Origin of the sequence: Streptomyces sp. DH41 (assembly GCF_029813785.1) — a bacterium.
Taxonomy (GTDB): Bacteria; Actinomycetota; Actinomycetes; order Streptomycetales; family Streptomycetaceae; genus Streptomyces.
On the sequence record NZ_JARVKY010000009.1, the window covers coordinates 55,399 to 111,616 of the forward strand.

General features: G+C 73.1%; 54 protein-coding genes (1 of these 54 cut by a window edge). 38 read left to right on the plus strand and 16 right to left on the minus strand.

Annotated features, from left to right (window positions below):
* Positions 1-231 precede the first annotated feature (231 nt).
* A complete protein-coding gene (locus QC283_RS16780) occupies positions 232-1,125 on the plus strand; it encodes an IclR family transcriptional regulator (protein WP_383529688.1) in 894 nt (297 codons plus the stop codon).
* 35 nt (positions 1,126-1,160) lie between these two features.
* Here the strand turns inward: QC283_RS16780 and QC283_RS16785 are convergent, their stop codons facing one another.
* Positions 1,161-1,733 carry a flavin reductase family protein gene (locus QC283_RS16785; protein ID WP_279562329.1) on the minus strand — a complete coding sequence of 191 codons (573 nt, stop codon included), beginning with the start codon at positions 1,731-1,733 and terminating at the stop codon, positions 1,161-1,163.
* A 316-nt stretch (positions 1,734-2,049) separates the two neighbouring features.
* Here QC283_RS16785 and QC283_RS16790 point away from each other — a divergent pair, with 316 nt between their 5' ends.
* The 8 genes from QC283_RS16790 (at position 2,050) to QC283_RS16825 (ending at position 11,405) form a co-directional block, all read left to right on the plus strand.
* Entirely contained in the window at positions 2,050-2,919 is an 870-nt protein-coding gene (locus tag QC283_RS16790) for an alpha/beta fold hydrolase (protein WP_279562330.1), read from the plus strand.
* Positions 2,916-4,637 carry an FAD-binding protein gene (locus QC283_RS16795; protein ID WP_279562331.1) on the plus strand — a complete coding sequence of 574 codons (1,722 nt, stop codon included), beginning with the start codon at positions 2,916-2,918 and terminating at the stop codon, positions 4,635-4,637. The genes QC283_RS16790 and QC283_RS16795 overlap by 4 nt, the downstream gene beginning before the upstream one ends.
* Positions 4,634-5,695, plus strand: a complete 1,062-nt coding sequence (locus QC283_RS16800) for a ferredoxin--NADP reductase (protein WP_279562332.1) — start codon at positions 4,634-4,636, stop codon at positions 5,693-5,695. Before QC283_RS16795 ends, QC283_RS16800 begins: the two co-directional genes overlap by 4 nt.
* A gap of 32 nt (positions 5,696-5,727) precedes the next feature.
* A complete protein-coding gene (locus QC283_RS16805; RefSeq protein WP_279562333.1) occupies positions 5,728-6,651 on the plus strand; it encodes an acetaldehyde dehydrogenase (acetylating) in 924 nt (307 codons plus the stop codon).
* Positions 6,652-6,679: 28 nt separating this feature from the next.
* Positions 6,680-7,732: a 4-hydroxy-2-oxovalerate aldolase gene (gene dmpG / locus QC283_RS16810; protein WP_279562334.1), complete on the plus strand. Its 1,053-nt coding sequence runs from the start codon at positions 6,680-6,682 to the stop codon at positions 7,730-7,732.
* 7 nt (positions 7,733-7,739) lie between these two features.
* Positions 7,740-8,924 carry an acyl-CoA dehydrogenase family protein gene (locus tag QC283_RS16815; protein ID WP_279562335.1) on the plus strand — a complete coding sequence of 395 codons (1,185 nt, stop codon included), beginning with the start codon at positions 7,740-7,742 and terminating at the stop codon, positions 8,922-8,924.
* Between the two features lie 73 nt (positions 8,925-8,997).
* Positions 8,998-9,930 (plus strand): VOC family protein, encoded by a 933-nt coding sequence (locus tag QC283_RS16820; protein ID WP_279562336.1) that lies wholly within the window; start codon positions 8,998-9,000, stop codon positions 9,928-9,930.
* The gene (locus tag QC283_RS16825) at positions 9,927-11,405 is read left to right on the plus strand and encodes an FAD-dependent oxidoreductase (protein ID WP_279562337.1); all 1,479 of its coding nucleotides are present in this window, start codon (positions 9,927-9,929) and stop codon (positions 11,403-11,405) included. Before QC283_RS16820 ends, QC283_RS16825 begins: the two co-directional genes overlap by 4 nt.
* 128 nt (positions 11,406-11,533) lie before the next feature.
* Here QC283_RS16825 and QC283_RS16830 read toward each other — a convergent pair whose 3' ends face one another.
* Together QC283_RS16830 and QC283_RS16835 are read right to left on the minus strand one after the other, a co-directional pair.
* Positions 11,534-11,839, minus strand: a complete 306-nt coding sequence (locus tag QC283_RS16830) for a ferredoxin (RefSeq protein WP_279562338.1) — start codon at positions 11,837-11,839, stop codon at positions 11,534-11,536.
* A complete protein-coding gene (locus QC283_RS16835; protein ID WP_279562339.1) occupies positions 11,839-12,999 on the minus strand; it encodes a Rieske 2Fe-2S domain-containing protein in 1,161 nt (386 codons plus the stop codon). Before QC283_RS16835 ends, QC283_RS16830 begins: the two co-directional genes overlap by 1 nt.
* A 216-nt stretch (positions 13,000-13,215) precedes the next feature.
* On the opposite strand from QC283_RS16835, the gene QC283_RS16840 reads away from it, so the two are divergent.
* The 15 genes from QC283_RS16840 (at position 13,216) to QC283_RS16910 (ending at position 29,450) form a co-directional block, all read left to right on the plus strand.
* A complete protein-coding gene (locus tag QC283_RS16840; RefSeq protein WP_279562340.1) occupies positions 13,216-13,962 on the plus strand; it encodes an SDR family NAD(P)-dependent oxidoreductase in 747 nt (248 codons plus the stop codon).
* 189 nt (positions 13,963-14,151) lie between these two features.
* Positions 14,152-15,312, plus strand: coding sequence for a steroid 3-ketoacyl-CoA thiolase (locus QC283_RS16845; RefSeq protein ID WP_279562341.1), 1,161 nt, complete (start codon positions 14,152-14,154; stop codon positions 15,310-15,312).
* Positions 15,313-15,321: 9 nt separating this feature from the next.
* Positions 15,322-17,517, plus strand: coding sequence for an acyl-CoA dehydrogenase (locus QC283_RS16850; protein ID WP_279562342.1), 2,196 nt, complete (start codon positions 15,322-15,324; stop codon positions 17,515-17,517).
* Positions 17,518-17,519: 2 nt separating this feature from the next.
* On the plus strand, positions 17,520-18,413 hold the full coding sequence (locus QC283_RS16855) for a MaoC/PaaZ C-terminal domain-containing protein (RefSeq protein ID WP_279562343.1): 894 nt from the start codon (positions 17,520-17,522) through the stop codon (positions 18,411-18,413).
* Positions 18,410-19,093 carry a PaaI family thioesterase gene (locus QC283_RS16860; RefSeq protein ID WP_279562344.1) on the plus strand — a complete coding sequence of 228 codons (684 nt, stop codon included), beginning with the start codon at positions 18,410-18,412 and terminating at the stop codon, positions 19,091-19,093. The genes QC283_RS16855 and QC283_RS16860 overlap by 4 nt, the downstream gene beginning before the upstream one ends.
* A gap of 17 nt (positions 19,094-19,110) precedes the next feature.
* Complete coding sequence (locus QC283_RS16865; protein WP_279562345.1) at positions 19,111-19,881, plus strand: SDR family NAD(P)-dependent oxidoreductase; 771 nt, start codon at positions 19,111-19,113, stop codon at positions 19,879-19,881.
* A gap of 216 nt (positions 19,882-20,097) precedes the next feature.
* Positions 20,098-21,759, plus strand: a complete 1,662-nt coding sequence (locus tag QC283_RS16870; RefSeq protein ID WP_279562346.1) for an AMP-binding protein — start codon at positions 20,098-20,100, stop codon at positions 21,757-21,759.
* A gap of 66 nt (positions 21,760-21,825) precedes the next feature.
* Positions 21,826-22,992, plus strand: coding sequence for an acyl-CoA dehydrogenase family protein (locus tag QC283_RS16875; RefSeq protein ID WP_279562347.1), 1,167 nt, complete (start codon positions 21,826-21,828; stop codon positions 22,990-22,992).
* Entirely contained in the window at positions 22,989-24,002 is a 1,014-nt protein-coding gene (locus QC283_RS16880) for a bifunctional MaoC family dehydratase N-terminal/OB-fold nucleic acid binding domain-containing protein (protein WP_279562348.1), read from the plus strand. Before QC283_RS16875 ends, QC283_RS16880 begins: the two co-directional genes overlap by 4 nt.
* The gene (locus QC283_RS16885; RefSeq protein ID WP_279562349.1) at positions 24,002-25,156 is read left to right on the plus strand and encodes an acyl-CoA dehydrogenase family protein; all 1,155 of its coding nucleotides are present in this window, start codon (positions 24,002-24,004) and stop codon (positions 25,154-25,156) included. The genes QC283_RS16880 and QC283_RS16885 overlap by 1 nt, the downstream gene beginning before the upstream one ends.
* On the plus strand, positions 25,153-25,605 hold the full coding sequence (locus tag QC283_RS16890) for a MaoC family dehydratase (protein ID WP_279562350.1): 453 nt from the start codon (positions 25,153-25,155) through the stop codon (positions 25,603-25,605). The genes QC283_RS16885 and QC283_RS16890 overlap by 4 nt, the downstream gene beginning before the upstream one ends.
* A complete protein-coding gene (locus tag QC283_RS16895; RefSeq protein ID WP_279562351.1) occupies positions 25,602-26,783 on the plus strand; it encodes a lipid-transfer protein in 1,182 nt (393 codons plus the stop codon). The genes QC283_RS16890 and QC283_RS16895 overlap by 4 nt, the downstream gene beginning before the upstream one ends.
* Positions 26,780-27,622, plus strand: coding sequence for a MaoC/PaaZ C-terminal domain-containing protein (locus QC283_RS16900; RefSeq protein ID WP_279562352.1), 843 nt, complete (start codon positions 26,780-26,782; stop codon positions 27,620-27,622). Before QC283_RS16895 ends, QC283_RS16900 begins: the two co-directional genes overlap by 4 nt.
* Positions 27,615-28,403, plus strand: coding sequence for a 2-keto-4-pentenoate hydratase (locus QC283_RS16905; RefSeq protein WP_279562353.1), 789 nt, complete (start codon positions 27,615-27,617; stop codon positions 28,401-28,403). Before QC283_RS16900 ends, QC283_RS16905 begins: the two co-directional genes overlap by 8 nt.
* A 114-nt stretch (positions 28,404-28,517) precedes the next feature.
* Positions 28,518-29,450, plus strand: coding sequence for a 3-oxoacyl-ACP reductase (locus QC283_RS16910; protein WP_279562354.1), 933 nt, complete (start codon positions 28,518-28,520; stop codon positions 29,448-29,450).
* Between the two features lie 63 nt (positions 29,451-29,513).
* Here the strand turns inward: QC283_RS16910 and QC283_RS16915 are convergent, their stop codons facing one another.
* Positions 29,514-30,125, minus strand: a complete 612-nt coding sequence (locus QC283_RS16915; protein ID WP_279562355.1) for a TetR family transcriptional regulator — start codon at positions 30,123-30,125, stop codon at positions 29,514-29,516.
* Positions 30,126-30,300: 175 nt separating this feature from the next.
* Here QC283_RS16915 and QC283_RS16920 point away from each other — a divergent pair, with 175 nt between their 5' ends.
* The 5 genes from QC283_RS16920 to QC283_RS16940 all read left to right on the plus strand — a co-directional run bounded on the left by QC283_RS16920 (position 30,301) and on the right by QC283_RS16940 (position 36,510).
* Positions 30,301-31,908, plus strand: a complete 1,608-nt coding sequence (locus tag QC283_RS16920) for an FAD-dependent oxidoreductase (RefSeq protein WP_279562356.1) — start codon at positions 30,301-30,303, stop codon at positions 31,906-31,908.
* 12 nt (positions 31,909-31,920) lie between these two features.
* Positions 31,921-32,715 carry an SDR family NAD(P)-dependent oxidoreductase gene (locus tag QC283_RS16925; protein ID WP_279562357.1) on the plus strand — a complete coding sequence of 265 codons (795 nt, stop codon included), beginning with the start codon at positions 31,921-31,923 and terminating at the stop codon, positions 32,713-32,715.
* A 96-nt stretch (positions 32,716-32,811) separates the two neighbouring features.
* Positions 32,812-34,449: an AMP-binding protein gene (locus QC283_RS16930; RefSeq protein ID WP_279562358.1), complete on the plus strand. Its 1,638-nt coding sequence runs from the start codon at positions 32,812-32,814 to the stop codon at positions 34,447-34,449.
* A 59-nt stretch (positions 34,450-34,508) separates the two neighbouring features.
* Positions 34,509-35,675, plus strand: a complete 1,167-nt coding sequence (hsaA, locus tag QC283_RS16935) for a 3-hydroxy-9,10-secoandrosta-1,3,5(10)-triene-9,17-dione monooxygenase oxygenase subunit (protein WP_279562359.1) — start codon at positions 34,509-34,511, stop codon at positions 35,673-35,675.
* Positions 35,676-35,742: 67 nt separating this feature from the next.
* A complete protein-coding gene (locus QC283_RS16940; RefSeq protein WP_279562360.1) occupies positions 35,743-36,510 on the plus strand; it encodes an SDR family NAD(P)-dependent oxidoreductase in 768 nt (255 codons plus the stop codon).
* A gap of 125 nt (positions 36,511-36,635) precedes the next feature.
* On the opposite strand, the gene QC283_RS16945 is transcribed toward QC283_RS16940, so the two are convergent.
* The 5 genes from QC283_RS16945 to QC283_RS16965 form a co-directional block, all read right to left on the minus strand.
* Entirely contained in the window at positions 36,636-37,424 is a 789-nt protein-coding gene (locus QC283_RS16945) for an SDR family oxidoreductase (protein ID WP_279562361.1), read from the minus strand.
* A gap of 78 nt (positions 37,425-37,502) precedes the next feature.
* Positions 37,503-38,576, minus strand: coding sequence for an acyl-CoA dehydrogenase family protein (locus QC283_RS16950; protein ID WP_279562362.1), 1,074 nt, complete (start codon positions 38,574-38,576; stop codon positions 37,503-37,505).
* Between the two features lie 40 nt (positions 38,577-38,616).
* Positions 38,617-39,621, minus strand: coding sequence for an acyl-CoA dehydrogenase (locus tag QC283_RS16955; RefSeq protein WP_279562363.1), 1,005 nt, complete (start codon positions 39,619-39,621; stop codon positions 38,617-38,619).
* Positions 39,621-40,796 carry an acyl-CoA dehydrogenase family protein gene (locus QC283_RS16960; RefSeq protein WP_279562364.1) on the minus strand — a complete coding sequence of 392 codons (1,176 nt, stop codon included), beginning with the start codon at positions 40,794-40,796 and terminating at the stop codon, positions 39,621-39,623. The genes QC283_RS16955 and QC283_RS16960 overlap by 1 nt, the downstream gene beginning before the upstream one ends.
* The gene (locus tag QC283_RS16965; protein ID WP_279562365.1) at positions 40,796-41,725 is read right to left on the minus strand and encodes an enoyl-CoA hydratase; all 930 of its coding nucleotides are present in this window, start codon (positions 41,723-41,725) and stop codon (positions 40,796-40,798) included. Before QC283_RS16965 ends, QC283_RS16960 begins: the two co-directional genes overlap by 1 nt.
* 45 nt (positions 41,726-41,770) lie before the next feature.
* Between QC283_RS16965 and QC283_RS16970 the strand changes: the two genes are divergently transcribed.
* The 6 genes from QC283_RS16970 to QC283_RS16995 all read left to right on the plus strand — a co-directional run bounded on the left by QC283_RS16970 (position 41,771) and on the right by QC283_RS16995 (position 47,323).
* A complete protein-coding gene (locus tag QC283_RS16970; protein WP_279562366.1) occupies positions 41,771-42,937 on the plus strand; it encodes an acyl-CoA dehydrogenase family protein in 1,167 nt (388 codons plus the stop codon).
* Positions 42,934-43,722, plus strand: coding sequence for an SDR family oxidoreductase (locus QC283_RS16975; RefSeq protein WP_279562367.1), 789 nt, complete (start codon positions 42,934-42,936; stop codon positions 43,720-43,722). Before QC283_RS16970 ends, QC283_RS16975 begins: the two co-directional genes overlap by 4 nt.
* Positions 43,723-43,726: 4 nt before the next feature.
* Positions 43,727-44,365: a TetR/AcrR family transcriptional regulator gene (locus QC283_RS16980; RefSeq protein WP_279562368.1), complete on the plus strand. Its 639-nt coding sequence runs from the start codon at positions 43,727-43,729 to the stop codon at positions 44,363-44,365.
* A gap of 31 nt (positions 44,366-44,396) precedes the next feature.
* Complete coding sequence (locus tag QC283_RS16985; protein ID WP_279562369.1) at positions 44,397-45,554, plus strand: acetyl-CoA C-acetyltransferase; 1,158 nt, start codon at positions 44,397-44,399, stop codon at positions 45,552-45,554.
* Between the two features lie 89 nt (positions 45,555-45,643).
* Entirely contained in the window at positions 45,644-46,312 is a 669-nt protein-coding gene (locus QC283_RS16990; protein WP_279562370.1) for a HEAT repeat domain-containing protein, read from the plus strand.
* A gap of 6 nt (positions 46,313-46,318) precedes the next feature.
* Positions 46,319-47,323: a HEAT repeat domain-containing protein gene (locus QC283_RS16995; RefSeq protein ID WP_279562371.1), complete on the plus strand. Its 1,005-nt coding sequence runs from the start codon at positions 46,319-46,321 to the stop codon at positions 47,321-47,323.
* A 41-nt stretch (positions 47,324-47,364) separates the two neighbouring features.
* Here QC283_RS16995 and QC283_RS17000 read toward each other — a convergent pair whose 3' ends face one another.
* Genes QC283_RS17000 through QC283_RS17015 form a run of 4 tightly spaced genes read right to left on the minus strand, consistent with a single transcriptional unit; the run spans position 47,365 to position 50,901 of the window.
* Positions 47,365-48,444: an NAD(P)H-dependent flavin oxidoreductase gene (locus QC283_RS17000; RefSeq protein ID WP_279562372.1), complete on the minus strand. Its 1,080-nt coding sequence runs from the start codon at positions 48,442-48,444 to the stop codon at positions 47,365-47,367.
* On the minus strand, positions 48,441-49,217 hold the full coding sequence (locus QC283_RS17005; RefSeq protein ID WP_279562373.1) for a CoA-transferase subunit beta: 777 nt from the start codon (positions 49,215-49,217) through the stop codon (positions 48,441-48,443). The genes QC283_RS17000 and QC283_RS17005 overlap by 4 nt, the downstream gene beginning before the upstream one ends.
* Positions 49,214-50,062 carry a CoA transferase subunit A gene (locus QC283_RS17010; RefSeq protein ID WP_279562539.1) on the minus strand — a complete coding sequence of 283 codons (849 nt, stop codon included), beginning with the start codon at positions 50,060-50,062 and terminating at the stop codon, positions 49,214-49,216. The genes QC283_RS17005 and QC283_RS17010 overlap by 4 nt, the downstream gene beginning before the upstream one ends.
* A gap of 14 nt (positions 50,063-50,076) precedes the next feature.
* Complete coding sequence (locus tag QC283_RS17015) at positions 50,077-50,901, minus strand: enoyl-CoA hydratase family protein (RefSeq protein WP_279562374.1); 825 nt, start codon at positions 50,899-50,901, stop codon at positions 50,077-50,079.
* 126 nt (positions 50,902-51,027) lie between these two features.
* Between QC283_RS17015 and QC283_RS17020 the strand changes: the two genes are divergently transcribed.
* A complete protein-coding gene (locus tag QC283_RS17020; protein ID WP_279562375.1) occupies positions 51,028-51,948 on the plus strand; it encodes an SDR family oxidoreductase in 921 nt (306 codons plus the stop codon).
* Positions 51,949-52,003: 55 nt separating this feature from the next.
* Here the strand turns inward: QC283_RS17020 and QC283_RS17025 are convergent, their stop codons facing one another.
* Positions 52,004-52,531, minus strand: a complete 528-nt coding sequence (locus tag QC283_RS17025) for a nuclear transport factor 2 family protein (RefSeq protein WP_279562376.1) — start codon at positions 52,529-52,531, stop codon at positions 52,004-52,006.
* Positions 52,528-53,403, minus strand: a complete 876-nt coding sequence (locus tag QC283_RS17030; RefSeq protein WP_279562377.1) for a TIGR03619 family F420-dependent LLM class oxidoreductase — start codon at positions 53,401-53,403, stop codon at positions 52,528-52,530. Before QC283_RS17030 ends, QC283_RS17025 begins: the two co-directional genes overlap by 4 nt.
* A gap of 246 nt (positions 53,404-53,649) precedes the next feature.
* Here QC283_RS17030 and QC283_RS17035 point away from each other — a divergent pair, with 246 nt between their 5' ends.
* Together QC283_RS17035 and QC283_RS17040 are read left to right on the plus strand one after the other, a co-directional pair.
* On the plus strand, positions 53,650-54,318 hold the full coding sequence (locus QC283_RS17035) for a TetR family transcriptional regulator (RefSeq protein ID WP_279562378.1): 669 nt from the start codon (positions 53,650-53,652) through the stop codon (positions 54,316-54,318).
* Between the two features lie 9 nt (positions 54,319-54,327).
* Positions 54,328-55,104 carry an SDR family oxidoreductase gene (locus QC283_RS17040; protein ID WP_279562379.1) on the plus strand — a complete coding sequence of 259 codons (777 nt, stop codon included), beginning with the start codon at positions 54,328-54,330 and terminating at the stop codon, positions 55,102-55,104.
* Between the two features lie 74 nt (positions 55,105-55,178).
* Here QC283_RS17040 and QC283_RS17045 read toward each other — a convergent pair whose 3' ends face one another.
* A protein-coding gene (locus QC283_RS17045) for a class I adenylate-forming enzyme family protein (RefSeq protein WP_279562380.1) crosses the window boundary here: on the minus strand, positions 55,179-56,218 show its 3' portion. The gene runs 604 nt beyond the window's last position; the window shows 1,040 of its 1,644 coding nt (coding positions 605-1,644); the start codon falls outside the window, past its right edge; its stop codon occupies positions 55,179-55,181.

Here is a 56,218-nt window from a genome sequence, read left to right on the forward strand (position 1 = left end):
CATCGCCGTCTCGTCCCGTTCGACGGCACCCGTGGCGGTGTCCACGGTGCCGGCGTATCCGGCCCGCGCCCGCTCTTCTCCCGCTCCCGCCGTCGCGACGGGGTGGGCCCGGGCCGGGCGGCCGGGCGGTCCCGCTTCGAAAGAGCCGGTGCGCATCTCTTCTCTAGCCTGCGGAGCGCTGTTACATTCCGGAAAACAAGAATTCATTTCAGTCTGTGACTGGAGGCTCCCATGACGGTTGTCGATGGCCTTCCCACCGCGCACGCGCCGGCCCGTCGAGAGTTGCCGCCATCGATGGTCGAGCGGGTGACGCTCATCATGGATCTGTTCGAGGGCCGCACGGCCCGGCTGTCCCTCGAGGAAGTGGCCCGGTGCACTCGGCTGCCCAGGTCGACGGCACACCGGATACTGGATCAGCTGGTGCGGCTGCGCTGGCTCGAACACACCGGCATGGGTTACGGGCTCGGGCGCCGCGCTCTCGGGTTCGGCGGAGGCGACGGGGCGCACAGCAGGATCCGCGAGGTCGCCGCCGCCCGGCTGCACCAACTCCAGATCCGGACCGGACTCGTCGTTCACCTGGCCGTCCTGGACGGGGCGGAGGTCTACTACCTCGACAAGGTCGGAGGCCGCTTCGCCGCGACCGTCCCGTCGCGCGTCGGAGGCCGGGCACCGGCGCACTCGACGGCGCTCGGCAAGGCCATGCTGGCCTGGCTCGAACCGGAGGACGTCGAGGCCAGGGCGGGCGAGTCCATCGGCCGCCTGACCCAGCACACGATCTGCGACCTCGGCACGCTGCACCAGGAGCTCAACCGCATCAGGCGCCGGCACGGCCTCGCCTTCGAGCGCGGCGAGTGTTTCCCCGACATCGCGTGCGCGGCCTCGGCGGTCCGGGGCCCCGACGGGCCGGTCGCCGCGATCTCCCTGGTGGGGGACGCCTGGTCCCCGCTGGAGAAGGCGGCCCCGCTGGTGGTGGACGCGGCACGGCAGGTTTCCCAGGAGCTGTTTCCCCGTCGGGAGATGCCGGTCAGGGCGGAGCGCCGCGCCGTGGCCGTGCCGGAGGAGACGTGGTCCCCCCAGGCCATGGACCGACTGCTCGCCACGGGGCAGTACGGCGACTGGCAGTAGCGAGGCTGGTCCCGGCGGACGCCGGGAGGGTCCGGTCATCCCCAGTGGTCGCCCCACCCCCACACGTCGGGAGCCGCGACCGCGGGCGCCGGGCTGTCGACGCCGAAGCCGCCGCGGAAGAAGAGCATCGGCTCCCGGTCGGCGACGGTCTCCAGGGCGAGGACCCGGCCGACCACCACGTCGTGGTCGCCCGCGCCGTGCACGTCGTACACGTCGGCGTGCACCCGGGTCAGGACGCCCGGCAGCGACGGAGTCCCCCACCGGGACAGCTCCCAGTGCAGACCCTCGTACTTGCGGCCCCTGCTGGATCCGAACCGGCCGCACAGGTCCGTCTGTTCGGCGGCCAGGATGTTCACGGTGAACCGCCCCGACTCCCTGATGCCCGGCCACGCGCGTCCCCGGTGATCGGCGCAGAACAGGACCAGGGCCGGTTCCAGGGAGACGGACGCGAACGACTGGCAGGCGAAACCGACCGGAGCACCGCCTGGGCCGATCCCCGTCACCACGGTCACGCCGGACGCGAACGTCCCCATGACGCTGCGCATCCGCAGGGGCGTCGGCTCGGTCTCCTCTGCTGCCTCGGGCGGGGACAGGGACTCTGCGGTCATCGGATTCACCTCGAGGGGGACGGTGCGGTGATGTGCCCGGGAGCGGGCAGGGGGCCGAAGCTAGGACACCGGCCGGCCGCACCGGGTGCCCGTTCCCGATGAGTGGAACCGCCCGCGGGCTCGGTCCCGCGGACCGTGCCGGCACCCCCGTCTCCGTACGCGTCCCGCTGACCGAGACGCCCACCGCGTGGCCCCGCACGCCGTGACTACCGTCCAGGAACCGATCACACGGCACCCGTGGCCGCCCGCAGCCGGCGGCCACCCGAAGCCGCCGGTCACCAGGACCACCGACCACCGAGGTCAACCGAGGGCAGGGATGATGACGGAGCTGAGCCACGACTCCACACTGCGCGAACTCGCGACCGACCAGGGCGTCTTGCGCTATCACGAGGCCGGCGACGGCCCGCCCCTGCTGCTGTTGCACGGCTCGGGGCCCGGGGTCACCGGCTGGCGCAACTACCGCGACAACCTGGCCACGTTCGCCGAGCACTTCCGCTGTCTCGTACTGGAGTTCCCCGGGTTCGGGGTCAGTGATCCCGTCGAGGGTCATCCCATGGCGACCGCGGCCTCGTCCGTGACCCGGTTCCTGGACGGGCTCGGCCTCCAGCAGGTCGACGTCATCGGCAACTCGATGGGCGGCATCGTCGGCACCCGGTTCGCGCTCGACCACCCGGACCGGGTGCGCCGCCTGGTGACGATCGGCGGCATCGGCCGGAACCTGTTCAGCCCCGGGCCCGGCGAAGGCATCAACCTGCTCACCGAGTTCACCGACGCACCCTCCCGCGAGGGCCTGGTGCGCTGGCTCGACTCCATGGTGTACGACCGGTCGCTGGTGACCGACGAGCTCATCGAGGAGCGGTGGGCGCAGGCCACCGACCCGGAGACACTCGCCGGCGCCCGACTGATGTACGGCAGCGAGGCATTCGCGGCCCGGGCCGCCGCCGCGGCCGCGTCCGAGGAGGCGCCGTACTGGGCGATGCTGCACCGGCTGCGGGCGAAGACCCTGCTCACCTGGGGCCGCGACGACCGGGTCAGCCCGGTCGACATGGCGATCCTGCCGATGCGCACCATCCCGGACGCGGAGCTGCACGTCTTCCCGGACTGCGGGCACTGGGTGATGATCGAGCAGAAGGCCGCCTGGGAGAGCGCGGTCCTCGCCTTCCTCACCCGCAAGGACGCGGCATGAGCGCCGGCGCCCGGCAGGGCGGGAACGGGCAGAGGGACGGGTCGGCCTGGGACGAGGAGTTCGACTTCGTCGTGGTCGGCAGCGGCGGTGGCGGCATGGCCGCCGCACTGACCGCGGCCGACTGCGGCCTGTCCGCCGTCGTGGTCGAGAAGGGCGCGATGTACGGCGGCACGACCGGCATCTCCGGCGGCGGCATCTGGATCCCCAACAACCCCACCCTGCGCGCCAGGGGCCACGACGACAGCCGCGACTCCGTCCGCCGCTACCTCGACCGGCTCACCGGGGGCCAGGTGCCGGACGCACGGCTCGACGCGTACGTCGACCAGGGGCCGGCCGCCATGGAACTGCTCGGACGGAGCCGCTGGATGCGCTTCTTCTGGGTCAAGGGATACGCCGACTACCACCCCGAGTACGAGGGTGGACGCCCGCTCGGCCGGTCCGTCGAGGCGCTGCCCTTCGACACCCGCAAGCTCGGCACGGACGAGAAGCACCAGCGGCCCAACAGCCTCAAAGGCCCCCTCGGCCTGTGGATCACCGCCAAGGACTACCGGGACCTCGCCATGGTCAAGCGGACCTGGCGCGGACGCTGGGCCTCGGTCGTCGCCGCCTGGCGGGTCTCGTCCAACGTGGTCCGCCGCCGCCACATGGCCACCGGCGGCCGGGCTCTGGTGGCCCGCATGCGCATGGCGCTGAAGGACGCGGGCGTACCGGTGTGGCTGCGCAGCCCGATGACCGAACTCGTCGTCGACGACGGCGGAAGGGTCACCGGTGTCGTCGTCACCCGCGACGGCCGCACCGTACGCGTCGGCGCCCGGCACGGCGTGCTCCTCGCCACCGGCGGCTTCGACCACAACAAGGAGATGCGCGAGAAGTACCTGCCCGAGGGCGGCCGGGACAACCACAGCGCCGGCGCGGTCGAGAACACCGGCGACGGCATCACGGCCGGGCAGGCGCTCGGCGCCGCCCTCGACTTCATGGACGACGCCTGGTGGATGCCGTCCGTGCACCACCCGTCCGGGGCGACGATCCCCCTGGTCTCCGAGCGGTGCATCCCGCCGTCGGTGATCGTCTCCGGGGACGGCAGGCGCTTCACCAACGAGTCGTCGCCGTACGTCAACTTCGTCCACGACCAGCTCGCCGGCGGACACGTCCCCGCCTGGTTCGTGATGGACGCCAAGGCCCGCGCCCGCTACCCCTTCGCCCAGGTCCTGCCCGGTCTGCCGTTCCCCAAGGCGTTCTACGACAACGGCACCGTGCACCGGGCGGACAGCGTCGAGGAACTCGCGGGCAGGATCGGCGTTCCGCGCGACGCGCTGGCCGACACCGTGGCCCGCTTCAACGGCTTCGCCAGGGCCGGCAAGGACACCGACTTCGGCCGCGGCGACAGCGCCTACGACCGCTACTACGGCGACCCCACCCTGAAGAACCCCAACCTCGACGAGATCGACAAGGCCCCCTACTACGCCGTCCGCATCGAGGTCGGCGACCTCGGCACCAAGGGCGGCCTCGTCTGCGACGAGCACAGCCGCGTCCTGCGCGAGGACGGCTCGGCCATCGGCGGGCTGTACGCCACGGGCAACACCTCGGCGTCCGTGATGGCCAACGAGTACGCGGGGCCCGGCGCGACGATCGGCCCGTCCATCGTGTTCGGCTACATCGCCGCCCGGCACGCGGCCGCCGCCCGTACCGAGTCCGTCGCCGCCGGGGACGCGCCATGAGCCCCGGGCCGCTGACCGTACGTGTCGTCAAGGTGATCCGGGAGACGGACGACGCGCACTCGCTGGTCCTGGAGCCCGCCGAGGAGGACCGGGAGCGGTTCACCTACCGGCCGGGCCAGTTCCTCACCGTCAAGGTGCCCTCCGAGCGTCCCGGCGGGGCCGCCCGCTGCTACTCGCTGTGCAGCTCCCCGGTGCGCGACGAACTGCTGAAGGTCACCGTCAAGCGCACCGCCGGTGGCTACGCCTCCCACTGGATCTGCGACCACGTCACCGAGGGCGACACCCTCCAGGTGCTGCGTCCCGCGGGCACCTTCACCCCCGACTCGCTCGACGGCGACTTCCTGCTGTTCGCCGCCGGCAGCGGCATCACCCCGGTGATGTCGATCCTGACCTCCGCCCTGCACGCCGGAAGCGGCACGGTCACCCTCGTCTACGCCAACCGCGACGAGCGGTCCGTGATCTTCCGTGACGAAGTGGCCGCGCTGACGCGGGAGTACGGCGACCGGCTGACCGTGCTGCACTGGCTGGAGTCCGTCCAGGGCCGGCCCACGGCATCCGGTCTGCGCGCCCTCGCCGGGCCGTACGCCGCTCGCCCCGCCTTCGTCTGCGGGCCCGGCCCCTTCATGGACCTCGTCACGGGCGCCCTCGGCGACCTGGGCGTGCCCCCGCACCGCGTCACGGTCGAGCGGTTCACCTCGCTGACCGGCGACCCGTTCGCGCCACCGGAGAGCAGGCCCGAGAGCGGGCCCGAGAGCGGATCCGGGCCGGACACCGCCGGTCCCGTCAGCACGGCCGAGGTGGAATTGGACGGCGTCCGCCGCACCGTCGACTGGCCGCGGAGCAAGCCCCTCCTCGACGTGCTCCTGGAAGCCGGGCTCGACGCGCCCTACTCCTGCCGGGAGGGCGCCTGCAGCGCCTGCGCCTGTGTCCTCGTGGAGGGCGAGGTGGTCATGGCACGCAACGAGGTCCTCGACGCCCAGGACCTCGCCGACGGACTCGTCCTCGCCTGCCAGGCGCGCCCGGTCAGCGACCGGCTGAAGGTCACCTACGACGGCTGACCGCCCTGTCTCCCCGCCCTTACTCGATTCGGATGAGGTTCGAAACAGTGACCAAGGCGACCGCCGCGATCGTCGGCTCCGGCAACATCGGCACCGACCTGATGTACAAACTCCTGCGCTCCGAGGCCATCGAGCCGCGCTGGATGATCGGCATCGACGTGCAGAGCCCCGGCCTCAAGCGCGCCGCCGACCAGGGCCTGCACGCCGGCGCCGACGGCGTGGACGCCCTGCTGGCCGGCGCCGAGCGGCCGGACCTGGTCTTCGAGGCCACCTCCGCCTACGTGCACAAGGCCAACGCGCCCAAGTACGCGGAACTCGGCATCCAGGCCATCGACCTGACCCCGGCCGCCATCGGCCCCGCCGTCGTGCCCGCCGTCAACCTCGGCGACCACCTCGACGCGCCGAACGTCTCCCTCATCACCTGCGGCGGACAGGCCACCATCCCGATCGTGCACGCCGTCTCCCGGGTCACCGACGTCTCCTACGCGGAGATCGTCGCCAGCGTCGCCTCGCCGTCCGCCGGACCCGGCACCCGCGCCAACATCGACGAGTTCACCCTCACCACCGGCCGGGGCATCGAGACCATCGGCGGCGCCGCCAGGGGCAAGGCCATCATCATCCTCAACCCGGCCGAGCCGCCGATGCTCATGCAGGACACCGTCTTCTGCGCGATCCCCGCCGACGCCGACCGAGCCGCCGTCACCGCGTCGATCCACGAGACGGTCGCCAAGGTCGCCTCGTACGTGCCCGGCTACCGGCTGCGCACCGAGCCGCAGTTCGACGAACCGACCGCGGTCAGCGGCGGACTCGCGCGCGTGGCGGTGTTCGTCGAGGTGGAGGGCGCGGGCGACTTCCTGCCGCCGTACTCCGGGAACCTCGACATCATGACCGCCGCCGCCACCAAGGTCGGCGAGGGCTTCGCCCAGCGGATCACCGCCCGCCGCGCCGGCGCCTGAGACCCGCTCACCGAGGAGTACACGAGCCATGCCCTACAGCACAGATCTGGACATCCGCGTCACCGACTCGTCCCTCAGGGACGGATCGCACGCCAAGCAGCACCAGTTCACCGTCGACCACGTCACCTCGATCGTGGCCGCCCTCGACGACGCGGGCGTGCCGGTCATCGAGGTCACGCACGGGGACGGCCTCGGCGGGTCCTCCTTCAACTACGGCTTCAGCCACACCCCCGAGCAGGAACTCATCAAGGCCGCCGTGAAGACCGCCCGGCGGGCGAGGATCGCCTTCCTGATGCTGCCCGGCCTCGGCCTCCAGGACGACATCCGCGAGGCCGCCGACAACGGCGCCTCCATCTGCCGTATCGCCACCCACTGCACCGAGGCCGACATCGCCGTCCAGCACTTCGGACTCGCCCGCGACCTGGGCCTGGAGACCGTCGGGTTCCTGATGATGTCGCACAGCAGCCCGCCCGGGGAACTGGCCCGGCAGGCCCGGATCATGGCCGACGCCGGCTGCCAGTGCGTGTACGTCGTCGACTCCGCCGGCGCCCTCGTCATGGAGGAGACCAGCGACCGCGTCGCCGCCCTGGTCGCCGAACTCGGTGACGACGCCCAGGTCGGCTTCCACGGCCACGAGAACCTGGGCCTCGGCGTCGCCAACTCGGTCCTCGCCGTGCGTGCCGGCGCCACCCAGATCGACGGATCGACCCGCCGGTTCGGCGCGGGCGCGGGCAACACCCCCGTCGAGGGGTTCGCCGCGGTCGCCGAACGCCTGGGCATCCGTACCGGCATCGACGTACTGAAGATCATCGACGCGGCGGAGGACGTGGTGCGGCCCGTCATGGACGGCGAGTGCCTGCTCGACCGCATGTCGCTGACCATGGGCTACGCCGGTGTCTACTCCAGTTTCCTGAAGCACGCCGCCCGTCAGGCCGACAAGTACCGGGTGTCCGGCGCCGAGATCCTGCTGGAGGCGGGCCGCCGAAGGCTCGTCGGCGGCCAGGAGGACCAGCTCATCGAGATCGCGGTCGCCCTGGCGGCCAAGGGCCACACCACCGCACAGACCACTCCGGGGAAGTGAGAGAGCCATGTCCAATCCCGTACTCGAGGCAGTCGAGGCGCGCGCCGACGAGATCAGCGCGCTCGGCCCCGCCAGCGAAGCGCTCGGCAGGCTCGACGACCAGGCCGTCAAGATCATGCGGGACGTCGGCGCGATCCGCATGCTCCAGCCGAAGACCTACGGCGGTCTCGAACTGCATCCGCGCGAGTTCGCCGAGACCGTGATGCGGATCGCCGCCTGCGACGGCGCCACCGGCTGGGTCGCGGGCGTCGTCGGCGTCCACCCGTGGGAGATGGCGATGGCCGACCCCCGGGTCCAGGAGGAGGTCTGGGGCGAGGACCCCGACACCTGGATCGCCTCGCCGTACGCGCCGATGGGCCTGCTGCGGCCCGTCGACGGCGGCTACCTCTTCAACGGCCGCTGGCAGTTCTCCTCCGGCACCGACCACTGCGAGTGGATCTTCCTCGGCGGCTTCCTCACCGACCCCGACGGCACCCGGCTGAGCCCTCCCCAGTCGGTGCACGTCATCCTGCCGCGCGCCGACTACACGATCGTCGAGGACTCCTGGGACGTCGTCGGGCTGCGCGGCACCGGCAGCAAGGACGTCATCGTCGAGGACGCCTTCGTGCCCGCCCACCGGGTCATCGAGTACGCGAAGGTCGTGGACGGCTCCCTGGCCGCCGAGTCCGGGCTGGCCAACCCCGCCTACCGGCTGCCGTTCTCCGCCGCCTTCCCGCTCGGCATCACCTCCGCCGTGATCGGCATGTGCGAGGGCGCCCTCGCACACCACCTCGCCTACCAGCGCGACCGCGTCCAGATCACCGGCCAGGCCGTGCGGGACGACCCGTACGTCCTCTACGCCGTCGGTGACGCGGCGGCCGAGATCGCGGCCTCCCGCTCCGCGCTGCTGGACAACGTCTGCCAGATGTACGACATGGTCGCCGCCGGACAGGAGATCACCTTCGAGCGGCGGGCGGTCGGCCGGCGCACCCAGGCCGCCGCCGCCTGGCGGGCGGTCCGCGCGGTCGACGAGATCGTCGCCCGCTCCGGCGGCAACGCGATGCGCCTGGACAACCCGATCCAGCGCTTCTGGCGCGACGTGCACACGGGCCTCGCACACGCCATCCACGTACCGGGCTCCGTCTTCCACGCCTCGGCCCTGACGGAGATCGGCGTCGAGCCGCCCCAGGGACCGATGCGTTCGATGATCTGAGGCCCGCTCCGAGGAAGTCCCGACGACGAAGCCCCGACGACGACGAAGCCCCGAGGACGAGGAAGTGGAACACATGACGCAGATCCGAGGGCTCGGATATCTCCGGGTCCAGACCCGTGACATCGACCGCTGGCGCGAACTCACCGTGGACGCCCTCGGGTTCGCCGAAGGCACGGGACCCGAGCCCGACGGCCTGTACCTGCGGATGGACGAGCGCCGCGCCCGGCTCGTCGTCCTGCCCGGGGACGGCGACCGGGTGCTGTCGGTCGGCTGGGAGGTACGGGACCAGTTCGCGCTGGCCGCGGTCGGCCGCGCCGTCGAGGCGTCCGGTACGGCCGTGAAGCTGCTCAGCCAGGAGGAGGCCGACGACCGCGGCGTGGAGCAGGCCATCGCCTTCGAGGACCCGGCCGGCGTGCCCGTCGAGGTGTTCTTCGCCCCGATCCTCGACCACAGCCCCGTACTGACCGGCCTCGGGCAGCGGTTCGTCACCGGCGGTCAGGGCATGGGACACGTCGTGCTGCCCACCACCGCCATGGACGACACGGTCGCCTTCTACACCGAGGTGCTCGGCTTCCTGCCGCGCGGCGGCATCCGGCTCAGCGGCCAGGCCCCCGACGCCCCGCCCCGCCGGGTGCGCTTCATGGGAGTCAACGAACGCCACCACAGCCTCGCCGTCTGCCCCGCCCCGCACAGCGGGGAACCCGGCCTCGTCCACCTGATGGTCGAGGTGGACACCCTGGACGCGGTCGGCCGCGCCCTCGACAACGTGGGCAGGCAGGGCTTCTCGCTCTCCTCCACGCTGGGCCGGCACACCAACGACAAGATGGTGTCCTTCTACGTGCGCGCCCCCGGCGGCTGGGACATCGAGTACGGCTGCGAGGGGATGCGCGTCGACGAGCGGCACTACACCGCCGAGGAGATCACCGCCGACAGCTACTGGGGCCACGACTGGTCCGGTTCCGAGCCGCTGGCCGCCTTCGCCCCGCGGCCCGGGTCCGACACGTGAGCGGATCCCGCCCGGTGACACCCGTCCGCGCCCGGGACGTCACCCACTACGCCGCCGAGACCGACGTGCTGGTCGTCGGCTTCGGCTGCGCGGGCGCCGCCGCCGCGTTCGAGGCCGCGTCGGCCGGCGCCGACGTCCTGGTCCTGGAACGGGCGGGCGGCCCCGGCGGGTCGTCGGCGCTCTCCGGCGGCGAGCTGTACCTGGGCGGCGGGACCGAGGTGCAGAAGGCCTGCGGTTTCGAGGACGGCCCGGACGACATGTTCGGCTACCTCAAGGCGGCCCTCGGCCCGCACGCCGACGAGGACAAGCTGCGCCTGTACTGCGACGGGAGCGCGGCCCACTTCCAGTGGTTCGTGGACCGCGGCCTCACCTTCGAGCCCACCCTGTGGGACGCTCCCACCTGGATGCCGACCACCCGGGACGGCCTGATGTGGCTGGGCGAGAACGCCTGGCCGTACAACGAGATCGCCCGGCCCGCACCGCGCGGCCACCGCTGCGCCACCGAGGCCTACGGCGGCTGGCTGGTGATGGAGAAGCTGGTCGCCGCCGCCGAGGGCGCGGGCGCCGTGGCGCACGCCGACACCCTGGCCACGGCGCTGATCGTGGACGACGCGGGCCGGGTCGTCGGCGTCACCGCCCGCCGGCACGGCGAGGACCTGGCGTACCGGGCGCGCGGGGGAGTGGTGCTGACCACCGGAGGCTTCGCGGACAACGAGGAGATGCTCGCCGACCACGCCCCGCACCTGATCGCCCACGGCAGGGTCAGCGACGGACTCGACGACGGCAGCGGCATCCGGATGGCCGCCGCGCTCGGCGCCGCCACCCGCCGCATGGGCACGGTCGAGCTGGCCCTGACCGCGCTGCCCGCCCTCGCCGTCCGGGGCATGCTGGTCAACGGGCACGGGCAGCGCTTCGTCAACGAGGACGTGTACCCGGGCCTGTTCAGCGTCGCCGCCGTGCTGACCCAGCCCGCCCCCTACTGGGTGATCGTCGACGAGGAGGGCTACGAGTCGGTCCCCGAGCGCGAACGCTGGGGCGTCGTCCCCCGGTTCGTCTCTCAGACCCTGGGCGAGCTGGAGACCGAACTCGGCATGCCGCCGGGCGCCCTGGAGTCGGCCGTCGCCACCTACAACACGTACGCGGCGCGCGGGCAGGACCCGTACTTCCACAAGGACCCGCGCTGGCTCCGCCCGCTGAAGGGGCCGTTCGCGGCCGTCGACCCGAGGGCCGGCTTCCACCAGGGCGGGCGCCCCGGCGCCGGCGCCGGGACGGGCGTCGCCGGCTTCACCCTGGGCGGGCTGCGCACCACCGTGGACGGTGCCGTGCTCGACGTGTCCGGCGCCGTCCTGCCCGGCCTGTTCGCCGCGGGCCGGGCGGCCTCCGGCATCCACGGCGAGGGATACGTCAGCGGTACGTCGCTCGGCGACGGCACGTTCTTCGGCCGCCGGGCGGGAGTGGCGGCGGCGCGCGGCTAGGGCGCGGGGGAGTGGCACACGGAAAGGAGGCCGGGTACGCGAGGGGCGCGTACCCGGCCTCCTTCCCGTCACGTCCGCCGGGCCCGGGGGACGTGACCCGGCGGACAGCGGTGGGGCCGGACCCGGTGCTACGGGATCCGGTCGGCGACAGCGGTGGGCTGCTCGCCGCCGTCCACGACCTCGATCGTGCCGCGCAGCGCGGCCTCGCGGATCGTGTCCCGCAGGGACCGGCAGCCCTCGAAGGCGCCGCCGGCCGGGTCGCGTTCCGCGCAGGCCGCCGTGGCCCGCGCGTTCCACTGCACGCTCGTCTGCTGCCAGCTGCTCTTGCGCACCAGGACCTCGGCGGCACACCGGTCGCAGGCCAGCGGACGCATCGGCGCCCCGTCGGTGAGCCGGTGGTCGGGCCGGTGGGCGAGCCGGCTGCCGGGCCGCATCAGACCGGCCGGCTCTCGACGGCGGCGGCCCTGCGGGCGAGGTTCGCCTCGACCTCCTTCTGCCACGCCTCGACGGGCCGCGTGGTGTCCAGCTCGAACTCGAAGCGGTCGGTCATCTCCGGCGTCACGTCGGCGGCGTCGACGTAGAACTGCTCGTACCAGCGGCGGAGCTGGTAGACCGGGCCGTCCTCCTCGCACAGCAGCGGGTTGTCGATCCGCGTCTTGTTCTTCCAGATCTCGATGTCCTGCTCGAAGCCGAGCTTGATGAACTGCGCCATTCCCGCCGCGAGTTCGTCGGCGGCCTCGGCCGACAGCGACTCCGAGCGCCGGACGACGATGCCGTACTGCAGCACGAAGCGGTTCGCGTCCACCGGGTAGTGGCAGTTGATCAGGACCGACTGCACGTCACCGGTGTCGTAGTGGTAGGTGAGGTCGTCGATCATGAAGGACGGGCCGTGGTACGAGGCCACCGAGTCGCTGCCGGACGTCTTCGGCTTGCCGTCCTGCTCCTGGGGGCGGGCGTCGGGCCGGCCGGTGCCGCGCATGTACTGGGTGGCGGTGTGCCCTTCGAAGACGTTCTTGAAGTACGTCGGGAAGGAGTAGTGGACGTAGAAGAAGTGGGCCATGTCCACGACGTTGTCGACGACCTCGCGGCAGTTGGCGTCCACCACGGTCTCGTACCAGAGCCAGTCGGTCCACTCGTCGCTGGTGGCGCCCTCGATGCGGGGGACGGTCACGTCCGGGGGCGGGGGCTTGCCCTCCGGGTCGTTCCACACGAAGAGCATGCCGTCCTGGTCCAGGGTCGGCCAGGCCGCCGTACGGGCGCGCAGCGGGACCCGCTTGGAGTACGGGATCTGCTTGCAGCGGCCGTCGCCGCCCCAGCGCCAGTCGTGAAAGGGACAGGCGACCTGGTCGCCCTTGACCGTGCCCTGGGAGAGGTCGCCGCCCATGTGCCGGCAGTACGCGTCCAGGACGTTGAGGGTGCCGTCGCCCGCCTGGAACACCACGAGCTTCTGGCCGAAGGCCCGCACCGAGTGCGGCTTGCCGTCCTTGTACTTCTCCGCGAGGCCCAGGCAGTGCCAGCCGCGTGCGAAGCGGGTGGGTGCCGCGGCCGCCTCGATGGCCCTGACGTCGTCGTGTGCTGACTCGACTGCGCTCACGTTGCTCTCATCCCCTCAGGACGCGTGGTCTCCACGGTCCGGACGGTAGGCGCGGACACCGCCGGCCACCCGGGGGTGTCCCACTGACCGGAACCGGGTGGTCGCGGGCGTACGAGGGGCCCGTCCCGGTCGGTGGGACCGGGCCTGCGGCGTCCGTCCCGGCGGCGTACAGTCCGCCGCCCTGTCCGTCGGCATGCGCACCAGCGAGGAGTCGTCTTGAACCGTTTCGAGGGCGCGAACGTCCTGCTCACCGGGGCGGGGTCCGGCATCGGGCGGGCCACCGCCCTGCGGCTGGTCTTTGAGGGCGCGGCCGTGTTCGCCGTCGACCTGTCCGGCGAGGGCCTGGCCGAGACCGTCGCCGCCGCCTCCGGTCCCGGGCGGATCACGGCCCACGTCGCCGACGTCGCCGACGAGGGAGCGGTGGTGGCCGCCGTGCGGGCGGCCGCCGGTGAACTCGGCGGCATCGACGTACTGGTGAACGTGGCCGGTATCCACCGCACGACGCCCATCGACCGGCTGACCGTCGCCGACCTGCAACGGCTCTTCACGGTCAACGCCGTCGGTACCGCCCTGTTCTGCCGGGAGGCGCTGCCCCTCCTGCCGGACCGCACCGGCGTCATCGTCAACGTCGCCTCGTCGGCCGCGTCGCACGGCAATCCGTACATGACCGCCTACGCCGCCTCCAAGGGCGCCGTCCTCGGCTTCTCGCTCTCCCTGGCCGCCGAGGTCGCGCACCGCGGGATCCGCGTCGTGCCCGTCTCGCCCGGCTCGGTCGCCACACCGCTGGCGGGGCCGCACGTGCTGCCGCCGGAGCTGGACACCTCGTACTACGAGCGGATCCGTTCCCCCTTCGGCGCCGCCGAGCCGGAGCAGATCGCGGGGGTGATCGCCTTCGCGGCGTCGCGGGACGCGGGGTACCTCACGGGGGCCGAGCTGCGGGTGGACGGCGGGTCGCACATCTGAGGGCGCGCAAGGGAAGCCGTGCGTCTCCGGGTGGCCGCGGGGGCGGTCGCGGGCGGCGAAGGTCGACCACGGTCGACCACGGGTGGCCACTGAGCGGGACTGGGCCTTGTCTGTTTCCAGAACGAATTCTAGTTTTTCGAGCGTCAGTCAGTCCCGGGCCCCACGGCCCCTCACCCCCTACGGAGAGCCATGACCGAGGCCGTCATCGTCGAAGCCGCACGGACACCGGTCGGCCGGCGCCGCGGTGTCCTGTCCGGACTCCACCCGGCGGAACTCCTCGGGCTCGCCCAGAAGGGCCTCGTGGAGCGCGCCGGCATCGCCCCCGACACCGTGGAACAGGTCATCGGGGGCTGTGTCACCCAGGCCGGTGAGCAGTCCAACAACGTCACCCGCACCGCCTGGCTGCACACCGGGCTCCCGCACACCACCGCCTGCACCACCATCGACTGCGCCTGCGGATCGTCCCAGCAGGCCGTGCACCTGGTAGCCGGCCTGATCGCCGCCGGTGCGATCGAGACCGGCATCGGCTGCGGCGTCGAGTCGATGAGCCGCGTCTTCCTCGGCAAGGCGCTCACCCCCGACACCGGCGTCCCCGTGCCGGAGAGCTGGTCCCTGGACATGCCCGACCAGTTCACCGCGGCCGAGCGCATCGCACGGCACCGGGGCATCACCCGCGCCGACGCCGACGCTCTCGGCCTCGCCTCGCAGCAGAAGGCCGCCCGGGCCTGGGCGGAAGGCCGCTTCGACCAGCAGATCATCGACGTCGAGGCCCCCGTCGTCGGCTCCGAGGGGCCTATCGGCGAGACCGCCCCCGTCACCCGCGACCAGGGGCTGCGCGAGACCACCCCTCAGGCCCTCGCCGCCCTCGCGCCGGTCCTCCCCGACGGCATCCACACCGCCGGCAACTCCTCCCAGATCAGCGACGGCGCCGCCGCCGTCCTGCTGATGAGCCGGGAGCGCGCCGCCCGTGAGGGGCTGCGCCCGCGCGCCCGGATCGTGGCCTCCGCCATGGTCGGCTCCGACCCCTACTACCACCTCGACGGGCCCGTGGCCGCGACCGAACGGGTGCTGCGCACGGCGGGCATGACCCTCGACGACATCGACCTCGTCGAGATCAACGAGGCCTTCGCCTCCGTAGTCCTGTCCTGGGCACAGGTCCACAAGGCCGACCTGGACAAGGTCAACGTCAACGGCGGCGCCATCGCCCTAGGCCACGCCGTCGGCTCCACCGGGGCCCGGCTCATCACCCAGGCCCTGCACGAACTGGAGCGCACCGGCAAGTCCACCGCGCTGATCACCATGTGCGCCGGCGGAGCGCACTCGACCGCCACCGTCATCGAACGCGTCTGAGGAGCCGTCATGACCATCGGGCTCACCCAGGAGCACCGCGACCTGCGCGACGCCGTACGCGCCTTCGCCACCCGGCACATCACCGAGACCACCCTCCGCGCGGCGGCCGACGCCGACAAGGAGACCCTCCCCGACCACTGGAGCGGCCTCGCCGAGCAGGGGCTGCTCGGACCGCACCTGCCCGAGGAGGCGGGCGGCGCCGGGTACGGCCTCGTCGAACTCGCCGTCGTCACCGAGGAGCTGGGGCGCGCCATGGCCCCCGGTCCCTTCCTGCCCACGACGCTCGCCTCCGCCGTCCTGCACACCGCCGGACACCGCACCTACCTCGCCGCGCTCGCCGCCGGCACCACCGTCGGCGCGGTCGGACTCGCCGCCGGCACCCTCACGCTGACCCGCGCCGCCGACGGCACGGTCACCGTGACCGGCACGTCCGAACTCGTCGTCGGCGGTCACCTCGCCGACGTGTTCGTGCTCCCGGCCGCCGACGGGGGCCGTGTCAGCTGGCTCGTGCTGCCCCGCGCCGCCGTGGACACCACCGACGTCCGCAGCCACGACCTCACCCGCCGCTCCTCCCGCGTGACCGCACGCTCGGTGCCCGTCCCGGCCGCCGACCTCCTCGACCTCGACCCGCAGCGCCCCCGGGACCTCGCCGCGACCCTGTTCGCCGCCGAGGCCTCCGGCATCGCCGACCGCTGCGTGACCACCGCCGCCGGCTACGCCCGGGTACGCGAACAGTTCGGGCGGCCGATCGGCCAGTTCCAGGGCGTCAAACACCTCTGCGCCCGTATGCTCGCGCACGCCGAACAGGCCCGTGCCTGTGCCTGGGACGCCGCCCGCGCGGGTGATCCGGACGGTGCCGCGGACTCCGGTGAGGTGTCACTGGCCGCCGCCCTCGCCGGAGCGGTCGCCGTCGAGGCCGCGTTCGTCACCGCGAAGGACTGCGTACAGGTCCTCGGCGGCATCGGCTTCACCTGGGAGCACGACGCGCACCTCGCGCTGCGCCGCGCCCAGAGCCTGCGCATCACCCTCGGTCCCGCCGCCGACTGGCGCCGCCGCGTCGCCCGCCTCGCCCTGGACGGCACCCGCCGCAAGCTGGGCGTCGAACTGCCGCCGGAGGCCGAGGCCGTACGCGAGGACATCCGCACCGAGCTGCGGGCAGCCGCCGCCCTGGACGGCACGGAGCGCCTCACCCACCTCGCCGACCACGGATACACCGCGCCGCACCTGCCCGCCCCCTGGGGCAAGGGCGCCGACCCCGTCACCCAACTCGTCATCGCGGAGGAACTCCAGGCCGCCGGCCTCACCCCCGTCGACATGATCATCGGCGGCTGGGTGGTGCCCACCCTCATCGCGCACGGCGACCCCGCCCAGCAGGAGCGGTTCCTCGCACCGAGTCTGCGCGGCGACATCGTCTGGTGCCAGCTGTTCAGCGAGCCGGGCGCGGGCTCGGACCTCGCCGGTCTCGGCACCCGCGCCCAGAAGGTGGAGGGCGGCTGGCGGATCACCGGGCAGAAGGTGTGGACGTCCATGGCCCGCGACGCCCACTGGGGTGTCCTGCTCGCCCGCACCGACACCGCCGTGCCCAAGCACAAGGGCATCTCGTACTTCCTCCTCGACATGACCAGCCCGGGCCTCGACATCCGGCCGCTGCGTCAGATCACCGGCGAGTCCGAGTTCAACGAGGTGTTCCTGGACGACGTGTTCGTCCCCGACGACCTGCTCGTCGGCGCCCCCGGTGACGGCTGGAAGCTGGCCCGCACCACCCTCGCCAACGAGCGTGTCGCCCTCTCCCACGACTCGGTCGGCTCCGGCGCCGAGACCCTGCTGGAGATCGCCGCCGCTTGTGATGGCCTGGACGACGAACGCCTCACCACCCTCGGCGGCCACCTCTGCGACGCCCAGTCCGGCGCCCTCCTCGCCCTGCGCACCACCCTGCGCACCGTCTCCGGACAGCAGCCCGGCGCGGAGGCGTCCATCGCCAAACTGCTCGGCGTCGAACACCAGCAGCGGGTCTGGGAGACCTGCGTGGACTGGCAGGGCACCGCGGCGCTGACCGGAGAGGGCGAGCGCCACGACGCCATGTGGATGTTCCTCAACTCCCGCTGCCTGTCCATCGCCGGCGGCACGACGGAGGTCCAGCTGAACATCATCGGCGAGCGCCTCCTCGGCCTGCCCCGCGACCCCGAGCCCACCCGGAAAGGCTGACCATGCCCATCGACCGCGACAAGGCGCTGCGCGCGGACCCGTCCGTCCGTGAGATCCGCTGGACCACGCGCGACGTCCTCCTGTACCACCTGAGCCTGGGCGCCGGTGCCGCCGCGGCCACCGACCCCGAGCCGCACCTGACCTACGAGAAGGGCCTCACCGTACTGCCCACCTTCGCCCTGGTGGCCGGCACCGGGATCTCCGCGGGCGAGGCACCGGCACCGGGCGCTCGGATGCCCGGCATCGACGTCGACCTGCGTGCCGTACTCCACGCGGGCCAGGGACTTCAGGTGCACCGGCCCCTGCCGGCGTCCGGCACCGCGACGCTCCGCTCCCGTGTCGCCGAGGTGTGGGACAAGGGCAAGGCGGCGCTCGTCGTGCTGGAGTCCGCGGCCACGGGCCCCGACGGCGAACCCCTGTGGACCACGACCACCCGCGTCTGGGCACGCGGCGAGGGCGGCTTCAGCCAGGACCCCGGACCGGAGGAGCACTGGGCGGCACCACAACGCCCCGCCGACACCGTGCTCACCACCGCGACCGCACCCCAGCAGGCGCTGTGGTACCGGCTCAACGGCGACCTCAACCCCCTGCACGCCGACCCCGCGTTCGCCCGGACGGCCGGCTTCGAGCGGCCGATCCTGCACGGACTCGCCTCCTACGGGCTGGTCGCCAAGGCCCTGGTCGACGGGGTACTCGACGGCGACGTCACCCGCCTGACCGGCCTCGCCGTGCGCTTCGCGGGCCCGCTCGTCCCCGGCGAGTCGATCGCGACGTCCGTCTGGCGCGACGGACCACCGGCGGACGACGGCACCGAGCGGCTCCTGCTGCACGCCGCCTGCCCGGAACGCGACGGCGCGCCCGTGCTCACCCACGCGACGGCGACGGTGCGGTCATGAACGTCCCCGCCCACGAGGCCACCGAACGAACCCCCGGGAACGCTCCCGAAGCGTCCCCCGAACCGGCCACCGGCCCCCGTCTGGTCGCCGAGCCGCGCCGCGACGGTGTGGACGCCGCCGTCACCGCGGCCCGCCGCCTGGTCACCGCGCTGCTGCGCGCCGGCGACGGCAGCGGCGCCGACATGACCGCGATCGCCGCCCGCCTCGACGCCCTCACCGACCGACTCACCGAGAAGGCGCCCACCGTCGAGGAACGCCTCGCCGAGATGTGGCGCGGCGAGGGCGTCACCCGGCACGACCCCGTCACCGGCCCGGAGAACGCCCTCGCACCGCCGCTGTCCCTGCACGGCAAGGAGGACCGCTCCATCGAGGGCACCGTCACGCTCGACCTCCCCTACCAGGGACCGCCCGGACACGTCCACGGCGGCGTCTCCGCCCTGCTCCTCGACCACACCCTGGGCGTGGCCAACCACTGGGCCGGCCCCTCCGGGATGACCGCCGAACTGACCCTGCGCTACCTGCGGCCCACCCCGCTGTTCGAACCCCTCACCGTCACCGGACGGCAGGTCTCGGTGGACGGCTCACGGATCCGCACGGCCGGCGAGATATCGGCCGGTGGCCGGGTCTGCGTCACCGCGGAGGGACTGTTCATCAACAAGCAACTGCCCCGACCGAGCTGACGAAGGAGGCCGCCGCCATGGGACACCCGGTACGGAACCTCGACGGCAAGGTCGCGGTCATCAGCGGCGCCGGCCAGGGCGTGGGGCAGGGCATAGCCCTCGCCCTGGCCTCCGAGGGCGCCTCGGTCGCCGTCCTCGGGCGGACCGCGGCCACGCTGGAGACCACCTGTGAGATGCTGCGCGCCAGGGGAGCGAAGGCCGAGCCGTTCGTCCTCGACGTGCTCGACACGGACCGCGTACCCGGTGTCGTCGAGACCGTCGCCGAGCGCTTCGGCGGCATCGACATCCTGGTCAACAACGCCTACACCGGCTGCTACGGCCCGCTCCTGTCGCTGAGCGACGAGCAGTTCCGCAGGGGCTTCGAGAGCGGGCCGTTCGCGGCGTTCACCTTCATGAAGGCCGCACACCCGTACCTGAAGCGGAACGGCGGGGTCGTCATCAACCTCGTCACCTCGGCCATGGTCCGCTGGGACCTGAGCACCTACGGCGCCTACGCGGCGGCCAAGTCCGCGCTGCGCACCCTCACCCGGGCCGCCGCCAACGAGTGGGGCCGCGACGGAATCCGGGTCAACGCCATCGCCCCGCACGCCGTGTCGCCCGCCTACGCGAAGTGGCAGGACACCCACCCCGAGGAGGCCGCGGAGTTCTGCGCGTCCATCCCGCTGGGTTACGTCGGCGACTGCGAGCGGGACATCGGGCGCGCCGTGGCGATGCTGTGCGGACCGGACGCCCGCTACCTGACCGGTGCCACGGTGCCGCTCGACGGCGGCCAGGCCAACTTCGACTGACACCGCCGTCGACGGCGGCGCGTACCCGCGTCCCTCCCGGTCAGCGGGATCACCCAGGCCCGGGACAGCCCACCCGCGGCTAGCGTCGCCGACGGCAGGAGGGACCGGGCGCCGCCCGAAGGGCGCCTCACGACCACCACGGAACGCCGGGCGCACCAGCGCCCCGGCACCGTACCGACATCGGGAAACCCGTCCACCGGGTGAGAGGGACCGACGTTGCCACACCAGACGATTGCCGACCTGCTGCTCGCCCGCGCCGGGGACGACCACCCGGGCCTGCTGACCCGCGAACGGACCTGGACCTGGGACCAGGTGGTCACCGAGAGCGCCGCCCGCGCCGCCTGGGCCGGCGAACTGCGCACCGAGGGGCCGTTCCACATCGGCGTACTCCTGGACAACGTGCCCGAGTACGTCTTCTGGCTCGGCGCCGCCGCCCTCGCCGGCGCGGCCGTGGTCGGCATCAACCCGACCCGCCGAGGCGCCGAACTCGAACGGGAGGTGCGCCACACCGACTGCCAGTTGATCGTCACCGACCGGGCGGGACTCGACCTGCTGGACGGCCTGGACATCGGCGTGAAGCGGGACCGTTTCCTCGTCGTCGACGACCCCGACCACGCGAGCCGCCTCGCCGCCCACACCGGGAGGGCACCCGTGCGCGCCGCCCCGGACATCACCACCGCCACCCGGATGCTGCTCCTGCTGACCTCGGGCACCACCGGCACGTCGAAGGCGGCCATCTGCTCGCAGGGCAGGCTCGCCGCGCTCGGCGCCGCCAACAGCGCCAAGTACGACATCACCCGCGACGACACCTGCTACTGCCCGATGCCGCTGTTTCACGGCAACGCGCTGATGGCGCTGTGGGCGCCGGCCCTCGCCGCGGGCTCCACCGTCGCCCTCACCCGCAAGTTCTCCGCATCCGGGTTCCTCCCCGACGTCCGCCACTTCGGCGCCACCTACTTCACGTACGTCGGCAAGGCGATCGGCTACATCCTGGCCCGCCCCGAGACGCCGGACGACGCCGACAACCCGCTCACCCACGCCTTCGGGACCGAGGCCTCACCCGAGGACGCGGACCGCTTCCTCGGCCGGTTCGGCTGCCGTCTCGTCGAGGGGTACGGCTCCAGCGAGGGCGCCGGCATGCTCAGGCGCGTACCCGACGGGCCGGCCGGCGCGCTCGGCGTGCCCGCCCGGGCCGGCGTCCGCATCGTGCACCCCACGACCCGCCGGACCTGCCCGCCCGCCCTGCTCGACGCCTACGGCCGGGTGCGCAACCCGGAGGAGGCCATCGGCGAGATCGTCGACACGGAGGGCGCGGCCCGTTTCGAGGGCTACTACAACAACGAGGCAGCGAACGCCGAACGCGTGAGGCATGGCTGGTACTGGACCGGTGACCTCGGCTACGTGGACGAGGCCGGGTACTTCTACTTCGCGGGCCGCTCCGGCGACTGGATCCGCGTCGACGGCGAGAACATCTCCGCCCTGCTCACCGAGCGCGTCCTGCGCAGGCACCCGGGTGTCGTCGCCGCCGGTGTCTTCGGCGTACCCGACCCGCGCTCCGGCGACCAGGTCATGGCCGCCGTCGAGATCCCCGACGGCACCCTCTTCGAGGACCTCGACCTGCCCGGATTCCTCGCCCGCCAGGAGGACCTCGGCTCCAAGGGCGTCCCCCGCTTCGTCCGCGTCTCGCACGCGCTGCCCACCACCGGCTCCAACAAGCTGCGCAAGAAGGAGATGCAGCTCGACGGCTGGCGCACCGACGACCCGGTGCACCGCTGGGCAGGCCGGGGCGAGCCCGTGTACGTGCCGATGACCGACGACGACAAGGCCGCGCTGCGCGCCGAGTTCCTCGCCAACGGGCGCGGTCGCTTCCTGCCCTGAGGGCCCACGTCGCCCACGTCCGTCGGCCCCGGCCCGCCCGCCGGTGACAACCAAGGAGAACGACACATGCAACTGCGCGAGAGCGCCGCGCACCGAGAGCTGCGGCGGGAACTGCGGGCGTACTTCGCGGGCCTGATGCCCGAGGACGAACGCCGTCGCGTCGGCGAGGAGGGCGTCGGCGGGGACCGCTTCCGCGAGGTCGTCAAACGGCTCGGCGCGGACGGCTGGCTGGGCATCGGCTGGCCCACCGAGTACGGCGGCCAGGGCCGGCCGGTCGAGGACCAGTACGTGTTCTTCGACGAGGTACAGCGGGCCGGCCTGCCCTTCCCGTTCGTCACCGTCAACACCGTCGGCCCGACCCTCATGGCCCACGGGTCGGAGGAACACCGCAGGCGGTTCCTGCCCGGCATCCTCTCCGGCGACATCGTCTTCGCGATCGGCTACACCGAGCCCGAGGCCGGCACCGACCTCGCCTCGCTGACCACCCGGGCGGTCCGGGACGGTGACGCGTACGTCGTGGACGGCAGCAAGATCTTCACCAGTGGCGCCAACACGGCCGACTACGTGTGGCTCGCCGCCCGCACGAACCCGGACGCCCCCAAGCACAAGGGCATCTCCATCCTCATCGTGCCCGCCACCGACGACGGCTTCTCCTGGAGCCCCATCCGCACGGTGGGCGGCATGGTCGTCACCGCCACGTACTACAGCGGGGTACGCGTCCCGGCCGGGGACGTGGTGGGCGAGGTGGACGGTGGCTGGCGGCTGATCACCGCCCAGCTCAACCACGAACGCATCGGCCTCGCCGCCCTCGGCGGCCGCATGATCCAGCTGTGGGAGCGGGTCCTCGACTGGGCCAAGGAGAACGGCACCGCCGACATCCCCTGGGTACGGCAGGAGTTCGCCCGCACCCACGCCCGGCTGGAGGCGATGCGGCTGATGAACTGGAAGATGACCGCGGCCGTCGCCGCCGACGCCCTGACCGGCGCCGACGCGGGCGCCGCCAAGGCCTACGGCACCGAGACCCACATCGACGTCCAGCGCGGACTGACGCAGATCCTCGGCGCCGCCGGGCGCATCCGGCCCGAGTCGCCCGGCGCGGTGCTCGCCGGGCAGGTCGAGCAGCTCTCCCGGCAGGGCATCGTGAACACCTTCGGCGGCGGCGTCAACGAGATCCTGCGGGACATGGTCGCCACCCAAGGGCTCGGGCTGCCCCGCAAGGGGCGTGGCGCATGACCGGGCGACAACAGGGCACCACGCCCGATCGTGCGTACGAGGAGCGGCTGCGGGCCTTCGCCGGGCGCGAACTGCGCGCCGTCACCCCGGCGCAGGACCCCGTCAACCAGCCGATGATCCGGCACTGGACGGAGGCGATGGGCGACACCAACCCCGTCTACACCGATGCCGAGGCGGCCCGTGCCACCGGACGGGCGGGGGTGGTGGCACCGGCGTCGATGGTCCAGGCCTGGACGATGCGCGGCTATGCGGCCACCGTCGCCCCGGCGGCCGGGCGGGACGGCTTCGACGAGCTGGTCGACCTGCTCGACGAAGGCGGCTACACCTCCGTGGTGGCGACCGACTCGGAGTTCACCTTCCTGCGGGAGCTGGCGCCCGGGGACCACGTCGCCGTCCGCGAGACCGTGGAGTCGATCTCGGCGGAGAAGCGGACCGGCCTGGGCACGGGACGGTTCGTCACCACCCTCAAGACGTACACCGACCAGCACGGCGAGACCGTCGCCACGCAGCGCTGGCGGACCCTCCGCTTCCGCCCGGCGCCCGAGCCGACCGCGAAGACGGATCCCGAGCCGACCGCGAAGACGGACCCCGCCCCGGCTCCGGCCCTGCGTCCGCGCCCCGCGGTCAACCGCGACAACGCCTTCTTCTTCGACGGCGCGAAGCGGCACCGGCTGCTCATCCAGCGCTGCGCCGCCTGCTCCGCACTGCGCCACCCGCCGGGCCCCTGCTGTCCGGAGTGCAACTCGCTGGAGTGGGACACCGTCGAGGCCTCCGGCCGCGGCCACGTCCACAGCTACGTCGTGAACCACCACCCCCGGCACCCGGCCTTCGACTACCCACTCGTCGTCGCGGTCGTCGAACTCGCCGAGGGCACCCGTCTCATCACCAACCTGACCGGGGTCGCGCCCGAGGACGTCGCGATCGACATGCCCGTGGTCCTCGACTGGCTCGACGCCGACCCCGATCTGACCCTGCCGGTGTTCCGGCCCGCCCCGACGGAGGCGCCCTGATGGATTTCTCCCTGGGAGAAGAGCTCGAAGCCGTCCGTGACCTGGCGCGGGAGATCTTCACCGACCGTGCGACGCCCGAGCGGCTGCGCGAGGTGGAGACCTCGCCGACCCGGGTCGACGCATCCCTGTGGGCCGATCTCGCGGCCGCCGGCCTGCTCGCCGCCGTACTGCCCGAGGAGGACGGCGGCGCCGGACTCGGCATGGCGGGGGTGGCCGTGCTGCTGGAGGAGCAGGGCCGGCGGGTGGCGCCGGTGCCGCTGTGGCCGGCGCTGGCCGGCGCGCTCGCCGTCGCCGCCCACGGCACCGCGCGACAGCGGGCGGAACTGCTGCCCGTCCTCGCGGAGGGCAACGGTCGGGTGACCCTGGCCCTGGAGGAGTTCGGCCCCGCCGACCCGCTCGCACCACGGACGACGGCGGTGCAGGACGGCCCGGCGGAAAGTCCGCACGACGGCGCGCACGACGGCGCGCTCTGGCGGCTGACCGGCACCAAGGCCGTGGTGCCGGCGCCGTCCGGTGCCCGGCACGTCCTCGTCACGGCCACCACGGCGGCGGGCCCCGGCCTGTTCCTGGTCGCGTCGGACGCGCCCGGAGCGACCTGGGAGCACGCCGAGACCACCAGCCACGACCTGAGCGCCCATCTCACCCTCGACGGCGTACCCGGCGCACCCGTCGGCGCACCCGGCGACGGCACCGTCGCCGCACTGGTCCGCGACTCCTTCGTGGCGCTCGCCGCCGTCCAGGTGGGGGTGGCCGCCGGGGCGTTGCGTCACGCCGCCGACCATCTGCGCGAACGCCAGCAGTTCGGCCGTCCGCTCGCCACCTTCCAGGCCGTCCAGCACCAGCTCGCCGACTGCTACGTCGACATCGAGGCGATGCGGGTCACGCTGTGGCAGGCGGTCGACGCGCAGACGGAGCCGTTCGACGCGAAGGACGCCGACCGCGCCGCGCTGGTCGCCAAGTGGTGGGCCACCGAGGGCGGTCTGAACACCGTCCACCGCGTCCAGCACGTGCACGGCGGCATCGGCGTCGACATCGACTACCCGGTGCACCGCCACTTCCTGTGGGGCAAGCAGATCTCCACCACCCTGGGCGGCGCGGGCGCGGACCTGGAACGCCTCGGCGCCCTGCTGACGAGCGGGCCGGTGGCCTCATGACACGGCCGGACACTCCCGCGCCGCTCCCCACCAGCCGTACCTACGGCGAGGTGGCCGTCGGCGACGTACTCCCCGACCTGCCCATCCCGGTGACACGCACCCTGATCGTCGCCACGGCGCTCGCGAGCCGCGACTACCAGGACGTGCACCATGACCCCGAACTCGCCCGCGAGCGGGGCTCCAAGGACATCTTCATGAACATCCTGACCAGCAACGGCCTGGTCGACCGCTACGTCACCGGCTGGGCCGGCCCGGCCGCCGTCGTCAAGGCCCTCCGCATCCGGCTCGGCGCCCCCAACCACCCCGGCGACACCATGGTGCTCACCGGCACGGTCACGGCGAAGCACGACGAGAACCGCCACGTCGACATCGCCGTCGAGGGCACCAACAGCCTGGGCGCCCACGTCACCGGCACCGTGACCGTACGCCTGCCCGGGGAGGCCCGATGAGCCCCGGTCGGTTCGCCCGGACCGCGGCCGTGGCCGGCATCGGCGCCACCGAGTTCTCCAAGAACTCCGGCCGCAGCGAGCTCCAGCTCGCCTGCGAAGCCGTGCTGGCCGCCCTGGCCGACGCCGGACTGACGCCCGCCGACGTGGACGGCCTGGTCACCTTCACCGCCGAGACCAATTCCGAGATCCACGTCGCCCGCAACACCGGCATGGGCGACCTGACGTTCTTCTCCCGCGTCGGATACGGCGGCGGGGCGGGATGCGGCACCGTCCAGCAGGCGGCGATGGCCGTCGCCACCGGAGTCGCCGACGTGGTGGTCTGCTACCGGGCGTTCAACGAACGCTCCGGCGAGCGCTACGGACTCGGCCAGGCCGCCCGACCCATGGACACCACCGCCGACCGGGCCGCCTACGCGTGGATGACCCCGTTCGGACTGAGCACCCCGGCCCAGTGGGTGGCCATGTTCGCCCGGCGCTACCTCCACGAGTACGGCGCCACCACCGACGACTTCGGCCGGGTGGCCGTCGTCGACCGCAAGCACGCCGCGAACAATCCGGCCGCCTGGTTCCACGGCCGCCCCATCACCCTCCAGGACCACCGCGACTCCCGCTGGATCGCCGAGCCGCTGCGGCTCCTCGACTGCTGCCAGGAGACCGACGGCGGCCAGGCCCTGGTGATCGTCTCCGCCGAACGCGCCCGCGACCTGCCCCACCCGCCCGCGGTCATCGACGCGGCCGCACAGGGGCTCGGCGCCGACCAGCACATGATGACCAGCTACTACCGGCCGACGATCACAGGCATTCCCGAGATGGGCCTGGTGGGGCGGCAGTTGTACGGACAGAGCGGCCTCGGCCCCGACGACGTCGACGCGGCCGTCCTCTACGACCACTTCACCCCGCTGGTCCTGCCCCAACTGGAGGAACTGGGCTTCTGCGAGCCGGGAGAGGCGAAGGACTTCATCGCCGACGGCCATCTGGAAGTCGGCGGCAGGCTGCCCCTCAACACCCACGGCGGACAGCTCGGCGAGGCCTACCTGCACGGCATGAACGGCATCGCCGAGGGCGTCCGGCTGATCCGCGGCACTTCCGTGAACCAGCCGGACGGCGTCGGCCACGTCCTGGTCACCGCCGGTACCGGAGTCCCCACCAGTGGCCTGATCCTGGGAGCCGACCGATGACCGCCTCCCCGTGGCAGGGCCACGACCTCGGTACCCGCACCGTCTCCTACACCGCGCGCGACGCGATCCTGTACGCCCTCGCGGTCGGCGCCCCCGCCGACCGGCTGGACCTCGTCTACGAGGAACGCCTGCGCGTGCTGCCCACCTTCGCGCTGACCCTGGCCCAGTGGGCGCCCGACGCACTGGGCGCACTCGGCGCCTTCGACGTCACCACCGCCGTGCACGGCAGTCAACGCCTCGAGGTGACAGCCCCGTTGGAGCGGGCCGGTGAACTGACGATGTCCGCACGGGTCGCCGACGTGTGGGACAAGGGCTCCGCCGCCGTCTTCGACGTCGAGGTGTCCTGCGACCGCTTCACCGCGACCTGGTCCCTCTTCGCCCCCGGCAGCGGCGGCTTCGGCGGTGAGCGCGGCCCGTCCGCCCCGCGCCGGCCGGACCGGCCGGCCGAGCACCGGCCGACCGTGGCCACGCACTCCCGGCAGGCTGCCCTCTACCGGCTGCTCGGCGACCGGCACGCCATGCACATCGACCCGGAGGCCGCGAAGGCGGCGGGCATGCCCCGGCCGTTCCTGCACGGACTGTGCACCCTCGCCGCCACGCTGCTGCCGCTCGCCGACACCCTCGGCGCGCACCCCGCCGAACTGCTGGAGCTGGAGGCCCGGTTCGCCGCGCCCGTCTTCCCGGGCGACCGGCTCGCCCTGCGCGGCTGGAACGACGACCGCGCCGGCGTCCGCTTCGAGGCGGCCGCCGGAGACGACCGCACGGTGCTCTCCGGCGGCCGTGCCCGCTTCGCTCCCGCCGACGCCGCACAGAACCGTGAGGAGACCCCCGATGCTTGACGCCGCGCAGCGTGCCGAGGCCGCCGAACTGCTCCGCACCGCACAGCGCGACCGGACTCCGGTCGACCCGCTGACCAGCACATACCCGGAGATCGACGCCACCGACGCGTACGAGATCCAGCTCCTCAACATCCGCCGGCAGCTGAAGGAGGAGAACCTCACGGTCCACGGGCACAAGGTCGGACTGTCCTCCGAGGTCATGCAGCGGATGATGGGCGTGGACGAACCCGACTACGGCCACCTGCTCTCGGACATGGTGCTGTCCGAGGGGACACCCGTCGACACCGGCCGCTACTGCTATCCGCGGATCGAGGTCGAGATCGGGTACGTACTGGGCCGCGGCCTGCCCGGCGAGGGCTGCACCGCGGCGGACGTCCTGGCCGCCACCGAGTACGTCGTCCCGAGCATCGAGCTCATCGACAGCCGGATCCGGGACTGGAAGATCCAACTCGCCGACACCATCGCCGACAACGCGTCGTCCGCCGGCGTGATCCTGGGCTCCGCCCGGGTGCGCCCGGCCGACCTGGATCTGGCCGACATCGCGGCCGTGCTCCACCGGGGCGACGAGGAGATCGCCCGGGGCGACACCAGCGCGGTGCTGGGGGACCCGACCGAGGCCGTCGCCTGGCTGGCCCGCAAGGTGGCGTCCTACGGGGTGCGTCTGGAGGCCGGGCACGTCGTGCTGCCGGGTTCGTGCACCCGGGCGGTGGACGCGCGGCCGGGGGACGAGTTCCGGGCGGAGTTCGAGGGACTGGGCTCGGTGTCGGTCGGCTTCGTCTGAACGCCGCTTGTCTCCGAACGTCCACTCAACGGGACACCGCCGGACCTGAAACTAGAATTGATACTAGTTTTGTCGGCACATCCAACTGCTCGACGGAACACGGAAAGAGGCAGCATGAGCGCGACGAACACCCTGGAGGGACGTACCGCCGTCGTCACCGGTGCCGGGGCGGGACTCGGCCGTGCCGAGGCGCTCGCGCTCGCGGGCCTCGGGGCCAACGTGGTGGTCAACGACGTCGGCCCGGCGGCCGAGGACGTGGCCGCCGAGATCAAGGCCCTCGGCGCGCAGGCGGTCGCGGTGACCGGCGACATCGGGGACTGGGCCATGGGCGACCGCCTCGTGGGGGCCGCCGTGGAGTCCTTCGGCGGCCTCGACGTCGTCGTCAACAACGCGGGCGTGCTGCGCGACCGGATGCTGTTCAACCTCTCCGAGTCCGACTGGGACGACGTCATCCGCGTCCACCTCAAGGGACACGCCGGGCTCTCCCGCGCCGCCGCCGTGCACTGGCGCGCGGCCTCCAAGGCCTCCGGCGGCCCCGTCTACGGCCGGGTCGTCAACACCTCCTCCGAGGCTTTCCTCTTCGGCGCCCCCGGCCAGCCGAACTACTCCGCCGCCAAGGCCGGCATCACGGCGCTCACCCTGGCCACCGCCCAGGGCATGGCCCGCTACGGGGTGCGCGCCAACGCCATCTGCCCCCGCGCCCGCACCGCCATGACCGCCGACTCCTTCGGCGAGGGTGTGAACGCGCCGGGCGGCCTCGACATCATGGCTCCCGAGCGGGTCGCCACCCTCGTCGCCCACCTGGCCTCACCGGCCGCCGACGAGATCAACGGACAGGTGTTCGTCGTCTACGGCGACATGGTCGCCCTGCTCGCACCGCCCACCGTGGAACGGAAGTTCACCGCCGCCGACGGGACCTTCACACCTCAGGAGCTCGACGCCCAGCTGACGCCGTACTTCAGCGGCCGCGACCCGTACCGCACCTACGCGGCGTACAGCGTCGCCGGACTCGACACGACGGGCACGCAGCAGCCCCCCGCGAGCTGACCGTCTGCCCGAGCACTGGCCCGACCACCTGGCTGACCCGGCCCGACCGCCGCGCGGGCCGGGTCAGTCCGCGTCCGCCTCGGGCGCGAGCAGCAGCCGGCAGGCCATCCGCAGGTCGGCGTCGGCCTCCTCCGGGGTGATCCGCTCGTTGAGCCGGGACTGCAGCACGCCGTACCAGAGCAAGGTCAGCAACCTCAGCCGGGCGACATGGTGCTCCGTGGGCCGCTCGACGTCCCAGGCCCGCAGCAGCAGGTCGAGGAACCCCGTGTCGACCCGCGCGAGATCCGGGACGGTCGAGGCGCGGGCGGCGTTCGCCGACTGGATCATCGCGGTGGCGAGTGCCGGCCGGCGCAGCAGCTTGCGGGTGGCCCCGGCCAGCGTCTCGAACACGGCGTCCTCGGGCGAGGTGTCCGCCGCCCGGTCGGGCAGCTTCGCCCCGAATCCCTGGATCTGGTCGGCCATCACCGCCGTGAACAGGTGCGTCTTCGACGGGAAGTACCGGTACAGGGTGCCGATCGCCACCCCCGACGACCGGGCCACCTCGTGCATCTGCACCCGCTCGAGTCCCGTCCGGGCCGCGATCTCCGCAGCCGCATTCAGGATGCTCTGCCGGCGTGCGTGCTGCCGGGGCGAACTGGGCTCGGCCCCCGCCCTGGCCTCGGCGATTCTGGGCACGCTCTCCCCTCCAGGTGCTCGGTTCACGTCAACGGCCTCCGACAATACGCGCGGCGCGCCGCCACGTCAGGTGGCGACCGCAACGCCGTACCGGTCAGTGGGACCGCTCCCGCCCCGGCCGCCGTCCGCGCGGTCTGCTGAGGCCCCACACCACCGAGCGGCAGGAGAAGCAACCATGCGGGACGGCCGACGAGAAGGGGACGCCATCCACGACGTGATCGTCGTCGGGTCCGGCGCGGGAGCGCTGACCGGGGCCCTGGCGGCAGCCGCCGACGGCCTCGACACGGTCGTACTGGAGCGGACCGCGCTGCTCGGCGGGACCTCCGCGTACTCCGGGGCCGCCTGCTGGCTGCCCGGCACCCAGGTCCAGGAACGGGCGGGCCTCGGCGACTCCACCGAGGCGGCCCGCGCCTATCTGCGGGCCCTCGTCGGCGACGCCGGGGCGGAACACCGGGAGGCCTTCCTGCGGCACGCGCCCGAGCTGGTCGCCCGGCTCGAGTCCGACCCGGCCGTGGAGTTCGAGTGGCGCGCCTTCCCCGACTACGTCGCCGCGCCCGGCCGGATGGACGCCGGGCGCTCCTTCGTCCCGCTCGACCTGCCTGCGGACCGCCTGGGAGACCTGCTGCCCCTGGTCCGCCCGGCGGTCGACCGGGACCGGGCCGGCCAAGGCCACCCGGACGCGCCGCTGACCGCGGGCCGCGCCCTGATCGGCCGCCTCCTGCTCGCCGCCACCCGCACCGGGAACGCGACGGTGCGCACCGGGCACCGCGTCACCGGGCTGCTCACCGAGGACGGCCGGGTGACCGGGGTCGAGGCGAAGACCCCGCACGGCACGGTCACGCTGCGGGCCAGGCTCGGCGTGCTGCTGGCCTGCGGCGGCTTCGAGGGCGACGACGCGCTGCGCGCCGAGCACGGAGTACCGGGCGGCGCGGCGTGGACCATGGCGCCCCGGGTCACCAACACCGGCGACCTGCTCCGCGCCGCCGTCCGGATCGGCGCCGCCACCGAGCTCATGGACGAGGCCTGGTGGTGCCCCGGCACCGAACGGCCGGACGGCACTGCCGCGTTCACCCTCGGCCTGCGCGGAGGCCTCGTCGTCGACGGCTCCGGACGGCGCTTCGCCAACGAGTCACTGCCCTACGACCGTATGGGCCGGGCCCTCGCCGCCGCCGGCGCGCCCGCCCACCTCGTCTTCGACTCCCGCGAGGGCGGCGCCCTCCCCGCCATCACCGTGCCACCCGCCGACCCCGCCGGGCACCTCGCGGCCGGCACCTGGGTACGGGCCGACTCGCTGCCGGAACTCGCCCGGCGCATCGGCGTACCGGCCGACGCCCTGACCGACACGGTGGGACGCTTCAACGGCTTCGCCGCCACCGGCACCGACGCGGACCACCACCGCGGCGAGGACTCCTACGACCGGTTCTTCGCCGACACCCGCGACGCCCCGGGCCCCAACCCCTGCCTGGTCCCGCTCGACCGGCCGCCCTACTACGCCGCCCGCCTCGTCCTCGCCGACCTCGGCACCAAGGGCGGACTGCGCACCGACGCCCACGCCCGGGTCCTCGGCACCGACGGCGGCCCCGTACCGGGCCTGTACGCCGCGGGCAACACCAGCGCCTCCTTCACCGGCCGCGTCTATCCGGGCCCCGGCGTCCCCATCGGCACCGCGATGGTCTTCGCCTCGCTCGCCGTACGGCACATGGCGCTCCCGGCCAGTGGGATCTTTGGCGGCGCCGCCCACGGGGCGCGTTCTACGGTCACGGCACCGCCGGGCCAGGACTGAGAGAGGTGCTTGATGATCGACAAGAGCGTGTACGGGCCGTGGGCGGTCGTCGCGGGCGGCTCCGAGGGGGTCGGCGCCTCCTTCGCCGAGCTGCTCGCGGACGCCGGGATCAACCTGGTCCTGATCGCCCGCAAGCCCGGCCCCCTGCACGAGACGGCCGACCGGGCGCGCGCCAAGGGCGTCGAGGTGCGCACGCTCACCCTCGACCTGCTCGACCCCGGCGCCCTGCCGGCCATCCGCACGGTCACCGACGGCCTGGAAGTCGGCCTGCTGGTCTTCAACGCGGGAGCCAACACCTACGGCCACGAGTTCGTCACCGGCGACCTCGACCGAGTCCAGGGCGTCCTGGACCTGAACATCACCGCGCAGCTCGCCCTCACCCACCACTTCGGCGCCCTGATGAAGGAACGGCGCCGCGGCGGCATCCTGCTGGTCGGCTCCCTCTCCGGCTTCATGGGCCAGGCGCAGATCAGTGTCTACTCCGCGGCCAAGGCCTTCGGCCGCGTCTTCGCCGAGGGCCTCTGGCTGGAACTCAGGCAGTACGACGTACACGTCCTGGAGCTGGTCCTGGGAGTGACCCGGACACCCGCGATGGAACGCGCCGGACTGCGCATGGACCTGCCCGGCCTCCGGGTCGCGGAGCCGGACGACGTCGCCAGGGAGGGCCTGGAGCACCTCGCCGACGGACCGGTGCGGGTCGCCGGGGAGAACGCCGGGACGGCCGAGAAGCGCAGCGGCTTCCCCCGCGCCGAGCTGGTCCTCGACGCGCACGAGGCGTCCAAGCGGCTGCTGCCCCCGTCCTCCTGACGGCATCGGCGCACCGCACCGCACCTCACCCCGCACGCGCCGCCGGCCCGCACACCTCCGTACCGGCCGCGTACGCCGTCCCCTCCCGGAGAGCAGATGAGCGAGACCGAGCACCCACTGACGATCCCCGGCGCCCTCGACCTCGCCGCGGTCCGCTCTGCGGACCGGGAGGCCGTCGTGGACGGCGACGTGCGGCTGACCTGGGCGCGGTTGCGCGACGAGGTGCGGGCGGCCGTGAAGTCGCTGCTCGCGCTCGGTACCCGGCGCGGCGACCGGATCGCCGTGTGGGCACCGAACAGTCACCGTTGGGTGGTGGCCGCGCTCGCCGCCGTGTCGGCGGGCGCGGTGCTGGTCCCCGTCAACACCCGCTACAAGGGCGCCGAGGCACGCTGGCTCCTGGAGCGCGGCGGAGCGCGGCTGCTGTTCGTCGAGAACGGCTTCCTCGGCAAGGACTACCTGGCCATGCTGGGCGACGGCGACGGCGACGGCGACGGCGACGTCGGGGGCGAGCGCGAGGGCGAGAGGTCCGGCGACGACACCCGGCCGGTGCCGTCCCTGCCCGGCCTGGCCCGCGTGGTCACGCTCGACGGCACCGAACGGCCCGGCACCCTGCCGTGGGACGACTTCCTCACCTACGGCGCCCACCTGCCGGACGCGGAAGTCACCGTCCGAACCGCGTCCGTCCGTCCCGACGACCCGTCCGACCTGCTCTTCACCTCCGGCACGACCGGCCGGCCCAAGGGCGCCCTGACCACCCACCGGCAGAACCTCACCACCTACCGGGCCTGGTCCGCCCGGACCGGGCTCACCGGCGAGGACCGCTACCTGATCATCAACCCGCTCTTCCACTGCTTCGGCTACAAGGCCGGCATCCTGGCCTGCCTGCTGCGGGGCGCGACGATGGTGCTGCAACCCGTCTTCGACGTCCAGCGGGCGCTGACCGCCGTCGAGGCCGAGCGGATCAGCGTCCTGCCCGGCCCGCCCACGATCTACACCGAACTCCTGGACGCGCCGGGCAGAGAGCTCTTCGACCTGTCGTCGCTGCGCCTCGCGGTGACCGGGGCCGCCGTCGTACCGGTCGCGCTGGTCCGGCGCATGCGGGCCGAACTCTTCCCCGAGGTGCTCACCGCCTACGGCCTGACCGAGTCCTGCGGCACGGTCACCGTCTGCTCCGCGGACGACGACGCGGAGACCGTGGCGCTGACCGCCGGCCGTCCCATCGACGGCGTCGAGGTGCGGATCACCGACGGCGGCCGGCGCCCGCTGCCCGCCGGCCGGGACGGCGAGATCATGGTCCGCGGCTACAACGTGATGCTCGGCTACCTGGACGACCCGGCGGCGAGCGCGGCGGCCGTCGACGCGGACGGCTGGCTGGCCACCGGCGACGTCGGCCACTTCGACGAGCGCGGCAACCTGGTCGTCACCGGGCGCTCGAAGGACATGTTCGTGGTCGGCGGCTTCAACGTGTACCCGGCGGAGGTCGAGCAGGTGCTCACCGGCCACGACGCCGTGGCGGAGGCCGCCGTGGTCGGCGTACCCGACGCGCGGCTCGGTGAGGTCGGACGGGCGTACGTGACGGCACGCCCGGGTGCCGGGGCCGACCCCGAGACCCTCATCGGCCACTGCCGCGAACGGCTCGCCAACTTCAAGGTCCCCCGCGAGGTCGTCGTCCTCGGGACCTTCCCGCGCAACGCCTCCGGCAAGGTGGACAAGGCCGCGCTGCGGCCGAACTGACGGACGCGCGCCGTCGGGCGCCGTACCAACACGCCCCGCGAAACCATGGAGGACGGACGATGGGCAATCAGGTTCTGGAGTCGGTGCGTGACCTGCTGCCGGCCATCGGGAAACGGGCCGTGGCCGCGGACGAGGCGCGGCGCATACCCGAGTCCACGGTCCGCGAGCTGACCGAGGCCGGCGTCTTCCGGATGCTGCAGCCCGCCCGGTACGGCGGCCTCGAAGGCGACCCGGTCGACTTCTACCAGGTGGTGCGGGCGATCTCCGCCGTCTGCTGCTCCACGGGCTGGGTGGCGTCCGTACTCGGCGTGCACCCCTGGCAGCTGGGCCTGTTCCCGCGCCGGGCGCAGGAGGACGTCTGGGGCGACGACCCCGACACCCGCGTCTCCTCGTCGTACGCACCGGTCGGCCGGCTCACCCCTGTCGACGGCGGTTACCGGCTCACCGGCCGCTGGAGCTTCTCCTCGGGCTGCGAGCACGCCACGTGGGCACTGCTCGGCGCCCTGGTCGTCGGCGCGCAGGGAAGGCCGGTGGACTTCCTCACCGTCCTGGTGCCCCGCTCCGACTACACCATCGAGGACGCGTGGGACGTCGTCGGACTGCGCGGCACCGCCAGCAACGACATCCTCGTCGACTCCGCCTTCGTGCCCGGCCACCGGGTCCTTCGCAACTACGAGCAGGCCCAGCTGAAGGTACCGGGGCAGCAGGTCAACAAGGGGCCGCTGTACCGGCTGCCGTTCGGGGCGATCTTCACCAGCGCGATCACGGCGCCGGTGATCGGTGCCGTGTCCGGCGGCTACGAGTCGTACGCGTCGCTGATGAAGGAGCGGGTGCGGTTCAGCCTGGGCGGCGGCAGGTTCACCGAGGACCCGTTCGCGCAGGTCGCCATCGCGCGCGCCGCCTCCGACATCGACGCGACCGTCCTCCAGATGGACCGCAACCTGCGCGAACTGTCCGAACTGGCCGCCGCCGGGCAGGAGATCCCCATGGAGCTGCGGCTGCGCACCCGCCGCGACCAGGTCCGGGGCACCGAACGGGCGGTCGCCGCGATCGACCTGCTCTTCAAGACCGCCGGCGGCAACGCGCTGCGCCGCGGCAACCCCATCGAGCGCGCCTGGCGCGACGCCCACGCGGGCAGCGTCCACGTGGCCAACGACGTGGAACGGGCCCTCGCCATGTACGGCCGCGGGGTGTTCGGCCTGACGGTCGAGGACAACCTGGTCTGAGCGAGGCCGCCCCGGCGTCCGCAATCCCGTCGGCCATTCGCTCCACCGGAGCGCGAGGAGAGAAGACATGCAGCTCGAAGGACGCGTCGCGATCGTCACCGGAGCAGGGGACGGCATCGGCGCCGCGGTGGCCCGGCGGTTCGCCGAGGAGGGGGCCAGGGTGCTGGTCGCGGAGGTGGACGAGGAGACCGGCCGTGCCACGGCCGACCGGATCGGTGGCCGCTTCCTGCGCACCGATGTCGGTGACAAGGCGCAGGTACTGGCGATGGTCGACACCGCCGTGCGTGAGTGGGGCGGCGTCGACATCCTGGTCAACAACGCCTGGGCGGTCGGCGACCTCGGACGGGTGGAGAACAAGACCGACGAGATGCTGGCCCGCGGTCTGGGCATCGGGTTCTACGGACCGTTCTGGGCGATGCGGGCGGCCTTCCCGCACATGAGGGAACGGGGCTGGGGGCGGGTCATCAACATGTGCAGCCTCAACGGCGTGAACGCCCACATGGGGACACTGGAGTACAACGCCGCCAAGGAGGCCCTGCGCACCCTCACCCGGACCGCCGCCCGGGAGTGGGCTCCCACGGGCGTCGTGGTCAACGCCCTGTGCCCCGGCGCGAAGAGCGCGGCCTTCCGAAGGCGGATGCGCGAGAACCCCGAGCTGGAGAAGCAGGCCGGTGGCATGAACCCCATGGGGCGGATCGGTGATCCCGACCGGGACATCGCCCCGGCGGCGCTGTTCCTCGCGGGCGAGGGAGCGCGCTACGTCACCGGCAACACGCTCTTCGTCGACGGCGGTTCCCACATCAACGGAGTCCCCTGGGCCCCCGACCTGCCATGACCCCGCCCGTACGAAGCCCGCCACCGGAAGTCCCCGGTGAGCCGCACGTGACAGCCACGCGGTGAGTGATCGACACAGGAGCCCGGGAGAAGGAGCGGCACTCTCCCGGGCTCCGGCACGTCCTGTCACCCCTGCCCGTTCGCGGCCCTCGCGGCGAGATAGCGCGCCGGGTGCTCCCCGCCGCCGTGCACCGCGAGGTCGGCGCCGTTCACGTAGCCGGCCAGGTCGCTCGCGAGGAACAGGCAGGCACGGGCGACGTCCCCGGGAACGGCCATCCGCCGCATCGGGATGACCCCGGCCACCGACGCCCCGCCGTCCGCGCCGTAGACGGACGCCGCGCTCTCGGTGCGGATCAGCCCGGTGGTGATGTGGTTGACCCGTACCTCGGGCGCCCACTCCAGGGCGAGCGCCTTGGTGAGGGCCAGCAGTCCGGCCTTGGCGGCCGTGTAGGCGGCGGTGCCCGGCTGCGGATCGTGGGCGGAGACGCTGCCGATGTTGACGACCGAACCGCCGCCGCGCTGGGCCCGCATGACGCGGTGGGCCGCCTGGGCCACGTAGAACGGCGCGAGCAGGTTGAGCGCGACGATCTTCTCCACGAACCTCGGTGAGACGGTGGCGGCGTCGGCGTCCGGGGAGCCGCCCGCGTTGTTGACGAGGACGTCGAGGCGGCCGAAACGCTCCACCGCGCCGTCGACGAGCCCGGCCGCCGCCCCGGGGTCGCGCACGTCGGCGGCGAGGAACACCGCCTTCCGGTCCTGTGCCGAGGGCAGGATGTCCGGCGCGTTGCGTCCGCAGACGACGACGTCGGCGCCGGCAGCGAGGAACGCATGCGCGATGGCGGCACCGATGCCCTTGGTGCCGCCGGTGACGAGTACCACGCGCCCCGTGAAGTCCAACGGATCGCCGATGTCCATGTTCCCGGCCTCTCTGCGTGTCGAGTCTGCGCGGTGGAAGGTCTGCGCAGTGGAAGTTCTGCTCAGCGGGAGGTCGGCTCAGTGGGAGGTCAGCCCGAGCCCGGCGGCGAGCCGGGCCCGGTGCCGGGCGGGGGCGCCGAACAGCTCGCCCGCCCCGTGCGCCCGTTTGAAGTAGCGGTGCGCGTCGTGCTCCCAGGTGATGCCGATCCCGCCGTGCAGCTGGATCGTCTCGCCGGCCACCACCGAGAAGGCCTCGGAGCAGACCGACTTCGCGACGGCGGCGGCGCGCGGCAGCGCGGCCGGGTCCCCGTCGGCGGCGAAGGCCGCGCCGAGCGCCGCCGAACGCGCCGACTCGACCAGCACGTAGGCGTCCGCCAGCCGGTGCTTGACCGCCTGGAACGAGCCGATGGGACGGCCGAACTGCACACGGTCCCGGGCGTAGGCGACGGTGAGTTCGAGGCAGCGCTCGGCGGCGCCCACCTGCTCCGCGGCGAGCGCCGCGCAGCCCAGGTCCCGTACGCGCGCGAGGGTCCGCTCCCCGTCGCCGTCCACACCGATCAGTCGCCCCTCGGCGCCGTCCAGCACCCACCGCGCCTGGTTCCGCGTGGCGTCCATGGTGACGACGGGCGTGCGGTGCGCCCCAGGGGCGTCCACCGCCACCTCGAAGAGCGAGACGCCGGCCGCCGTACGGGCCGCGACGAGCAGCACGTCGGCGCCGGGCCAGTCCAGTACGTACTCCTTGGTCCCGGTGACCCGCCACGCGCCGTCCGGTCCGGGCAGGGCCTCGGCACGCACGGCCGCCACGTCCCAGGAGCCCCGCTCGGCCCAGGCCAGGGCGCCCACCGAGCGGCCCTCGGCGAGCGGCGGCAGCAGGCGCCCGCAGGCCTCCTGGTCACCTGAGGCCAGTAGCGCACCCGCGGTGAGTACCGCCGAGCCGAGCAGTGGCAGCGGGCTCAGGCCGCGGCCCAGCTCCTCCATCAGCACGTGGACGTCCCGGGCGCCGCCGCCCGCGCCCCCGTACTCCTCGGGCACGGCCAGCCCGGCCGCGCCGATCTGCTCGGCCAGCGGCTCCCAGGCTGCGGCCCCTTCGTGCCGGGTCAGCAACGACCGTACGGCCGACCGCAGCTCTTCCTGCTCCTCCGTCAGCCTCATCGGGCTGCTCCCCTCGGTGTGGCGCGCGCTGCCGCGCGCGTCAGGCGGCCAATACGCGGGCCCGGCAGGCGGCCGGGGTGCCCCAGGCGTCGCGCAGCGGGCGGGTCTTGCGGATCCACAGGGACAGGTCCAGTTCGTCGGTGTAGCCGACCGCTCCGTGCAACTGCAGGGCCGTGCGCGCGGCCCGGTGGGCGGCCTCGCCCGCCGTGACCTTGGCGGCGGCGATCTCCCGGCCGGCCTGCGGGGAGCCGGCGGCGAGCGCGAGCGCGGCCCCGTGCACCAGGGGCTCGGCGAACTCCAGGGCGACGAGGACGTCCGCGAGCCGGTGCTTGACGGCCTGGAAGGAGCCGATGGCCACGCCGAACTGGGTGCGCTGCTTGACGTACTCGACGGTACGGGTGAGCAGCGCGCGGCCGACGCCGAGCGCCTGGGCCGCGGTGGCGAGCGCCGCCACGTCGGCCGCGTACGCGGCGGCCGTGGTCACGGTGGGCCCCTCGGCGAGGACCGTCCCGCCGGACGCCCGGGACAGACGCCGCCCCGGATCGGCCGAGGGCTGTACGGGACCCGTCTCCCCGCCGACGCGCAGCGCGTCGCCGTCCACGACGAACACCGCGTCGGCTGCGTCGGCGTCCAGGGCGTACGGGCCGAGGCCGGTCAGGCAGAGGGAGGCGACGGTCTTCCCGCCGGCGATGCCGGGCAGGTGCGAGCCGGCCGCGTGCCCGTCGTCCAGTCCGTTCAGCTCGCCCAGCCGGTCCAGCAGAGCCGCCGCCGCGACCGTCTCGACCAGTGGGCCGGGGACCGCGTGGCGGCCCAGCTCGGTGAAGGCGACGGTGAGTTCGAGGGGCAGGAAGCCGAAGCCGTCGTGTCGCTCCGGCACGGCGAGCGCGAACACCCCGGCATCCGCCAGGCGCGCCCAGACCGCCCGCCCGGGGGCGTGATCACCGGCAGCCCAGGACCGGATCGCGGCCGGCGTGTCGCAGGAGGTGAGCAGTCCGTCGAGGGAACGGGCGAACTCCCGTTGCTCGGCGTCGAGGAGGAACCGCATCACCGGCGTCCCTTCGGCAGGCCGAGCAGCCGCTCGGCGATGATGTCGCGCTGGATCTCGTTGGTACCGGCGTAGATGGGCCCGGCGAGGGCGAAGGTGTACCCCTCGGCCCAGGCACCGTGGGCGGGTGACTCCTCCGCGTGGTCGGCGAGTTCGCCGGACGGGCCGAGCAGGTCCAGTGCCGTCTCGTGCAGGGCGATGTCCAGTTCGGACCAGTAGACCTTGTTCAGGCTGGAGGCGGCGCCGGCCGGTCCGTCGTCGTCGTGCAGGACGCGGGAGGCGCCCGCGTAGGAGAACAGCCGGTAGGCGCGGGCGCCGATCACCGCGTCGGCGACCCGGTCGCGCAGTGCCGTGTCGGCCGGGTCGGCCCGCTCACGCCACAGCGCGGTCAGCCGGTCGGCGGCGGCCGTGAAGCGCCCCGGGCTGCGCAGGGTGAGCCCGCGTTCGTTGCCGGTGGTGCTCATCGCGACCCGCCAGCCCTGGCCGGGCTCCCCGATCACGTCCTCGTCCGGTACGAACACGTCGTCCAGGAAGAGTTCCGCGAAGGCCGGCCGGCCGTCGAGGCGCCCGATCGGCCGCACGGTGACACCCTCGGCGTCCAGCGGGAACATGAGGTACGTCAGCCCGTGGTGCGGCTTCCCGGCGTCCGGGTCGCTGCGGAAGAGGCCGAAGGCCCGGTCGGCGAAGGCGGCCCGGGACGACCAGGTCTTCTGGCCGCTCAGCAGCCAGCCGCCGTCGGTGCGCCGGGCTGTCGACTTCAGCGAGGCCAGGTCGGAACCGGACTCGGGTTCGGACCAGGCCTGTGCCCAGATGACCTCGCCGCGTGCCATCGCGGGCAGGATCCGGGCCCGCTGCTCGGCGGTGCCGTGCTCGAAGAGGGTGGGGGCGAGCAGGTTGATGCCGTTCTGGCTGACCCGTCCGGGCGCGCCGGCGGCGAAGTACTCCTCCTCGAAGACGAGCCAGCGCAGGATCGAGGCGCCCCGTCCCCCGTACTCCTCGGGCCAGGACACCACCGACCAGCGGTCGGCGGACAGTTCGGCCTCCCAGTCCCGGTGGGCGGCGAAGCCCTCGGCGCTCTCCAGGGACGGCAGGGGAGTGGCCGGCACATGTGCGGCCAGCCAGTCGCGGACCTCGGCGCGGAACGCGTCGTCCGCCTCGCTGAAGTCGAGGTCCATCAGCCGCCCGCCTTCTTCATCGCCCGGATGTCCATGCCGCCGAGCGCGTCCGGCGCGGTCTCGGCGTTGTGGGCGTGCGCCAGGTGGTGCAGGCCGAACACCGAGTCCATGCCGGTGTGCAGCCCTTGGAGGTCCTCGGCCTGGTTGACGGCGCGCTTGGTCAGGGCCAGCCCGAGGCGCGGCATCTCCGCGATGCGCAGTGCCAGCTCCTGTGTCCGCTGTGCCAGTTCCTCGCGGGGGACGACCCGGTTGACCATGCCGACCTCGTACGCGCGCCGGGCGCTCATACGGTCGCCGGTGAAGAGGAACTCCTTGGCGACGCGCGGCGGCATCACCCACGGGTGGGCGAAGTACTCGACACCCGGGATGCCCATCCGCACCACCGGGTCGGCGAAGAACGCGTCCTCCGAGGCCACGATCAGGTCGCACACCCAGGCGAGCATCAGTCCGCCCGCCACACACGCGCCCTGGACGGAGGCGACGACCGGCTTGGGCAGCTCCCGCCAGCGGCGGCACATGCCCAGGTACACCTCGGACTCGCGGGCGTACCGGCTCTCCGCGCCCTCCTTGTCCGAGTGGTCCCACCACAGTCCCGCCCTGCGCTCGAACGGCAGGTGGGAGTCCCGCTCGGGGGTGCCGATGTCGTGGCCGGCGGAGAAGTGCTTGCCCGCTCCGGCCAGGACGACGGTCTTCACCTCGTTGTCGTCGGCCGCGCGGTAGAAGGCCCGGTCCAGGGCGTAGGTCATCGCGGAGTTCTGGGCGTTGCGGTAGTCGGGCCGGTTCATGGTGACCGTCGCGACCGGGCCCCGCTTCTCGTAGCGCACCGGTGCTTCGGGTGCTTCCAGCGCGTCGGGCGCGTCGGGGGCACTGAGGCCACCGGAGGCATCGGGGGCATCGGGTGCGTCGGGTCCGTCATGGGCAGCAGGCATCTGCCCTCCTTCCCTAACAAGTGTTTGGTAGATTAACGTAACGGCATGAGCAGCGTCGAGGAGTTCCGCGCCGAGATCCGCGGCTGGCTGGCCGCCAACCTCACCGGCGCCTTCGCGGGCCTGCGCGGCCGCGGCGGACCCGGTCGTGAGCACGAGGCGTTCGCCGAACGGCTCGAGTGGGAGCGGCACATGGCGGCCGCCGGCTGGACCTGCGTCGGCTGGCCCGAGGAGTACGGCGGGCGGGGCGCGACCATCGAGCAGCAGGTCGCCTTCCACGAGGAGTACGCCCTGGCCGACGCGCCCGCCCGGGTCAACCACATAGGCGAGCAGTTGCTCGGCCCGACCCTGGTCGCCTTCGGCACGCCCGAGCAGCGGGCCCGCTTCCTGCCGCCGATCGTCGCGGCCGAGGAACTGTGGTGCCAGGGCTACAGCGAGCCCGACGCGGGCTCCGACCTGGCGAACGTACGGACCCGGGCCGTGCGGGAAGGCGACGACTGGGTCGTCACCGGGCAGAAGATCTGGACGTCACTCGCCCACGAGTCGCAGTGGTGCTTCGTTGTCGCCCGCACCGAGCCCGGTTCGTCCCGTCACAAGGGCCTGTCCTACCTCCTGGTCCCGCTCGATCAGCCCGGCGTCGAGATCCGGCCCATCACCCAGCTGACCGGCACGTCCGAGTTCAACGAGGTCTTCTTCGACGGCGCCCGCACCCGCGCCGGGCACCTCGTCGGCGCCCCCGGCGACGGCTGGCGCGTGGCCATGGCCACCCTCGGTTTCGAGCGCGGCGTCTCCACCCTCGGCCAGCAGGTCGGCTTCCGCCGCGAACTGGAGACCCTCATCGAGCTGGCCGAACGCAACGGCGCGGCGGACGACCCACTGATCCGCGACCGCCTCGCCCGCGCCTGGACCGGCCTGGAGACCATCCGCTGCAACGCCCTGCGCATGCTCGACGGCGTCGCCGCCGGCGCGCCCGGGCCGGAGGCGTCCATCGGCAAGATCTTCTGGGCCACCTGGCACCGCGAACTCGGCGAACTCGCCATGGACGTCCGCGGCGCGGACGGCATGCTCGCGGCGGGAAAGCCCTACGATCTCGACGACTGGCAGCGGCTGTTCCTCTTCTCCCGCTCCGACACCATCTACGCCGGGTCCAACGAGATCCAGCGCAACATCATCGCCGAGCGCGTCCTCGGCCTGCCCAAGGAGAGCCGCCCGTGACCTCCCAGTCCCCGCCCTACGTACCGGGGCACTCCCTCCTGGCCGGACGCACCGCGGTGATCACCGCGGCGGCGGGCGCCGGGATAGGCGGAGCCACCGCCCGCAGATTCCTTCAGGAGGGCGCCCGGGTCGTCGTCGGCGACGCCCACGAACGCCGCCTCAAGGAGAGCGCCGCCGCGCTCTCCGAGGAGTTCGGCGCCGACAACGTCGCCGGGCTGCCCTGCGACGTCACCGACGAACAGCAGGTCGACGCCCTGTTCGCGCTCGCCGCCGAACGCCACGGCGGCCTCGACGTCGTCGTCAACAACGCCGGTCTCGGTGGCACGGCCGACCTGGTCGACATGACCGACGACCAGTGGTCCAAGGTCCTCGACGTCACCCTCACCGGCACCTTCCGCTGCACCCGCGCCGCCCTGCGCCGCCTCAAGGAACAGGACGGCGGGGGTGTCGTGGTCAACAACGCCTCCGTCATCGGCTGGCGGGCCCAGCGCGGCCAGGCCCACTACGCCGCGGCCAAGGCCGGGGTCATGGCCCTCACCCGGTGCGCCGCCCTGGAGGCCGCGGACTTCGGCGTACGGGTCAACGCCGTCGCCCCGAGCCTCGCCATGCACCCGCACCTGGTGAAGGTGACCACCCCCGAACTCCTCACCGAACTCACCGAACGCGAGGCCTTCGGCCGCTACGCCGAGCCGTGGGAGATCGCCAACGTCATCGTCTTCCTGGCCAGCGGATACTCCTCCTACATGACCGGAGAGACCGTCTCCGTCAGCAGTCAGAGAGCATGATCCGATGAACAGCGACTCCTCCGGCCCTTCCTTCCCCTCTTCCTCTTCCTCCTCCACCTCGTCGTCCGCCGAGCGCCGCGCCGAGATCCTGGCCACCGCCGCCCAGGTCTTCGCCGACCAGGGCTACAACGCCACCACCGTCCGCCGCATCGCGGACGCCGCCGGGATGCTCGCGGGCAGCCTCTACTACCACTTCGACTCCAAGGAGTCGATGCTGGACGAGATCCTCTCCGCCTTCCTGGACGAGCTGTGGGCGGGCTACGACACCGTCCTCGCCGCCGGACTCGGGCCGCGCGAGACCATCGAGGCACTCGTCACCGAGTCCTTCCGGCAGATCGACCGGCACGGGCCCGCGGTCGCCATCTATCAGAAGGAGTCCAGGCACCTCTCCGTCCAGCCGCGCTTCGGCTATCTCGCCGACTCCCAGGCCAAGTTCGAGAACGCCTGGCTGCGCACCCTGGAACGCGGCGTCACCGGGAAGGTCTTCCGCGGCGACCTGGACGTCCGGCTCGTCTACCGGTTCGTGCGCGACACCGTGTGGGTGGCCGCCTCCTGGTACCGCCCCGACGGCGCCCACAGCCCGGAGGAGATCGCCCGGCAGTACCTGTCCATGGTCCTGGAAGGCATCACCCCGCGTACCTGACACCCGTCATCCCGTTCACGAAGGAGCAGTCATGGCCGAGGCCTACATAGTCGAAGCGGTCCGCACCCCCGTCGGCCGGCGCAAGGGCGGCCTCAGCGCCGTCCACCCCGCCGACCTCGGTGCCCATGTCATCAAGGCGCTCGTCGAACGCGCCGGCGTCGACCCGGCCGCCGTGGACGATGTCGTCTTCGGCTGCCTGGACACCGTCGGACCGCAGGCCGGGGACATCGCCCGCACCGCCTGGCTCGCGGCGGGCCTGCCCGAGGAGGTGCCCGGCACCACCGTCGACCGGCAGTGCGGCTCCTCCCAGCAGGCCGTCCACTTCGCCGCGCAGGGCGTGCTCTCCGGCACCCAGGACCTGGTCGTCGCGGGCGGCACGCAGAACATGTCGATGATCCCGATCGCCTTCGCCAGCCGCCAGGCCGCCGAACCCCTCGGCCTCACCGACGGCCCCTACGCGGGCTCGGCCGGCTGGCGCGCCCGCTACGGCGACGCGCCCGTCAACCAGTTCCACGGCGCCGAACTCATCGCCGAGAAGTGGGACATCTCCCGAGAGGACATGGAGCACTTCGCGCTCCGCTCGCACCAGCGGGCCCTGCGCGCCATCGACGAGGGCCGCTTCGACCGCGAGACCGTCGCGTACGGCGACGTCACCACCGACGAGGGCCCGCGCCGCGACACCTCGCTGGAGAAGATGGCCGGCCTCAAGCCCGTGGTCGAGGGCGGCCGGCTCACCGCCGGAGTCTCCTCCCAGGTCTCCGACGGCGCCTCCGCGATGCTCATCGCCTCGGAGCGCGCCGTCGCCGAACACGGCCTCACCCCCCGGGCCCGCGTCCACCACCTGTCGGTGCGCGGCGAGGACCCGATCCGGATGCTCTCGGCGCCGATCCCGGCGACGGCGTACGCGCTGAAGAAGGCCGGGATGTCCATCGACGACATGGACCTGGTCGAGATCAACGAGGCGTTCGCCCCGGTCGTCCTGGCCTGGCTGAAGGAGACCGGCGCCGACCCGGACCGGGTCAACGTCAACGGCGGCGCCATCGCGCTCGGCCACCCGCTCGGCGCAACCGGCACCAAGCTGATGACGACCCTGCTGCACGAGCTGGAGCGCACCGGCGGCCGCTACGGTCTCCAGACGATGTGCGAGGGCGGCGGCCAGGCCAACGTCACGATCATCGAACGCCTCTGACCGGAGGCGGGTGCCAGGGGATCCCGTACGGGCTCCGCTTGACCTTGACACGGTGACAAGGCCTTCACTGGGTCGAGGAGGTGGTCCCGATGACCCTGCCGGAACAGGACAAGAACACGCCGCGAGCCCTGCGAGGGCTGGAGGACGGCCGCGCGTCGGTGCGGCTGCGCACGGCGATGGCGGTCGGTACGGCCCCCGACGCGCGGTACGTCGGCAGGCTCGTCGAACGATGCGCGAGCGAACCCGACTTCCAGGTACGGGAGATGCTGACATGGGCACTCACCCGGCACCCGGCGTCCACGACGGTCCCGAGGCTGATCGACGAAGTGCGGTCGGAGCGTGCGCGGGCCCGCGGTCAGGCCCTGCACACACTGTCCAAGATCGGTGACCGCCGGGCGTGGCCCGCGATCACCCGGGCGCTGCTCGCCGACGCCGACGACGAGGTGGCCCGGAGTGCCTGGCGGGCGGCGGTCGTGCTCGTGCCAGGCGGCGAGGAGGGCGAGCTGGCAGACGCGCTGGCGACACAGCTCGGACGGGGCGGGCACGACACGCGGCTGAGTCTCAGCCGGGCACTGATCGCGCTCGGTGAGGTGATCCTGCCGACGCTGCGCGCGGCGATGACGGACGCCGACCCGCAGGTGCGCGCGCACGCCATCGCCACGGAACGGCTGCTGCGCGACCCCGATGCCGGGTTCGGGTTCGCGATCGACGAGGCGAAGCGCGTCGCGGCCCTCGGCCCGTACGGCCGGCAGGGGTGACGGGCGGTGCTGATCGGTGAGGTGGCACGGAAGTCGGGGGTCAGCGCCCGCATGCTCAGGCACTACGAGTCGCTCGGCCTGGTCCGGCCCACGGGCCGGACCGGGGCCGGCTACCGGGAGTACTCCGGCGAGGACTGCCGGCGCGTCTTCCACATCGAGAGCCTGCGGTCACTGGGGCTGTCCCTGCGCGAGGTCGGGCGCGCGCTCGGCGACCCCGCTTTCGTGCCGTCCGACCTCGTCGAGGACCTGATCCGGCGGACGCGAGAGCGCATCGCGGCCGAGACGGAGCTCCTCACCCGACTCCGCCGGATCGGCACCGCCGAACCCGAGGGCTGGGAGGACGTCCTCCAGACCGTCGCGCTTCTCCAGGCGCTGGGATCACACAGCGCGGGCAGGCGCCAGAGCGCGGCCCTGGCCTTGGCCGAAGAGGTGCCGGTTCCCGCGGAGGCACTGGTGGAGGCGGTGCTGAACGAGACGGACCCGAACGTCGCCGGAGCCCTCCGCTGGGCTCTGGCGCAATCGGACGGTCGCGGACTGGCACTGCTGGCGGAGGGGCTCGGCTCACCCGTGGCCGAGGTGCGGGGGCGCGCGGTCCGGTCCATCACCGAGTTCCCGCACGACGCGGCGACCGCGCTGCTGAGGGACGCGCTCGGCCACCCGGACCTCGCGGTCCGCCGGTACGCGGCCCTGGAACTGGGGCCGCGCGGGGTGGCCGACGCGGTCCCCACCCTCGTCGACATGGTGGCCGAGGGCGCGAACGACGTCGACGCGGCGGACGCCCTGAGCACGCTGGCGAGTCGCCCGGAGCTGGCGGACCGGATCGCCACCGGGCTCGTCGACCGCCTCGCCCACGACGCCGCGGAACCGTCCGTGCGCCGACGGCTGACACAGGCGCTCGCCGATGTCCCGGGAGCGACGACGTCACGCGCCCTCGCGGAGCTGTCGCACGACGAGGACCGCGCCGTCGCGCTCACCGCGGCATATCTCCTCGGCAGACGCGGCGCGGAGTGACCGACCCCTTTCGTCTCGACCCATGTGCGGGCGCCGTGGCGTCAGCTCGCCCCCGGCAGGGTCTTCAGCGCCGCCCGCGCCTCCCCGATGACGCGTTCGACCAGTTCCGAGCAGGACGGCAGGTCCTCGATCAGGCCGGCGACCTGGCCCGAGGCCATCACCCCGATGTCGGTGCGTCCCTCGACCAGTGAGGCCTTGAGCAGCATGGGGGTGTTGGCGGCCAGCAGCACCTGACTCCACGACAGCTCCTTGCCGTGCTTCATCGCCAGTCCGTCCCGCACGAGCCGGGGCCAGCTCGCACCGGTCTCCTTCCGGAAGGCCGAGGCGTGCCGTACCGCGCGCAGCAGCGAGGTGACGCGGCCGGAACGCTCCAGCGAGTCGACCATGGCGGTACGCAGCATGCGGTGCGGCAGACCGTCCACCTGGGTGGTGACCGTGACGTCCTTGACGGTGGCGGCCAGGTACTTCGCCTTCACCGCGTCGGGGACGGTGCTGTCGGAGGTGAGCAGGAAGCGCGTGCCCATCCCGACGCCGGCCGCCCCGAAGGCGAGCGCGGCGAGCAGGCCGCGGCCGTCGTGGAAGCCGCCTGCCGCGATCACCGGGATGTCGACCGCGTCCACGACCTGGGGGAGCAGCACCGTGGTGGCCACCTCGCCCGTGTGGCCGCCGCCCTCGCCGCCCTGGACCATCACCGCGTCCGCGCCCCACGCGGCGACCTTCTCCGCGTGCCGGCGGGCGCCGATGGAAGGGATGACGACGACGCCGGCGTCCTTGAGGCGGGCGATCAGGTCCTTGGAGGGGGCGAGGGCGAAGGACGCCACCCGCACCCCCTCCTCGACGATGATCCGTACCCGGTCCGCGGCGTCCCCGGCGTCCGCCCGGAGATTGACACCGAACGGAGCGTCCGTACGGGACTTGACCTCGCGGACCGCGGCACGCAGCTGCTCCACCGTCATCGTGGCGGAGGCGAGGATGCCGAGGGCCCCGGCGTTCGCGGAGGCCGACACGAGCCGGGGCCCGGCCACCCAGCCCATCCCGGTCTGCACGATCGGGTACCGAACCCCGGTCAGTTCGGTGAGCGCGGTGGGGAAAGCGGCGGGGGAGGGGGCGGCCCCGCTCATGCCGGGACCTCCCGCTCCCGCAGTCCCTTCGGGTCGATGACCTCGCGGATCAGCCGCAGCTCCGCCTCGGTGGGCTCGCGGGTCAAGGGCACCTCGTCGGGGATCGTGAGGGCGAATCCGGTGGCCTCGGTGACCTGCTCGACGGTGACCCCGGGGTGCAGGGAGCGCAGCCGCATCGTGCGGTCGGGGGTCTCGAAGTCGAAGACGCCCAGATTGGTGATCACGCCGGGCAGGCGGTGGTAGCGCGTCGCCGAGGGGCCGGCCGCCGCGGCCCGGTCGTGACCGACACCGCTGACCATGTCGACGCGCTCGACGAAGACCCGCGCCGAGTGCTTCGGCACCCAGTAGCTCGTCGGGTTGTTGAGGGTGTTCACGGGTGCGCCGCGTACGCCGAGCAGCTGCCGGGTGGGCCTGGCCCAGTCGCCGATACAGGAGATGTTCTGGTTGCCGTACCGGTCGAGCTGGCTGGCGCCCATCATCACGTGCCGGCGGCCGGTGGCGGTCAGCGCGAGATGCTGACGGAACGGCAGCCAGCCCTCGACGGCTCCCGGCCGCGCCCCGATCGCGGGCACGTCGGCCATGAGGAGCGCCTCCCCGTCGGTCAGCAGCAGCTCGGGCGAGAAGGTGAGCTTCGCCAGTCGCGCCCCGATGGCCGGGACGGTGCCCATCGGGCTGGCGAGGACCTCACCGGCGTTCCGCCAGGCCTCGGCGCAGGCCACCACGCAGTGCTCGGCGCGGGTCGCGGCGGACAGGCCGGTCTCGGTGGCGCTCATGCTTCCTCCTGGTGGAACGCCGTGACGGCGGCCTGGTAGGTGGCTTCGTCCCCGGACAGGAACCGTTCGGTGAAGGCCTCCCACTCCCCGGGGTCGCGGGCGGCCCGGACGTAGGCGCGCTGGAAGGCCTCGTCGCGGTCGTGGTCGGGCACGCAGGAGGTGAAGTGCGCGCCGTTCGGTGTCTCCACGACCCCGTCCACGAACAGGCGCTTGACCAGAAGGGTCTGCGGCCCGTGCTCCTTGAGCAGGTCCGCCGTGTCGACGATCCGCTCGCAGGAGACGTACGCGTGGTCGGCGGCCTCGCAGAACAGGTCGTCGAAGTACGGGTCGGGGCCCAGGTACTGGCCGTTGCCGTGCCGGTCGGAGCGGTTCAGGTGGACCAGGGCGGCGTCCATGCGCAGGGCCGGCGCCGCGACCAGTTCCTCACCGTCCCCGTAGGGTGACCGGACCGTGCGCAGCGACGGGTTGACCTTCATGACGTCCGAGCCGAGACCGGCCCGTACGGGGATGAAGGGCAGCCGCTGCGCGCCGGCGGTGAGGCCCCACATGAGCATCGCCTCGTCGAGCTCGACCATCTCGAACGCCCCGCGCTGCCGGGCCGCGGTGAAGTGCGGTTCCAGGGGTATCGAGTCGAGCGTGCCGAACGCCGCGACCAGCTTGCGGATCTTCCCGGCGGCGGCGAGCAGGCCCACGTCCGGCCCGCCGTACGAGACCACGGTCAGGTCGGTGAGGTCCGAGCGCAGCAGCGCCCGCACCAGGGCCATCGGCTTGCGGCGCGAGCCCCAGCCGCCGATGCCGATGGTCATGCCGCTGCGCAGCCGGCCGACCACGTCGTCGGCCGTCATCGTCTTGTCCTGGGTCACGCTCGCTGCTCCCTGTCCGTTTCCGTGTCTGCGTCTGCGTCTGCGTCTGCGTCTGTGCCGGTGCCTGCGCTGCCTGTGTCCGGGGCCGTGCCGAAGGTGTCGCGCACCCGGTCGGCGACCCCGCTGAGATTGGCCTCGAAGGTGAAGCCCTGCTCGAAGCGGTAGCTGCGGCGTACGTCGACCGGGTCGATGCCGTTGATGGCGGCCTTGGCCAGCCGGATCAGGTAGCCGTCCTTGGCGGCGATCTCGCCGGCCAGCCCGAGGGCCGCCGCCCGCAGTTCGTCGCGCGGGACGACGCGCCACACCGATCCGTGCCGGTGCAGTTCCCCGGCCGTCGCGGTGCGCGAGGTGTAGTACAGGGCCCGCATCAGATGCTGCGGGACGAGCCGGGCGAGGTGCGTGGCCGCGCCGAGCGCGCCCCGGTCCAGCTCCGGAAGCCCGAAGGTGGCGTCCTCGCTCGCCACGATCGCGTCCGCGTTGCCCACCAGGCCGATGCCGCCGCCCAGACAGAAGCCGTGCACGGCGGCGACCACCGGGACCTCGCACTCGTAGACCGCGGCGAACGCCTCGGCGCAGCCGAGGTTGGCGCCGATCAGCGCCTCGTGCCCGTCGGCGCGCTGCATCTCCTTGATGTCCACGCCCGCGTTGAAGCCACGGCCCTCGGCGGTGAGCACCACGCAGCGCACCTCCGGATCGGCGCCGGCGGCGCGCAGCGCGGCGGCCAGCTCGTACCAGCCCCGCACCGGGAGGGCGTTGACCGGGGGGAAGTCCACGGTGATGACGGCGACGCCCTCTTGCGGGGCGGAGGTGGAGACACCCATGAGCAGATCAGCTACCTTTCCACCAAACGTTTGTTAGGTAGAAGGTAGCAGTGATACGAACGCCGGGGGAGTGCCATGCCACTGAGCGGTACGGCGACACCCCGGCCCTTCCGGAAGGACACCGCCATGACCTCATCGACCGCCCTGTGCGCCGGCCGCGTCGTCGCCGTCACCGGCGCCGGCCGTGGGCTCGGCCGCGCACACGCCCTGGCGTTCGCCGCCGAGGGCGCGAAAGTCGTCGTCAACGACCTCGGCGTGGGACTCGACGGCTCGGGAGCCGGCGGCGGCCCCGCACAGCGGGTCGTCGAGGAGATCCGCGCGGCCGGTGGTGAGGCCGTCGCGCACGGCGGTGACATCGCCACCACCGACGGCGCGGCCTCCCTCGTCGCCGCTGCACTCGACTCGTTCGGCCGGCTCGACACCCTCGTCAACAACGCCGGATTCCTGCGAGACCGGATGCTCGTCAACCTGGACGAGGACGACTGGGACGCGGTGACGCGCGTCCACCTGAAGGGTCATTTCCTGCCGCTCAAGCACGCGGCGGCGCACTGGCGCGCCGAGGCGAAGGCGGGCCGCGTCCACGAGGCACGGGTGATCAACACCAGCTCCGGCGCGGGCCTGCTGGGCAGCGTCGGCCAGGGCAACTACGCCGCGGCCAAGGCGGGCATCGTCGGACTGACCCTGGTCGCCGCCGCCGAGATGGGCCGGTACGGAGTCCAGGTCAACGCGATCGCACCGGCCGCGCGCACCCGCATGACCGAGGAGACCTTCGCCGAGACCATGGCGGCGCCCGGCGAGGGCGGATTCGACACGATGGCCCCCGAGAACGTCTCCCCGCTCGTCGTGTGGCTCGGCTCCGCGGCCTCGGCCGGGATCACCGGCCGGGTCTTCGAAGCGGAGGCCGGACGTATCACCGTGATGGAGGGCTGGCGTCCCGGCCCCACCGCGGACAAGGGCGCGCGCTGGAGCCCGGCGGAGGCCGGGGAGGCGGCGGCGAAGCTGCTCGCCGCGTCCGAGGCGCCGCAGCCGGTGTACGGCGCCCGATGACACGGACGGCGGGGGTGGTGACAACCCGTCACCACCCCCGCCGCGCACTCCCCCCTCAGGCCCCCGCCGACTCCCCGCGCACCCCGCCGGCCAGCAGCGCGGGCGACTCCGGCCGGCCGTCCAGGATCCGGTTCGTCCGCTTGACCACCTGCCAGCCGGAGCCGGAGCCGGAGCCGGAGTCAGAGCCGGAGCCGGAGTCCGCACGGCGCAGCCGCCAGTGGTTGGCGGTGGCGCGGCGCACCATGTACCGGCCCTCCTCGTGCACCACCATCAGCGAGTGGCACACCGCGACCGCGTCATCGCCGTCGACCGTGATGTGCGGCGGACCCACGACATGCGCGCAGCCCTGCCGGATCCAGCCCCGGTGCGCGGCGGACCGCACCATCTCACCGATCTGCTCCCGGCCCGCGAGGAAGAGCTCGTCGATGTCGTAGACACCGTCGGACGCCCACAGCGCGGCGACACCCTCCGCGTCGCCGCCGTCGACCAGCGGTCCGTAGGAGGCCATCATCCGGGCGATGTCCCGTTCGTCCTCCAGGCGCCGCAGCCGCGTCTCGACGGCCGCCAGGCGGTCCTCGCTCATGCTCGTCCCTCCTCGTCCGCCACGGCACCGGCTGTCCGGGACAGCGCCTCCAACTGCTCCACGTAGTGGCTCGCGGACTCGGCGGCCAGTGACACGCTGACCAGGGTGGCGCCCGCCTCGGACACCTCGCGCAGCGCCTTCGCCGTACCGTCCGCGTCACCGGCCGGGTCGAGCGGGCGGCCCGCGCTCAGCACCACCTCGAAGCCCTCCGGCAGCGACGCGGCGCCGACCATCTCGCGCAGCCGGTCCAGCGGCAGCCCGAACGGCACCCAGCCGTCGCCGTGCGCCACGGCCCGGCGCAGCGAACGCGGTGTACGGCCGCCGACCCACAGCGGCACCCGCTCCTGCACCGCGTGCGGCTCCACCACGAACCCCTCGTAGTCGAAGTGCTCGCCGTGATGGGCGGGTTCGCGCCGGGACAGCGAGGCCCGCAGCGCGGCGAGAGCGTCGTCGGCGATCGCGCCGCGTCCCTCGAAGGCCGCGCCGAGCAGCCGGAACTCCTCCTCCAGACTGCCGACGCCGAGCCCCAGGACCAGCCGCCCGCCCGAGATCCGGTCCAGCGTGCCGTAGCGCTTCGCGACGGCCAGCGGGTGGTGGTAGCCGAGCACCAGGACCTGGGTGGCGAACCGGATGTGCCGGGTGCGGGCGGCGAGGTATCCGAAGGTGGCGAGCGGGTCCCAGTAGGTCCCGCCGCGCTGTTCGGTGACGTCGGCGGGCACCGCCACATGTTCCGAGCAGGTCAGATGATGGAAACCGAGCCGGTCGGCGGCCTCGGCGACCGCCCCCAGCTCCTCGATGCCGGCGCCGCGCTCCCACGGGGAGTGGACACCGGGCACGGCCGTGACGACGGGACTGGTGATGCCGATCCGCATGGGGGCACCTCTCTCGGATGCGACGCGACAGGATGGGACGGGACACAAGGCGGGACACAAGACGGGACAGACGGCGGGACACAAGGCGGGACAGGCCGCTGGAAGAAGCGACGGGACGGAAGGGGAGAGGCCATCCAAGTCCCGGCCCCGCGCCGGATGCGGCCGGGTCCCACTGACCGGAACACGGCGCACCGCGCCCGCGCGGCACGCGAAAACATCGGCGGCCGGCGGAAGGAAGCCCTGACCGTGCCCCGAACGACCAGTGAGAGAACCCCCGCGCGTCCCACCTCGGCCAAGCAGCGCCAGCGCCACGCCCGGATCCTGCGCTCCGCCGCGCGCCTCGGCGCCACACACGGCCTCGAACGGATGCAGATGCACGACGTGGCCAGGGAGTCCGGCGTCGCGATCGCCACCCTGTACCGCTACTTCCCCTCCAAGACACACCTGTTCGCCGCCGTCATGCGCGCCCAGATACTCCGCCTCGACGCCGGCACCCCGGCGCCGGCGCCGGGCACCGGGCGGGTGGAGGCCGTGACCGAACTGCTCACCGGGGCGAGCAGGCAGCTCTTCGAACAGCCGCTGCTGGCCCTCGCGATGATGCACTCCAACAACGTCGTGCCCGTCGGCGACAGCGGCCCGGTCCGCCGCACGGACGAGATCCTCGGTGACCTGATGCTGCGAACGGCGGGGGTCACCGACCCCACGGAGCGGGACCGCCGCGTGGTCCGCATCCTGCAGCAGGCCTGGTACGGCCTGCTCACCACTGTCCTGTACGAACGCTCCTCGCCCGAGGCGGCGCAGGACGGGATCAGGCTGGCCTGCCGCCTCCTGCTCGGCCCGCCCGGTCACCGGGAGTGGACGGGTTCCACCGGCGGCGGGCCGACTACCGTGCGTGAGGATCACCGGCCGACCTGAGGAGTAACCATGCCACGCAACGTCGTCGTCACCGGATCCGGCTCCGGGATCGGTGCCGCCCTCACCGCCCTGCTCCGTACCCGGGGCGACCGGGTGATCGGAGTCGATCTGCGCGGCGGTGAGGTCGACGCCGACCTGTCCACCCCGGACGGCCGTGCCGCCGCCGCCGCGGCGGCGACCGAGGCCGCCGAAGGTGTGGTGGACGCGGTCGTCACCTGCGCCGGCACCTCCGTACCGGGAACGGCGATGGTGACCGTCAACTACTTCGGCACCACCGAGTTCGTGACGGCACTGCGCCCGGCGCTCGCCGCGGCCCCGCGCCCCCGGGTCGTCGTCATCGGCTCGATCTCCGGCACCCGGCCCACCGACCCGGACGTCGTCGCCGCCTGTCTGGCCGACGACGAGAACAAGGCCCTGGCGCACGCCGAACGGGCCGTCGCCGACGGCCACGCGCGGCAGCTCTACCCCTCGTCCAAGGCGGCGCTCGCACAGTGGGCGCGGCGCACCGCCGTCGCCGAGGGCTGGGCCGACGCCGGCATCCCCGTGAACGTGGTCGCGCCCGGCATCGTGCTCACCCCGATGAGCGCCGGCCTCTTCGACGATCCGGAGATGAAGAAGGTCATGGACACGGCGGTCCCGATGCCGCTGAACGGCTATCTCCAGCCGGAGGACGTCGCACGGGCCGTCCTGTTCCTGGCCTGTGACGACAACACTCACATCACCGGACAGGTGCTCTACGTCGACGGAGGCGCCGAGACGACCCTGCGCGGACCGGAGGACTTCTGAGAGCGGGACTCACGGATCACACAGTGGTGGCCCCGCCGTCGTACGCGGCCGGGGCACCACTGTGTGATCCGGGCTCAGATCCGCACCGAGTGCCGGATCACCTTGCCGGTCGCGTTGCGCGGCAGCCCGTCGGTGGTCAGCCGCCAGCGCCCCGGCACCTTGAAATAGGCCAGCTCGTTCGCCGCGTACTCCCGCAGCGCCTCCTCGGTCACGGTGGAACCCGGCCGGAGCACCACGACGGCGGCCACCTCCTGGCCGAGGTCGGCATGCGGCACACCGAGGACCAGGCACTCCGCGACGTCCGGGTGCTCGACGAGCACCGTCTCGACCTCGGCGGGATAGACGTTCTCACCACCGCGGATGATCAGATCCGAGCGGCGGCTGACGAGGAACAGCCGGCCCTCGCGCAGGCACCCCAGGTCTCCGGTGCGCAGCCAGCGGTCCGCGCCGATGCTGTCCCGGGTGGCCTCGGGATCACGCCAGTAGCCCAGCATGTTGTACATGCTGCGCACCCACACCTCACCCTCCTCGCCCTCGCCGAGGACCTCGCCGGCGGGGTCGCGGATCTCCAGCCGGACACCGGTCACGGGCCGGCCGAGGGTACCGGGGGCCGCCGCCAGCTCCTGCGGGTTCGCGGCGGCGATGGCGGTGCAGGACTCGGTCAGCCCGTAGCTGTCCACGAGCGAGTCCTTCGCGAACGGCAGCTCCCGCCGCAGCCTTTCCTTGAACGCGGTCGACGACGGCGCCGATGCCAGCGCGAACGCGGTCAGCGACGACGTGTCGTACTGGTCGGCCCCGCCGTGCTCGAGCAGCCGGTGCGCCATCGTGGGCACCGCGCCCCAGTTGGTGACGCGTTCCCGCTCGACCATGCCCAGTACCGCGTCGACGTCGAACGCCCCCTGGTGCAGGGCGATCCGGCTGCCCGTCGCCAGCCGCGGAACGGCGAGATTGTGCAGGCTCGCGATGTGGAACAGCGGCAGGGTGAGCAGGTAGACGCGGTCCTCGGCGGCCAGCGGGTCACCGAACTCCCGCAGCAGGGCGTCGTTCAGCCGGTGGTACTCCACGACGGCCAGCAGGTTGCGATGGGTGTGCACGGCGCCCTTGGGGCGGCCCG

Coding starts and splice junctions, on each gene's coding strand:
- QC283_RS16780 (WP_383529688.1), top strand. CDS start 232: ATGACGGTTGTCGATGGCCTTCCCACCGCGCACGCGCCGGCCCGTCGA.
- QC283_RS16785 (WP_279562329.1), bottom strand. CDS start 1,733: ATGACCGCAGAGTCCCTGTCCCCGCCCGAGGCAGCAGAGGAGACCGAG.
- QC283_RS16790 (WP_279562330.1), top strand. CDS start 2,050: ATGATGACGGAGCTGAGCCACGACTCCACACTGCGCGAACTCGCGACC.
- QC283_RS16795 (WP_279562331.1), top strand. CDS start 2,916: ATGAGCGCCGGCGCCCGGCAGGGCGGGAACGGGCAGAGGGACGGGTCG.
- QC283_RS16800 (WP_279562332.1), top strand. CDS start 4,634: ATGAGCCCCGGGCCGCTGACCGTACGTGTCGTCAAGGTGATCCGGGAG.
- QC283_RS16805 (WP_279562333.1), top strand. CDS start 5,728: ATGAGGTTCGAAACAGTGACCAAGGCGACCGCCGCGATCGTCGGCTCC.
- dmpG (WP_279562334.1), top strand. CDS start 6,680: ATGCCCTACAGCACAGATCTGGACATCCGCGTCACCGACTCGTCCCTC.
- QC283_RS16815 (WP_279562335.1), top strand. CDS start 7,740: ATGTCCAATCCCGTACTCGAGGCAGTCGAGGCGCGCGCCGACGAGATC.
- QC283_RS16820 (WP_279562336.1), top strand. CDS start 8,998: ATGACGCAGATCCGAGGGCTCGGATATCTCCGGGTCCAGACCCGTGAC.
- QC283_RS16830 (WP_279562338.1), bottom strand. CDS start 11,839: ATGCGGCCCGGCAGCCGGCTCGCCCACCGGCCCGACCACCGGCTCACC.
- QC283_RS16845 (WP_279562341.1), top strand. CDS start 14,152: ATGACCGAGGCCGTCATCGTCGAAGCCGCACGGACACCGGTCGGCCGG.
- QC283_RS16850 (WP_279562342.1), top strand. CDS start 15,322: ATGACCATCGGGCTCACCCAGGAGCACCGCGACCTGCGCGACGCCGTA.
- QC283_RS16855 (WP_279562343.1), top strand. CDS start 17,520: ATGCCCATCGACCGCGACAAGGCGCTGCGCGCGGACCCGTCCGTCCGT.
- QC283_RS16860 (WP_279562344.1), top strand. CDS start 18,410: ATGAACGTCCCCGCCCACGAGGCCACCGAACGAACCCCCGGGAACGCT.
- QC283_RS16865 (WP_279562345.1), top strand. CDS start 19,111: ATGGGACACCCGGTACGGAACCTCGACGGCAAGGTCGCGGTCATCAGC.
- QC283_RS16875 (WP_279562347.1), top strand. CDS start 21,826: ATGCAACTGCGCGAGAGCGCCGCGCACCGAGAGCTGCGGCGGGAACTG.
- QC283_RS16880 (WP_279562348.1), top strand. CDS start 22,989: ATGACCGGGCGACAACAGGGCACCACGCCCGATCGTGCGTACGAGGAG.
- QC283_RS16885 (WP_279562349.1), top strand. CDS start 24,002: ATGGATTTCTCCCTGGGAGAAGAGCTCGAAGCCGTCCGTGACCTGGCG.
- QC283_RS16890 (WP_279562350.1), top strand. CDS start 25,153: ATGACACGGCCGGACACTCCCGCGCCGCTCCCCACCAGCCGTACCTAC.
- QC283_RS16895 (WP_279562351.1), top strand. CDS start 25,602: ATGAGCCCCGGTCGGTTCGCCCGGACCGCGGCCGTGGCCGGCATCGGC.
- QC283_RS16900 (WP_279562352.1), top strand. CDS start 26,780: ATGACCGCCTCCCCGTGGCAGGGCCACGACCTCGGTACCCGCACCGTC.
- QC283_RS16905 (WP_279562353.1), top strand. CDS start 27,615: ATGCTTGACGCCGCGCAGCGTGCCGAGGCCGCCGAACTGCTCCGCACC.
- QC283_RS16910 (WP_279562354.1), top strand. CDS start 28,518: ATGAGCGCGACGAACACCCTGGAGGGACGTACCGCCGTCGTCACCGGT.
- QC283_RS16920 (WP_279562356.1), top strand. CDS start 30,301: ATGCGGGACGGCCGACGAGAAGGGGACGCCATCCACGACGTGATCGTC.
- QC283_RS16925 (WP_279562357.1), top strand. CDS start 31,921: ATGATCGACAAGAGCGTGTACGGGCCGTGGGCGGTCGTCGCGGGCGGC.
- QC283_RS16930 (WP_279562358.1), top strand. CDS start 32,812: ATGAGCGAGACCGAGCACCCACTGACGATCCCCGGCGCCCTCGACCTC.
- hsaA (WP_279562359.1), top strand. CDS start 34,509: ATGGGCAATCAGGTTCTGGAGTCGGTGCGTGACCTGCTGCCGGCCATC.
- QC283_RS16940 (WP_279562360.1), top strand. CDS start 35,743: ATGCAGCTCGAAGGACGCGTCGCGATCGTCACCGGAGCAGGGGACGGC.
- QC283_RS16945 (WP_279562361.1), bottom strand. CDS start 37,424: ATGGACATCGGCGATCCGTTGGACTTCACGGGGCGCGTGGTACTCGTC.
- QC283_RS16950 (WP_279562362.1), bottom strand. CDS start 38,576: ATGAGGCTGACGGAGGAGCAGGAAGAGCTGCGGTCGGCCGTACGGTCG.
- QC283_RS16955 (WP_279562363.1), bottom strand. CDS start 39,621: ATGCGGTTCCTCCTCGACGCCGAGCAACGGGAGTTCGCCCGTTCCCTC.
- QC283_RS16960 (WP_279562364.1), bottom strand. CDS start 40,796: ATGGACCTCGACTTCAGCGAGGCGGACGACGCGTTCCGCGCCGAGGTC.
- QC283_RS16965 (WP_279562365.1), bottom strand. CDS start 41,725: ATGCCTGCTGCCCATGACGGACCCGACGCACCCGATGCCCCCGATGCC.
- QC283_RS16970 (WP_279562366.1), top strand. CDS start 41,771: ATGAGCAGCGTCGAGGAGTTCCGCGCCGAGATCCGCGGCTGGCTGGCC.
- QC283_RS16980 (WP_279562368.1), top strand. CDS start 43,727: ATGAACAGCGACTCCTCCGGCCCTTCCTTCCCCTCTTCCTCTTCCTCC.
- QC283_RS16985 (WP_279562369.1), top strand. CDS start 44,397: ATGGCCGAGGCCTACATAGTCGAAGCGGTCCGCACCCCCGTCGGCCGG.
- QC283_RS16990 (WP_279562370.1), top strand. CDS start 45,644: ATGACCCTGCCGGAACAGGACAAGAACACGCCGCGAGCCCTGCGAGGG.
- QC283_RS17000 (WP_279562372.1), bottom strand. CDS start 48,444: ATGAGCGGGGCCGCCCCCTCCCCCGCCGCTTTCCCCACCGCGCTCACC.
- QC283_RS17005 (WP_279562373.1), bottom strand. CDS start 49,217: ATGAGCGCCACCGAGACCGGCCTGTCCGCCGCGACCCGCGCCGAGCAC.
- QC283_RS17010 (WP_279562539.1), bottom strand. CDS start 50,062: ATGACGGCCGACGACGTGGTCGGCCGGCTGCGCAGCGGCATGACCATC.
- QC283_RS17015 (WP_279562374.1), bottom strand. CDS start 50,901: ATGGGTGTCTCCACCTCCGCCCCGCAAGAGGGCGTCGCCGTCATCACC.
- QC283_RS17020 (WP_279562375.1), top strand. CDS start 51,028: ATGACCTCATCGACCGCCCTGTGCGCCGGCCGCGTCGTCGCCGTCACC.
- QC283_RS17025 (WP_279562376.1), bottom strand. CDS start 52,531: ATGAGCGAGGACCGCCTGGCGGCCGTCGAGACGCGGCTGCGGCGCCTG.
- QC283_RS17030 (WP_279562377.1), bottom strand. CDS start 53,403: ATGCGGATCGGCATCACCAGTCCCGTCGTCACGGCCGTGCCCGGTGTC.
- QC283_RS17040 (WP_279562379.1), top strand. CDS start 54,328: ATGCCACGCAACGTCGTCGTCACCGGATCCGGCTCCGGGATCGGTGCC.